Source organism: Legionella stuttgartensis (assembly GCF_977063405.2).
This window is the reverse complement of record NZ_CDRUHA020000022.1, coordinates 1-57,671: the sequence shown is the minus strand read 5'-3', so window position 1 is coordinate 57,671 and position 57,671 is coordinate 1. Positions and strand designations below refer to the sequence as shown.

Sequence of the window (57,671 nt, the reverse complement as noted above, 5' to 3'; positions counted from 1 at the left end):
TATCAAAAATATTTATAATTTCTTCGAATTTACTTTGCATAAAACGGTGCATTTCTGCAGGCATGTTTTCGACTTTAAATATTTCTGCTTTGTTATAGTTTTCATTATCAAAATTATCTGCTTCAAATAATATATGAGCGATGTGATTTTTTTCTTTAAGCATTTTTTTGAAAAGAAAAATCATGCCGTAATTGGCTGCTGTATATAGCGATGAACCTTTAGGATTATCCATAAAGTTTTCTCGAGTCCTAGTTGCAGCATACAATCTCAAGGAAGAACCCAATATAGGTTCAATAATTCTTTTGATGTGTAGTGGGGTAAATGGTTTATTTTTTTCATTTCCTAATAAATAAAAAAGTTTTGACTTTTCTTCCGCGCCTAATCCCAATCGATCAAAAATGCTCTCTGCTGCTGCTCTATTTCCATTTTTACGCAAATAATACATCAGTGAGATGCCATAGGAATAATAAAGACAGTTTCCATCACTACTGTTATCTACTTTTTTAAATTTAGGCATAATAAATCTTATATATTCTGGTTATATAAAAATATCGCTATTAATCGTTATTCAAAATAACAAATAAACAAGGTGTTTGATAATATATCAAATGTTCAATAATCTAAAGATTTAAAGACATTAAAATGGAAATAGTTTTAACGTTTAATTAGCAAAAGGATGGAAGCGTAAAATAAGAATTTTTTGAGCAGTCCAGAGTCTCTTATTTTTCACATGTGATTTTTCTTTATCCTAATTTTTGTGCCATAAATTAAAGGAATTAAGTAATTTAATCAAAATATGATCTCTTTACGTTTACGATTTTATGAAGAATTAAATGATTTCATCCCTTTAGAAAAGCGTAAGAAATGTTCACTGGATGCACCATACCGATCCTAAAAAACAGGTAGAAGAAGTTCTGGTGCAATTTCAGTTAATAAAGGAATGCAATCCATTTACTCGCTGCTTAGTGTGTGATGGATTACTAAAGAACGTAAATAAAACTGAAATTAGCGAAGATATACCTGAGTTGACACAAAAATATTATCAGACCTTTATACAGTGCCAATCCTGCAAAAAAGTTTATTGGAAGGGGCCGCACTATATTAAATTAAAAAATTGGGTCGAGAAAATTTTACGTAATGAACCAGAATAAAGTTAAACGTCACAAAAAACACTCAAACCACGTAGAAATACGTACGTGTGCATTATTTAAGCAAGGCTTAATAAACTATAGGTAGACTATTCTTTAAGAGGAGTTCTTTCCAGGAGGTAACACTCAAAAGAAGTAGATCAAATCATGTTTAAAAATATTTCATTTTTCGGATTTAGAAAAAATTCAGTTTCCTTTAGTAGTCCTTATAGCGATTTTAAATTAGTAACAGATACTCATGTACCAGCAACAGATGTAGTTTGGCATCGAGTTCATGGAGAAACTTCGGAAGCAGTCATTAAAGACGGTTTCGGTGGAAGGGAAGGCTTACCTATAGATAATCTGAAATCTTATATAGCATTTAATACAGAATTTGGGGGCTTTGGTGGCACAGTAAGTATTGAAAAAGCATTGGAGTTTGCTCAAAATGGAGCGAATAATGTAAAAAACTTTATTTATTCTTCTGTAAATCCTAATAAAAAAATTAGCATACCTGCATTTATACGAGAAATGACTGACATGCTTTCTGAGTCCGTAACTGCTTCAAAAATAAATGAAATGGAAGTGATGGCACTAGGCGATATAAAACCAGAGTTTGTTTTTTACGCTACAGATGATCTTGATAATTTTGCGCGAGGTGAAGAAGTAAATAATTTAATGCATAGTGTCAACCCTAAACTACCTGCTACCTATAGAAGTAGCGATGTAGTAACACCTGCGTCTATATTATTACACTTAGCAAAGACTGGATGTACTAGCATTATTACAGCGTGTGTACAAAAGCAAATATTTAATATTGAAGATATGATACAGCTTGCAAAACAACCAGAGTACTCTGAGTTATCTAATTTTTTAAAAGAGTTACAACCTGTGGAAAATTCTAGCAAGTTAAACGCTCTTTGAAAATAGAAAAATCTAACTACAGATACACCAACTTCTTGTTTATTGGCTAGCTAGTAGCTTCTAGCTAGCCTAAAGAGAAGTATGATTCCCATTTGAGTGTGATGTGTCTCTAAGGTATGATTTAATGTTTTGATTCCTGATAGAACAAAATCATGAAAAAAATTGTTGAAGTTGTTCCTTATAATCCATTATGGCCTGAACTTTTTGCAGCAGAAGCATTTCAAATCAAGCAAACACTAGGGGACAATTGCATAGCAATCCATCATATAGGCTCTACGTCGGTGCCGGGATTAAGTGCTAAACCTATTATTGATATCCTGCCTGTTGTCCGAGATATTTTGCTGGTAGATAACGCTTCAAAAGCGATGGAAAACATTGGATATTCAACCATGGGTGAGCATGGCATTCCATTTCGTCGTTTTTTTCAAAAAGGAGTGACAATAAGGACTCATAATGTACATGTTTTTGAAAAGAACAACTCAGAAATTGAACGGCATTTGAGTTTTACAGATTGGATGAGAGCCCATCAGGATGATCGTGATGCGTATGCCACTCTAAAAATAGCTTTGGCAAAACAATTTCCACATGATATTACCGCTTATTGTCTAGGAAAAGAGGAATTCATTACCAATATTGACGCTCAAGCGGGTTTTACTAAACTTCGCATTGTAAAAGCTTTAACACACCTTGAATGGCAATTAGCACGTGCTTTCCGTCAAAAATATTTCTTTGATAAAGTGCCTGTTTCAGATCCATATACCTGGACATTTGATCATAAGGACCATATACATTTTGTTCTTTACCAAGGAACGATACGAGTTGGCTACGCCCACATCCAACTGTGGCCAAATCAAAGAGCCGCATTAAGAATTATTGTTATTGATGAGGCATATCGTAATAAAGGTATAGGTAGTGATTTTTTAAATCTTATTGAAAAGTGGTTACAACATACGGGAATTATTAAACTCCACATCCAATCTTCACCTGAAGCGATCAACTTTTATCTGCATCATCAATACGTTAACATGCCATTTGATGATCCTGACCATCATGAAAGTGATCCGCGAGATATTGAAATTGGAAAAATATTATGATTTGTGGGAAAGGAATACTATGGCTTAATATTCACTGCTAAACTTAATGAATTCCAACTATTCAAGTGAAACCATGATAAATCACCAAATTGAAACATTTTTTCAGTCAAAAGCCTTTGCTGTTATTGGGGCTTCTTCTAATCGGGCAAAATATGGTAATACAGTTTTACGTTGTTATCTTGAAAACAATAAAAAGGTTTATCCTGTAAATCCTCAAGAAGATGTAATTGAAGGGGTGCCTGTAGTACATTCAGTGAGTGAATTACCCGATGAGGTAAAAAGTATTTCTATTATAACGCCACCAATTATCACTGAGAAAATTGTTGATGAAGCAATTAAAAAAGGAATTAAAAATATTTGGATGCAACCTGGGGCTGAAAGTGAATCAGCCATTAAAAATTGTAAAGATCATAAAATCAATATTATAGCAGAAGGGCCTTGTATTTTAGTCACTCTGAACTATGTTGGACATTAGAATTTTGAGCTTTTACTAAATGATCTTTAATATACATCTGAAAAGTACTGATGGATGAATCATTGCGTACACTTATGAGGGATATTATATGTATATGTGGTTTGAACTATTGGTTATGCTGCTCCTCATCTTAATCTCGGCGCAATTATTTTCTAACGCGCTTGAGTATTTTGGTGAAAAAATAGATATTTCAACAGGAGTTACTGGCTCAATATTCGCTGCTATATCTACCGCACTTCCAGAAACTACCGTGCCAATTCTAGCAATAATTGCAGGAACGGCTGATCGACACGTTAATGAAGAAATTAGTGTAGGGGCAATTTTAGGTGCTCCATTAATGTTATCAACCCTATCAACTTTTATTATGACGTGTTCAGTCATTAAAAAACGAGGCTTTAATGGATATATATCACCAGAAGCCACTGGTTTTGAACGTGATATGACTTTTTTCTTAATCGCATTTACATTTGCAGCCTTAGCGATGTTTCTACCCTTAGAACCAAACTATATGCGTATTTTATTTTGCATTATTCTTGTTATTCTCTATTTTATTTACTTGATGCTTACCTTCAGGGCTTCTAAAGCTTTGGTGGAAGATGGTCATGCGGTAATCACAAACGAACCATTATTAATCGCTAAACTAGGTTTTAAAACCAACCTTACATCAATTTTAATCCAATTGATTTTTGGTTTATTGTTATTGGTATTGAGTGCAAAAGGATTCATCCACGGAATACAGCAGGCGGCAAACTCTCTTGGAATACCCGTTTTGCTTTTATCATTACTAGTTATTCCCATAGCAACAGAATTACCAGAAAAAGTGAATAGCGTAATTTGGGTAAGAAAAGGTCAAGATACTCTTGCTTTTGGCAATATAACCGGCGCAATGGTTTTTCAGGGTACGTTACTTCCTGCTTTAGGAATACTATTAACACCTTGGGAGCCATCTAGAATAGTGCTTACAGGCATACTTGTAACCTATATTGCAACAGCATGGCTAAGATTTAATATTTCAACTCACGGAATTAAAATTAAGGTTTTATTTTTGAATGGAGTTTTATATTTAACCTATCTAGTGATCGTACTTTCATAGAGCGTTTTCAGAAAGGAGCTGTGCCGTACCTAATTGAAAAAACTGACTATTTCTTACTTAATTTTTCCAATTAATAGGTTGTAAGCTCGTCAAACAAGCATAATAATAGTCATTTATTGCATTTCCTTCAGTAAGCGGAGTATCTATTTATGAAATTTGATGCCGTTGTCCTTGGCAGTGGAGTTGTAGGAGTATCGGTTGCAATTCATTTGCAAATGCGAGGGCGTTCTGTGGCATTGGTCGATTTGAAATCTCCAGGAAGTGAGACTTCTTTTGGAAATGCCGGATTGATTCAACGCGAAGGAGTGTATCCTTATGCATTCCCAAGAGAGATGACCTCCTTGCTTAAATATGCTTTGAACTGCTCTCCCGATGTTAGATATCACCCTAAATCGCTTCTAAAACTTGCACCTTTTCTATGGAAATACTGGGTCAATTCTCACTCATTACGCCATGCAGAGATTGCCCGTTCCTATGCAACACTGATCCAACATAGCGTCACGGAGCATCATTTTTTAGCTGAGGCAGCAGGAGTGAACCATTTATTTCGTTCATGTGGATGGATAAAGGTGTTTCGAACTGCAAAAAAACAAGATGCTGAAATGCGCTTTGTTGAACAATGCAAAACTGAATATGGAATCCGATTTGAGCATTTGGATTCAGCTTCGTTAGCGCAAATAGAGCCTAATCTTGATAAATCACTGCAAGGAGGTTTTCGTTATATAGATTCGGAGGCGGTGAACGATCCTGGTGCCTTGGTTGAAGCCTATGCACATTACTTTGAACATCTTGGTGGACGCTTTTTTTTCGGTGATGCATTCACATTATCTGATAAGTGGAAGGTCAAAACAGAGCAGGGACCGATCAAAGCCGACACCGCAGTGGTTGCTTTAGGACCATGGTCAGATACTTTATGTTCTCGACTCGGATATCATTTACCCCTCGCAGTAAAACGCGGATATCATATGCATTATGCTATGAGGCAAGATGCACAACTTAATCATCCAATACTTGATGCTGAAAAAGGCTATTTGTTAGCACCCATGAGTCGGGGAATTCGTCTCACTACAGGAGCGGAGTTTGCGTCACGTGATTCTCAAAAAACTCCAGTGCAACTCGATTTGGTAGAACCCATAGCACGTACTCTTTTCCCAATTACAACGCGACTTGATGAAACACCCTGGATGGGATGCAGACCCTGTACACCCGATATGCTTCCAATTATCGGTCAAGCCCCACGGCATAAAGGGCTTTGGTTTGCATTCGGACATGCTCATCACGGTTTGACCCTTGGCCCTGTGACGGGGCGTTTGCTTGCAGAAATGATAACGGAAGGGGATTTGGTCGCCGATCCATCACCATTTAGTGCCAATCGCTTTACTTCATAAACTTGGTAATGAATTCCATGCAAAACTTATCAGGCTATTTTAAGGTTAGGGTATGAACGGCTTTTTCTGGCCTACATGTTGAATTTCAATTAATTCAACTAATTGGACTGCATCAATTACACTAAGTTCTCTAGAAGAATTTAAAGAGCACCAATTTTCTAGATGTGCACGCCGTAAGCCATGTTTGGCACTCAATAGTAATGCTTCAATTCGAAGTTCTGATAAAAGGTGCATTTCATTGAGTGCTTGACCAGGCTTTAGTTTTGCTTCTTCTATAAGAGCAATCATGAAAAGGAGGGAGACAATATTTATTCGAATCGTAACGGCGGGCCTCATCAGAGGTACTTGTACCGGTTAGTAGCTCTTAACGCCGATTACTTGCTATCTAAAATGTTTATAAATTCAACCTACTTTCCGATTGACTATCCAGGATGGCACATCTTAGGGGATCATCAGACAATGACTTACGAATGTCTCTAAAAGTATTTGCACTGGATTGATTAAAGGCATTTATAACAGCTAAAGCATGTGGGTTTAACTCATTATCTTCATTTTTGCTGATTTTTTCCCTGATTCTAAGAATAGTATCGTATATTTCTTCCTCGGATTCAGGATTAATGTCTCCTACCAGTTCTTTTATTGCTTCAATAATTTTTGGAACAGAGCCATCTTGATTCTTCATGAGGGGATTATCCAGTAAATTATAAACAGCCCGTATATTATTACTTCTCTCGTCGCTGGGGATCGCAAGAATTTTTATTTTCGTTTTGCTAGAATGAAAAGAAGGGGTCGGTAAGCGTTGTTCTTTTAGGCTATCTTTAGCGTCAAAAGTATCTAAAAGAGACAATGGATCTTTATTTCTAAAGAAACTAGGCGCTAAGCCACTTTTACCAAAAAGAGAAAGGATTAGCTCAAAAGCGTTTAGTGCTTTACTAACATAACGAGTTAGCGTTGAAGGGACATTATCCTTGATTTCTCGTTTTCGGCAATGGTCATCAAAGTCTTTTTCGAACGACTCAAAGCTATACTCTTGGTCTCCAAGATAGCGCTCTAACATTTTCTGCCCCTCTTCAGCCCATTTTTTTATAGGAGAGTTGCTTTCTTTGTCTGCTGCGCTGGCTAAATCTTTAAGGGCTTTATCTAAAAGAGGAAATTTCTCTGCCTCTGCCTTAGCCTTCTTGGTTACGCGCGAAATACATTTTTCAGCCAGTTTACATGGAGACTGATATTGCCAAAGCTTGGTACCATTCTCATACTCTATTGAAGCCAGTTCTTTGTATATCTCAAAATTAGTTTTAACATCCCCTAATGCCTCGCGTAACTCTCCAATATATTTATCTTTCTCTTTTTGGGACAGCGGTAATTGATTGATATAATCTTCTGCTTTAGGCAATGATAGGCCGGTTATCTCATCTAACTGATCTAAGGTTTCTTCACAGGCTTTATAGTGTAAAGGGCTTTCATGGCCGTAACCCACATAGAGCCTATCAGTTTCAAACACATAGTTAAAGGCTGCGCTGGCTGGAAATCGAAGAGCATAGGGGTGGTCAGCCCAATCGCCTACTAGGCTGGTTTTGGAAAATCCCCAATCATCGGTGGTAACAAGTAACCCAGTATATCCCTCAGCTTCTTGTTTTAAAGCATATTCTTGAACTTTTTCTATGAATCCTACAATCTTTTCGGTTGGATAATGATTAATTTCGCTCTCATGGTCTTCTGGAAATCGACTCATAACCTTCGTTATAGCGCTTGTACTAAAACTGCAAGCTAAAAGGCCAAGAGCAAATATTTTCCCACCTTCTCTAATTTGTTTTTGTTTACTCATTTCATTACCTCAGCCTTAGTTTTTAGTATTTATATTGACCATTATATGCAATAGTAAATCGCAATACAAAGAATGTTAGGAATAGCTTGTTTCCAAAAAGGAATAGCTGTGTAAAATTAATGTTGCTTTAAATGAGGTCAAGGATTGAATTTTGTATTCCACGATAGAACTTAATTTTCGCCTTAGAACTCCTCATTAAAGTTGTCTGTGCAATGCAGAAAAGATAGAGTCTCAAAAAACGGTCCAGTCTGTTGCAAAGATGAAAAAATTTTCTCAAACTGTCAACAATGATCTAATTACATACTTTCAATAAGTTATGTTATTTGTATGCAAAGAATACTAACCAATAGAACTCTATCGGATTTGAAGAACTAATACCTTCCCATCATTTTTATGAAAAGTGAATCTGCAGATTGATTTTTCTTTTGTTAAAAACTTACTGAATTTGTTATCGATGGTTTTTCTGGGCTAGCTTTGAAAGATCCTGTACCTCATCATTCATCCTTAAGTCGAATAAAAAAACGAAATAGAACGATTGTCGTATTCTTTAAGGATCTTAAATTAGAGAATTATTCTGAAAAAGTTATTATACGTCTGCTTTATTCATAATCGGATATGCACGAGCTTCTGCAGATGATCAAAATTTAGACCTTAAACATGATGAGAAAAAAATTGGACTAAAAAGTCTGCATGAGTCTCAAGGTCCGGAAAATTGGTTTTTCATATTTTTGGTGCATTGGCAGAGTTTGAGCGCAACCTTATTCGAGAACGTACTTATGCTGGTTTGCAAGCAGCAAGAGGTAGAAATGGCGGCAGGCCTAAAAAACTATCAATTGATAAGACAAAAATAGTCATTCAACTTTATCAAGGAAAACAACATAGTATTAAGCAAATTTGTGATTTGGCTGGCTTTTCAGAGCCAACCTTATACAAATATTCAAATAAGTACTAGGGCCTGTTGACATTTCACATTGCCAACCACAGAAGTGTCATACTTCAGAATGATACGATTTATACAAAAAACTAGAGCCACAAAAACACTTTTTTAACCGTATATCTTAATCATTGGTGCTTGCAATGACATTAGGAATCTTCATTAGCTAATCTTAATCCTGAAAGATATACTTGAAATTTAGTTTATATGATTAAATCTTTATAAAATCAGACTTAATTACGTAGGAGCGAGAATGGATGATTTAATAAACATTATTACTGAATTTAAAGAAAATGAAGCGATTTCTAAAATCATCAATGAAAATCTAAAAAAATTTAATGAATCCATCATTGGCAAGTATGAAGCAAAACCTTTTATTATCTATGCGCAAAATGATTCGTCTGAAATTCTTGGCGGTATTAAAGGAGATGTTTTTGGTAGCTTATGTAGGGTGTTTACTGTTTGGATCCATGAACAATATCGCCGTAAAGGAGTAGGGCGCTCTCTATTTGCGACGCTAGATACTTTCGCAAAAACAAATAATTGCACTATGATCCAACTCGATACGGCAGAGTTTCAAGCGAAAGGCTTCTATGAGAAACTGGGGTATCAAGTAATTGCCACTTTGCCAGATAATTTTATAGGTTATACCAGCTACATCTTGAGAAAAAAATTGATTTAAAGACTGTATTACAATTAGGTTGAAGCATGCTTAGAGATAATCTTTTTAATAAAAAATTAAATTTGGATAATAAAAATTTGCAATATTTCCCTGAAGGTTTGAGTAAATTAAACTTTTTAGAAAGTATCAGTTTTTATAATAATCAACTCAAAGAATTACCGAGTGAGTTATGGTCAATAAAATCATTGCGTCATTTAAATGCATCAGCAAATAAAATTACGTCCATATCCAAAGAAATTGGCCAATTGGAAAATCTGCATATTTTAGACATGAATGGAAATAAACTATCAGCTTTACCAGAAAGTCTGCATGAAACTCCATTAACTAAGTATTTATACATGGCCGATAATGAGTTTTTATCTGTTCCTGAAGTGGTTACCAAATTACATCAATTACAATATTTAAATTTTTCCGGGAATGAAATAAAGCAACTACCGGTGGACATTGGTGCGTTACATCATCTAATTGAGTTGCGGGTTTATAATAATTTAATTAATGAAATACCTTATTCAATAGGCCATTGCGAACAGCTTAGAGAGATTCACTTAATGAAAAACCGAGTGAAAACTCTTCCTCATGAAATTGGTAATTTAAGAGAGTTAAGAATTCTTGATTGTTCTGATAATCTCATCGAAATCATTCCTGAAAGTATAGGCGCTTTGTCAAAGTTAAAGATTTTAAATTTTCGGAATAATAATTTAAGTGTCCTTGTAGATGAGATAGGGGCTTTGTCTGAGCTTCTCTATTTAGACTTAAGAAATAATAATTTAAAAGCACTTCCTATCGGTCTACTCAAACTGAATAAATTAGAAAAATTAGATTTGAGATGTAACAAACATTTAGAATGCCCAAATTGGTTATTTGAACTTGAAAATAATGGCTGTGTCATAATGCATTAGTTAAAATGCATTATGTGTGTTACAGCCGAAAAACTTATTTTTAGCGTATACTAAGCGATGTTGTTTCTACTTCAATTTCCTTTTTAGGTCGGCAATTCAACTTGTTCAGCTCACGCTCCAATGAGCGAGCCCACTTATAAACGCCATTTGTTGTTTCAAGAGCATGTGCTTTGAAAAAACTATCGGGTACTCCATTTTTTTTCAGGTCTGCTTTTAAATGTTGTATGCCAGCCAAAAGACAACGTTTGACACTTTTCGCACAGTTATTTTGTATAAAACAATAACTTTCGTTGCTCTCTTTTGTCATTGCATTTATAACTGCTAACTCATTAATATGATAGCGTAAACCGCTATCACTGGTTGGTAGTTGGATGGAGTATTCGGGATGTTTGCCTTCTGTTTTATTAGAACTTAGCACCAAATTCTCTTCTCGCGAAAGATAGTCTGCTCGATCTCTAACATTTACTTTTAATAGTTCTACTGCATTTTCATCCATGCCATTTATTCGCTCATTGATCGCTTGAATTTTCCGCTCAAGAACAATAATTTCCTTAGCTGTCTTATCTAGCTCTTCTTGATTTTGATTTAATTGTGCTTGGTAATTAATTTCGGTTTGAGCAATATTTTTTTCAAGAGTAATAAATGCTTGATTGAGTGTTTCATTTTCCTTTTGTAAACCATTTAACTCATGAGTTATTCGCGATATTTCAGCAAATATCTTTGCATCCGGTGTAGAAATTTTATTTAAATAATTTAATATCTTGGTAGGGAAAAGGGTTTTTCTAGTATTTTTTAATATTTCAGCTTTTATTTCATCCTTTTTTTTCTTTAATAGACCTAGCTCCACTTGAGAGTTTTCAAGCAGTTGATTGTGTGAAGCAAACAAAGTTTGTTGTTTAATGGTTAATTGATTGAGTTTTTCTACGGCACTTTTTTTCTTGTCTAGAGCCCCATCGATATTCCAAACCCTAATTGTGTCATCAAGATTGTTTTTTTTTGCATCATCGATTTTTTTTTGCGCCGAGCTAAGGGCCGGGTGTCGGATAGAAAAAGTTCGGTTATTACTTTCTTCTCTTTTCATATCAGAATCATGATCCGATATCTCTGGTTTTATTCCTTTAGCTTTCGGAGCCAGGTGTAAGAGATTGAAAAAATCACGAACTAACTCTCCTGAAGAGGGTCTTTCTTCAGGCCAGAAACTATGAGTAACTTGAATGCTTCGAAGGGCTTTACGTCTATAATACATACCTGATGCACCTCTAGTGGCTTCAGGTACATAACAGAGACTTTTCTTTGCGAATAATGGAGATGAGTTGTCGTCTAACTTTGCATATCCAGGAGAACGTTCATTAAGCTCCATGACAAAATTAGCATGTCCAATATTCTCACCTTTATCCTCAGAAGCTAATAAAGGACCAAAAAAGCGATTTTTAATCCGTCTGCCTAAAATCTGGGTGGTAGAGAGCCAAACATTTACTTGAATCATACCTTTTTATACCTTCTTTATTTACATCCTGTACTATTTATTAATCAAAAAACCTGATTGAAAATCAAGTAGTTAAAAAAACTGTAATATTGTATCTTATATTAAACTCTTTGTTTTTCAAGTACTCAGTTCCATCTTTATGTAGAAAAATTTACAGTTCATTAAACTGCATTATCAAGCTAAGAACTGTTTATTGTCTAAATGATAAATTTCAAAGCTTGTTTAATAAGGACAATAATAAATGAATATAGAGGGTTTGATATTAAGAGACTGAGAAATCACAGCATATTGTTATAGAATTTAATTTACAGCGATTTTAAATAAGATCTCACAAATGATTTGAAAAGGTCATATTAAATTTAAAAAGAGAATCACTTGTTGCGTTTAATAATAAAAAAGATAGGCTATCAATATTGCTCTGTAGTAAGAGCTATTTCAACAACGTTATTGGGATTAAACATCTCTTTAAAATATTTAAAACTCTCAAGTCTGGACTGATCATTTTGAGTACGTGAAAGCAGGTCTTGCCCATACACTGCAATATCCTCGATAATTCGTTCCTGCCTATAATAAGATAAGATTGTTTTATCAACGATTGTGCAACCATAACCTTCATAAAAAAAAGGGACTTCGTGAGGCGCATTCCATACATTACCAACGCCACCTCCAATAAACATCAAATCACGTTCTTTAGGGGCTAGAATTGGCTCATCCCAATCAATAATATAAATCGCTTCCTCATTAACCACCAATACATTACCTGCATGGATATCAGAATGGCACAATACGTACTCATCTATATCGGGGTTAATTTTCTTAGAGAGTACTTCTGAAGAATCCACTAATTGCTGAATTGGATAAATATGCTGATTAAAAAAAGACTTAAAGTCCGTAGTAATCTTATTATCGGAAGGCTCCAAGCTCATTTTACTATAGAAGGATCTGACGATATCGCGCCATTGAGATGAATACATTTCTTTTCTTAATTGCTGTTTAATCCAGGAAGGGAGCGAGGTATCATGAATTTGTCTTAATACTTTTCCAAACTGGTACCAATGTTTTTTGGTCAAGTTTCTTGCGAACCCATTCGGTGCTTGAATAAATGGATACACAATTATTTTAACATGGTCTATTTTTTGAAAAAGTTTTGCATCAAGTGTTGGGAGAGGTACTATAATTTCTTTTACTCCGGAATCCTGCAAGAGACAAATGATAGACAAATTCATTTCATCGAACTTCCCACATTTCAGCTTTACGAAATAAGATTGGGTTGGTGAATCCGCTTTATATCCAAACGAATTCATATCAGCTCCCCCCTGGATGAGTTGTGCCGAATAAATAGAAATTCCAAAGTAAACATTCAGAATCTCAATGATTTGTTGTTCTTGAAAGGGGGGCTTAATCATAGGATATCTATTTCTAAAATGGTGTTAGTGAAGTTGTGCCTCTTAAATCAGCAATAACTTATTTATATGATGGTTCCTGCTTTCATTATATATCCAATAATGAATATTTTTTCAATTTTAATTCAATAATTGTGCTTTAAATTTCTACTCATTGTTCTCTGTGTACCAGGGTTAGTTGGTCAGACTGTTCAATTGTTGTGCTATAATTTCATCTAAGTCAAAGAGAGCAATTTATTATTGCAGGCTGGTTGTTATGAAAATTTTGGAAATTTATCGTACAAATGAATGGCTGACTGAAAATACCAGACGGCAAAGATTCAGAGATCTGACAAAGAATGATTTTATTGAAAGCACAAAAAAAGTGCTGAAAGCAGTTCCTATACTTACTATTGCGGGAGCTGGATTTAGTAAAGGTTTACAGGAGAATTCTATTGGCTTAACGTATATGAGCTTACATATTTTAAAAGAGGTTCATAACGGAATAGGCTATAGTGGCAAATATAATGAATGCGAATTTTATGAACCAATTGATCGCACCACTCAAAGGTTTCAGAAAGATGCTGCTGCGGATTTGGCATCACCTTTTGTAAAATTATGGCTGGTAACAGATGACGAGGAAGTTAAAGGGGCAGAGATAACTCGGGGTGTCTTGTTTCATAGTCACACTGAAGCAATAAAATTCCAAAAAATGTATCCGAGTTTGGAAGCGTATACCCAATCCTCTTTTTATAAGGCACCCGCGCAAATAGTTTGTCAAATTACTGAAAATACACTCCCAGTTTTTGATGAGGAGTTAGACAATTTTCTGGCAAATCAAAAATCTTACGGTATTTTAGCAGGAACACCTGAAATCACGGCAAGAAATTTTAGATTTGTACGTTTATATGAAGGAAAGCCTGAAAATTTAGTGATAGGTTCTGATGGAAGCAATTTAATAGAAATAGATTTTCCAGAAGCTGTGAGTAAAAAAGATTATAATAAATATTTTCCAAAAACTGATGAACTGTCACGTAAAGAAGAAGCTGATCAAACCCGTCAAGAAGACGTTACACAACTGGTTAATGATAATTTAAAAATAATTGAAGAAGGGGTGACAGAGCTTGAGCTGTCGGACGATGAAGAGTCAGTTCAAAGTAGAGATGAACGTGAAAAAGTTGATGAGCTTAAAAGTACAGAATATTATGAATTCTTAGCACAAGAATCTGACGCCTATGATATAACTCAAAATGAAGAATCAGAGGAACCTAAGGCACACAAAGATTCAAGTGCTCTATCCGAAAACGAAAAAGCGCATCAAACAAAAAACTCGAGTTCCCTAGCAGGCTCCATGAAAAAAGGGCTCTTTAAGACCCCAGAAAAAGAGGAGGCGGTAGAATCTGATAAGAAAGCTGAATCAGCAGTAAAACCCCAAAAAATACCGTAATAAAAAAGAGCTTATTGAGCAAGTATCGATCTTTTGCGGAAATTTTATGTTAGAATTGCAGCCTTATTAAGGAGATTAGGCATGCAAGAAAGTTCCCCAAAAACTATTGAGCTACCAAGAATTATCCAACTTGCATTACGCGGTAATTCTGAAGCTATCAGAAAGCATTTGAGAGAGAATCCTGAAGATTTATATCGAAGAGAACCTAACAAGCAAGCAACAGCTTTTCATTTAGCTGCTTATTGCGGGCACTTAGAAGCTTTAAAATGTTTGCTGCAATTTGGTAACTCGAACGATTTATTAAGAGAGGACGGTGAGAATAATTCTGTCTTGGATGTGGCGCTTGATAGCCGAAGACCGTCTGCAGCTATTTTACAATACCTTTTATTTGAAGCCAAAGTTCCTTTTGGTAACAAGACTCTTTTGTTACTAAAGAAAAAATATGATCTTTTTGTTATCAAAATTAAAGAAGCGAACTCAGTTAATGAAGCCAATGAACGAATTAAACAATTGAATTATTTGTTAGAACACGCAGGTCATCCTGAATGGGAATTAAGACGTCGAACTACTTTTGCCAAACCAAGATTATCAAGTTTAGCGGATATAACTGCCACATTGATAAAATCAAGGCACTTAGACGATGATGCTGTAAGCAAACTTCCTCATCAAATTAAGCAACAGATTACTTATACTCCTCAAAGTTTGAAATATTTAACTGCATTTGCAGTAAAAAACAAAGTTCCTGGCAGTAATGAGTTATCAACTGATCAATTGAATGAAGAATGTTTGGACGCAATCAAAGCAGCCATTAAACTTTAAATCAATTAACAAATTCAACCATAATTCTTGTATCTATAAATCAGACGGTTAGTAGAAGCATAAGCGCGCAATTGTCACTATCGTTGATAGATTTTCTAAGAAAGCAGTTCTTAAAAAAGTTACTGCTGATTTTTGATTTGCGTACCCATAGGCTTCTTGGCAGCGAGGTCTTAATGAGAATAATAATGGTTAGTTCGTCAATAACTAAAAAAAGGCTCTGATTTTATTAATATCAGTGATGATGATCTTGTTATAATTACGGATAAGCTCAATAATAGGCCAAGAAAAACTTTAGGTTATACAGCTCTAGGGGCGATAATAATGCGTAGGTGCTCATGAATAACCAATTTACAACTATAAATGATATCAAAATTTGTTACCAAACATTCGGCAATAAAACTGATCCTGCTATTATCCTTTTAATGGGAAATAGTGCTCAAGGAATCATGTGGGATGATACGTTCTGTCATAAATTAGCAGACAGCAAACATTTTATTATCCGTTTTGATTATCGTGATACGGGATTATCGAGTTGCATAGATTACATCCAAAGGCCCTACAATTTAACTGATCTAACTAATGATTTACTGGGTTTAATGGATGAACTAGGAATAAAAAAATCACATTTTGTGGGATTATCGATGGGAGGTGCTATTGCGCAGTTGCTCGCGATGTATCATCGAGCTCGAGTGTTAACCATAACTTTAATGATGACGTCACCGGACTTATCAGTCAAAAATAATGCCTTCAAAGGAATTTCAACTTCTCATTCCGTTTTATCTCCGCCATCTACGGAATTTATTAATAAGGTCATCGAAATTAATAAAACTCCAGCCCAAACCAATGTAGATAAGATAAAACAAATTGTAGAAAATTGGCGACTAGCAAACGGTACTAAAGCACCGTTTGATGAAATTTACTGGTTTAAGCTAGTAGAAAGATCAATGGAGCGCGAGTCAAAAAATCCTGAGGCAAAAGACCTGAAATTTGCAAATTTAGGAAACCATACAAAAGCGCAAATGGCTAGTAATGAACCCAATTTAAGCGTTACTAAAGATATTTCCGTACCGTGTTTAATAATTCACGGCAAAGAAGATCCTATATTTCCTGTAGATCATGCTGAAGCTCTTACTAAGAATATTAAAAAAAGCAAACTGGTTTTATTAAATGACATGGGACATGCATTAAATCCCCATTACTTCGATGAAATAATTAAAGAGATAGTTGTTCATGTAGAAAAATAAGTCAGTTGAGGCGAATTCAACTCCTTAATATAACTTTTGTATATAAATAAATCAGTTAAAATGGGTAAAATCCTTACTGCTTTACTACAAGAGTTATTAATGAGAGGCAATATAATAATATGATGCTAGAAATTGAGACTCAACGCACAATATTGCGATTGATTAATGAAGATGATTTAGACCTTTTGGCTGAATTAAATTTAGATCCAGACGTTAGAAAATATTTTCCTGATGGCATTCAAACTAAAGAACAAACAAAACAAAGAATGAAGCAATTTATAGGCTTTTATAAGGAATTTGGACTTCCTTGTTTTGTGATTTTTGATAAAGAATCTAAGGAGTTTATTGGACGCTGTGGTTTTGGTCCTATAGAGACTGGAGAAATTGAAGTTGGATATCTCATTGCAAGAAAATTTTGGGGAATGAATTATGCTTCAGAAGCTTTAAAAGGCCTTCTGAATTGGAGTAAAAAAAATATTAAAACCGATTTTATTATTGCTTTTGCTCCCATAGAACACAAAGCCTCCCACCGTGTGATGGAAAAATGTGGAATGCATTACTATAAAGATGGAATTGGGCATGGTATAGAATGTAAATTTTATCGAATTAAGAACAGTGATTAACGTTGTTGCATTAGCGAGTTGAATCCGCCCCTACACTTTATACATTAGGTCTGATTATCAAAATAATCAGACCTAATGTGATAATCAGGCTTTAATTATTCTCACCTCTTCCTGGATGATATGACTTAAGGTTTTATAGTTGTTTCATCTCGCTCTTCGGCTAGCTGTTCGTCTTGTTCTTCTTTTAGATTCTCATCTTGTTTTTTTGTTAAGTTTTCCTCAATAGGATTTTGATAAATATTAAATTTTAACAATGTTGACGTGAGGGTTTTTTCAGACGGTATAGACAAAAGATTACAAATGAATTCGGTAAGCGTTTTAATAAATCCTGCAACTGCCGTTCTCATTTCTTCGACATTATGGAACATGTGAAGATCTTCATGACGAACGTAGGAAACATCTATGTTATTAATTGTTTCAAACAACTGCTGAGGGTTTTTATGATGTTTTAATGCCTCATTCATTAAACTAGAAATCTCAAGACAAGTATAACCTCCATTTTCTATGAGTTTTTCTATAAAACAAGCCACTTCATGTTCATATTTATCTTGGGTAAGCGTTTCTTTTAATGCTTGTAGACGTATAATTTTTTCCAGAAGTTTTGCATCCGTGCTTGTGTAAGTTGGATCCACCCACATCGCCGTGATCTTGTTCGTTGCTAAGTTTTTTACATTGAGTAAATGTGTAGGCCCAGAGCTGTTGTTTTGGTTTTCATAGTACATTACGAACTGATTATTTTTATATATTTCAAACATAAGAACTCTATTTAAATCAAAGGGATGGGAAGTTTATCATAAATTTATAAGAATGGTTATTTTGTGGACAAATTTATTTGTTTGGCAATTGTTACCTAAACTAGTGAAGAAAAGAATAACTTAGTAAAAGCTTGCTTAAAGTGTTTGTACTGTGGGCACTCTTTTAGTTTTCATTGATTGGTACAATCTGCTGTATTTTTCCACTGAATCTTGCCCCCAAGGTTAAAACTGAAGGGAATTGTTTGATGATGGGCAGCAATAACGATCTGGCCCAAGGTTTCATCATCGCTAATTGTGCGAAAAACGAGGCGGCATGGATGCGATGACTAAAGTATTTGTGCCATTGCTTCGTATAAAATGCCCCGGCATCATCCAAATGCTGCTCCTTTCGAATGTTGAGTTTAAAGTGAATGAAACAGTGTGCAAGTAACCATGCGGATTGCATGGCCATGCTAATACCCTCTGCAACAATGGGATGAGCTTCCCCCGCAATATTGCCCGCAAAAAAAAGACCATTCTGATAGCACCTCCGAATACCAGGTTTAATCGGGCCTGCTGCCAGCCATTTTCCATCACGCTGTGCCTCGCTAAGAACTTCCCTAGCCCCGCGACATTGATTTAATATATATTGATAAACTGTTTCTCCTGCTTGCGCACCTGGATTTTGCAAACGCAAATCATGCAAAACATTTCGTCGAATGCAACAAGAAAGTGTGACTTTTTGCATACTACTATGAACAATTCCTCCGTATCCACCTGGAAAAGCAAGAAGTGGCATTAAATTTACCGGCAAGCTGGAGTTTCTAAAATGTGCTTTAAATGCCAGCAGATCAGAAGGCTGATGTATTTTATTCTCTTGTTCATCAATTCTTTTTTCCCATGATCCATTAGCTATAACCACTAGAGAAGCCATTATCTCTGTTGTTTGATCATTTTCTCTTATGGAGCAAATAAACGATCCATCTTTGGACCGTTGTACAGAGAGCGCTTCACAAGGTTGCCAAACACGCACTCCTTCAAGTTTAGCTTTATTTATGAGCTCTGTATCTAGATATTCTCGCTCTAGTGCTCGTCCCCATAGATTTTTTGATGCTTCTCCAGAAGGCATATTTGCAGTCAATATAACATCATCAGTAAATAAACCAATCTTTTCTATTTCTGGACCGCAATGTGTCAAATAGAACTCCTCCAAACCAAGTTTTTGGAGGAGAGGTAAGCTTGTAACCGATATAAACTCACCACAAACCTTTCTTCGAGGAAATTGTTTCTTTTCGATCAGCCCTACAGACCATCCTGCTTGGGCAAGTAATAATGCAGTAGTTGCACCAGAAGGCCCTCCTCCAATGATAAGCACATCCAGAGTCATAAATTTTAATCCATTAATTATTTCAGAATAAGAATACTCCACCAAAATGGGAAGTGCCATTTGATTTGATAATTTTTAATACCTGCTTGTTGCAAAAAAAAATCCAACTCTGTTCGAGTAAAACTTTTTTGAATCGATAATAGACCATCATGGGTGATAAGTCGGTTTCGAAATAATACAGGACTGATGAATTTATAAAGAGAATAAGCAATAAAATTACGATGTAGATCATTAATTATCACCGCTTTACAGGCTGTATCATTTGCTTTTATCAAGAGAGAGACTAATTCTTCGTCATTTAGATGATGGCATACCAAATTAAGTAAAATGATATCTACGTGTGTATTGATTTCGAGTTCTGGTTTTGTTTGGATTTGAAACTCAATTTGAGTAGCTCCACTTTTTTGTTGCCACTCCTGTAATTCTTCCTCTGCAAGTTTAATAGCATCTTGAGAGATGTCTAATCCTATCAGACGCATTTTAGGGAAATATTTCGCAAGATTAAGTAAAAATAAGCCCCCTCCACATCCCACATCGGTCAATATAGAATTTGAAGGAAATTGTTGCAATAACCTGACCGTATTTTTAAACATCCCCATCAATTTATTGATTTTAAATAATTTTTTTAACGATTGGACGTATTCTTGAGGGGTATAAAAATCCTGACCGAGATCAATGATTTCCTTTTCCTTTGAGCGTACCTTTAAATGGGCCATTTCATTTTAAAAGAAGTAAATTTTAATTCTGCATCTTATATTTAAATATTGCAATAAGTGCTATAAATAAACCTATAAGATGGAAGTTACTCGCTTTTATTGAGGGAATTGTTTTTAAAAAAGGGAAAAAATGTCATCAAAAATTACTGCAATTGGAGTAGCAAATCCACCATTTAAACGCACACAAGATGAGATTGCGGATCTTATTTCAGTAGGATTTCACCTTGATGAAGTACAAAAAAAAGTGCTAAAAAAAATTTATAAATCCTCAGGAATTGAGACCAGATATAGTGTGTTAACCGATTATTGTAAGCAGCCAGGTCAGTTTGAATTTTTTCCTAATACTCCGAAAGAGAGTTTCCCATCAACCTTACAGCGAATGAATCTGTATAAGGATAATGCGCTTAAGCTAGCTATAGTTTCAATTGAGAATTGTTTAAATAGCATTGAGTTTGATAGAAAAGAAATTACTCATTTAATTACAGTCAGCTGTACTGGCATGTATGCTCCTGGAATTGACATTGAAATTATACAAAAACTAGATTTATCTTCATCTGTAAAACGTACTGCGATTAACTTTATGGGTTGTTATGGAGCATTTAATGGTTTAAAAGTAGCAAATGCATTTTGTCAAACTGAACCTAATGCCAATGTACTCTTAGTTTGTGTTGAACTTTGTACAATACACTTTCAAAATACCTTTAATATAGAGAATATTGTTTCAAATGCAATTTTTGCTGATGGAGCCGCAGCAGTCTTGATTCAGGGGAAAGCTGATTCAAACAAATCTTTGAGTATTGAGTCATTTTATTGTGATTTAGTTCCGCAAACAAACCAGGACATGGCATGGACTATCACTGATTATGGATTTGATATTATACTCAGTTCGTATGTACCGGAAGCAATTAAATCAGGAATTTTTCTGTTTACTGAAAAACTATTAAAACAATCTAATTTTTCTTTCGCTGATATCGATTATTACGCAATTCATCCAGGCGGAATTAAAATTCTGCAAGCATGTGAAAAAGCATTAAAAATTTCCACTCAAGACAATCAATACTCATATGACATATTAAGAAATTATGGGAATATGTCTTCAGCAACAGTTTTATTCGTTTTAAAGAATATTTGGGATAAATTAAATACCCAGGATGTGGCAAAACATATTTTTAGTTGTGCATTTGGTCCGGGATTAACCTTGGAATCCATGATGCTCAAAATACAGTGCAATTAAAGTAATTAACTGGTTTGATTAAATGATTTTGATTGATACTCATAGACAGGGCCGACCAGAAGCTCTATAGGCATTCGCCCTGTTACAAATAAAGACAATTTTGAATTTCCTAAAGAGAGGTCAGTACTCTCTTCTTCATAATAGTAATGAGTAATTAATGCCAGTTCATTATCTAATGTTTTATTTACGTCATTTTGCTCAACCCGATCCTTGATTTTCCGCTAAAATCAGTAAACGCCACGAATTGTAACGCAAAGTTCCATGAAATTCATTGCTGAGAGTCGCTCGTTCTGCATTGGCCCTAAAGGTACGACCTTGGTCATCTTTCACTTCAGATCTTTAATAGCGCTATCAATTTTCAAATATAGGCTAATATTTTCTCATTATAGGAACACTAAGGAGATTTTCGATGTCGAATAAATTATTGAGTCTATTCATTGCAATCTGTATTTTTACTTATAATCTCACAGGTTTTAGCGCCACTAATAGCATTCAATTTTTCTATTCAAACAACAATCAAATACTGGATCTTGAAAAAGCATATCAGCGTTTAGTAGGCAAAGAGCAACATCAACTTAAAAGAAGTGCCATTCGAATATTACAAAAACAGCATATGGAATTAGGCGAATTTAAAAATGCCCTTGGTACTTATACGATGAAACAAACACAACAGTTTACAGCTGAAAACGCAGAGATTTTTTATGTATCGCCCTTACAGAAATTGTCTCGAAAAGAAACTTTTCTTATCGCGTCCATTTTAGCAAACCAACTGAATCAGGAAAGTGTTGCCGTTTTTATTCCGACTCATACGCATGCAATTTCCCATATTAAGTTGGTTTTTAATTACAATAAATTTACTATAACTGAGATAATACCTTTAATTCATAAACTCTCTACCTCTTTTAATCAGGGGTTTACATTGAACTTAAAAAATATTCACTCTGGATTTGATTCAGCAGAAGTACATTCAATTGAATGGCTTGGAACCAATCTTAATGATGCAGCGATAAGAGAGCTCTTTCCTTATGATGAAGTGCTCTCTTATCGTGGTGATGCTTATCTAGTTTTTAACAATGGGACGTATCGAAAATTGTAGATAATTCATTCTACCATTCATATGACTTACCTTTATCTTCATATAATTCTAAATCGCAATCTGGACGAACGTAGGTTTTAAAGTATTGATAGGCGGCAGAAAAGTCCTTTCTTTGCATATTATCCTTAAAATATGCGATGGCATCAGGATCACCATAATGTACCGCGAGATCAAGCCAGTCAAAGCCAGGAGTCCAATCACATTCTAGTTTAGGAAATTTTACCTCAATGTCATCATCCATTTCTTGTTTTAATGTTACCAGATCAGCAAAAGAGACAAGTGCAATTTCAAATTGAGCACTGCTATATCGTTGTTTACCATTATCCGACACAATTCGCTTTGCTATAAGCAAAGTATCTCGCATATATTCTTCAAAAGAAATTTGTTTTTTAGGTTTTTTAAAAAATCGTTTCATGTTGTAATTGAAAAAAAAGAAGCAATTATGTGCAATTTATTTTCATGTGTAAATGCTTTTTCAAAATTTAATTTTCTATTTTAATCAAGCTTCCTGGCTAACATTTTACTCGTTAAATCAGAGGAGGCTCTACTCGTCATTAATCTCGATCCAAACGAAATAACAAACCTCCAATCTTATAAATTAGTTGAATTGAATTGGCTCGCTCGAGCGAGTTCTTGCGAAGTTGAAATTAACTCGAGTTTTTCTGTTGCAAGCCTAATATAAGCATCACCAATATTGTTCATTGTCATAATTTTAGCGGCCCAGCCTGCAATCAACATCATATATGCTGATAATTCTCCTCCAGCAACCATACGATAGTTTTTCGCTGCAGTAAGAAAAGTCTTATATTCTGCTGGATTATCAATTAACTGTTCCGTCCTATTCATTAAGTCAATTGACTCTTGAAATGAAAGTTGTTCATTATCTTGCAATTTCATCACGAGACCAACCATTTCATTGCACGCCTTTTTAAAATTGCTAGGATAATCAGTGTGTTGTAATAGTTTAGTTTCGATATTTTGATTTAGCTGCTCTAATGATGCATATAAATTATTTTTCATAATTCCTTTTATAGAGTTAAAAATAGTTTGCTCTAACTTCTTCTCAGCTTCAGGAGTACGATTATTACCACCTAAAAACATCACCTGCTTTACAACATCTGATGAATCAAAATGATGACGCCCTACTTTTCCCAATGGATATTTATTAAAATCATAACCATTTTCATAATTTCGGATGCGGGAATTGTTTGATAAAAACAGATAGTCCATGTCATCGCTCGTTGCATATGCGCCCCAATTTATCTTTAAGCGGAGCAGAAATTTCTCATTAAAATTATGAGCTAATTCTTTGGCTAAGTAAGGACATTCGTTTAGAACAAACTCCAGAGTGGGCATCGATGTAGTAGTATAAAAAGAAAGGAGCTTTCTTGCTTCAGATTCGATTGACATGAGCTCGAATTTGAAATAAAAAGCTGAGATCGCATCATATGTTTTATAAGATAACCGTTCCCTAGCATCACTAATGTTATGCTTCGCGGCATAATGTAGTATCAATCGCGGCATGCAGTCACTGGGGCGAATATTAATCTCTTTGTATCGGTTATAGATGGCCTCCATTCGAGCTTTCGGTGGTTCAGGGAGAAAGGCCAAGGTTATAAATTCTATAATGTTTTTAGCCCCACCAAGATGAGACAACGGTATTGCATCCCCATTACCCCCGAATTTAACCTCACTTGTATTTTCAGTGAGTCTTAAACCTAAATTACTTTCCGCTAAAGGAAGGAGATCTTGTGGTGTAAAAAACGACATATCTGTCCCATTATTGATATTCTTTGATTAAAGAAATGCAATCTTAACTAAAAATAGATTTTTATTGTAGGTTTCTAATTAATTCATTTGATATTTCAAGACAAATAGGAACAAACTAGGAAGCTAATATTTTCACACGGAGGCACATATGGGAAAAAAAGTATGCGTAATTGTTGGAGTTGGGCCTGGAAATGGTGCTGCGTTTGCCTCTCGTTTCTCTAAAGAAGGATATTATTTGGCATTGCTCGCTCGTTCAAAAACCTTTTCTAATGAACTTGTAAAGGAACTAGGTAATGCACATGCCTATGAGTGTGATGTTAGTCAGAATGATTCGATACAAAGAACGTTTACACAAATTCAACAGGATTTGGGCTCAATAGATGTTGTTATCTATAATGCTGGCTCTGGTGTTTGGGGTAATATAGAAGAAGTTGGACCTAAAGATTTTGAAGCAAGTTGGCGTGTTAATGCATTAGGATTAATGCTTGTAAGTCAATGTGTAATTCCTGGGATGAAGCAAAATGGTAAGGGAAAACTAATTATCATTGGTGCGACAGCCTCAAAGCGAGGAGGTATTAAAAGTGCGGTATTTGCTCCAGCAAAAGCAGCCCAACGAAGTCTTGCAGAATCAATGGCTAAATACTTAGGTCCCATGGGCATTCACGTCGCCCTAGTTATTATTGATGGGATCGTGGATTTACCAAAAACTAGAGAATATATGCCAGGTAAACCTGATGGATTCTTTGTGAAACCACAGGATGTAGCCGGGACGGTACTTTGGTTAACGCAACAAGCTCCATCTACTTGGTCATTTGAGGTAGAAGTCCGCCCTTTTGCGGAGGTTTGGTAATCTATTAAAGGTTAGGTCGCATAAGCGCCCTGACCTTTTAATTCATTTGATTTCTTATCAATTATTTTTCTATTGTTGTTTGGTGTTGATTATAAAATTGAACGAGACGAATTATCGCAGTTATGGTCACCAGAAAAGTAAATAGACAAACAAGAAAATTAAAAGCATGAGGCCATATCATCATCGCAATAAAAAAAGAAAATGCTTCTGCCCGCTCCATAAGACCAGGGCTGTAAAAAGGTAACCAATGACGAGTGTTTATTTTATTCACGAATGTTTTCCTTAGCACCGGTAGTTCTCAATCAGCCGGGGCGCAGTGGGCGGCACTCGCGCTACATCATGTATAATTTAATTTAACTATCCAATTGCACATTAATATCACGTGCATCAGATAGACCATGATCATCTACTATTCTGACAACAAATTTTCCTGGTTTTGCCTTCCATAAATAAGACTCACCTGCTTTTGTTTTTGCAATAAATGTTTCATTAATAAACCAATATACATTAGCGATACCGGCATCAGTCACTGCAGTAAGAGGAATAGTATTGTTTTGCTGGGAATCTGCGCGAATAATATAGCTGATACCGTTTTGTGGGGATGTAATGTGTGGATTAATACCAGAGTTCCCAGATAAGTTACAATCAGGCTCAAAAAACGGCGGAATATGTCTTTGTATTCCAGCTCGTTTAAAAATACTCAATAAGTCAGAGGGCCAAAATTCAAAAATTTCAAAGCGCGTATTTTCATCAATATGACAAGTTCGCAAACCTGTTTTGCTATTAATAGCAACTTCTCGATAAATGGTATCTGTTTTAATTGGGGATTTTCCGGGGATAAACCAGCCCCATTCCGTATCTGTACAATAACGAGTTGGAAGCATCCCGGAGGCTTTGCAAACTTCTACTTTTTTCAGATTCATTTGTTCTGGATGTTTTTCTAGGGCATATATAGGGCCCCGTTCGTGTTTTAATGCATCAACTAATTCGAAAAATAAGGGAGCAGCTATGTCTTTACCAATAAATGCTGGGTTTGCCTTATTGTCAAAATTTCCCACCCATACTGCTAATACATAAGGACCAAATACTCCTACCGTCCATGCATCGCGATAACCTGAGGAAGTTCCAGTTTTCCAAGAAATCGGCAAACGCGACCAACTTGTGGAAACATCATCCAAACGAGGAGTATTTGTAAGCATATCTAATACTAGATAGCTTGCTTCCGGGCTAAGCAAACGAACCCCTTTGGGTTTCACTTCGTTTTTAAATGTGCGAATTGGATACCAAAGTCCATCGTTTGCTAACATGGCATATAGACTCACGAGTTCTTTCATCGTTAATTCGACTCCACCCAAACTCAGTGACAGACCATAATAAGATTCCGAACGTAATTGACTGATTTGAGCTTTTTCCAATAGTTGATGCAATGTTGGATTGGTTAATTGGTTGGCAAGATAAATTGCGGGGATATTACGACTCAAAACTAAAGCATCCTTTGCTTTAATCGGGCCCATAAAATCATAATCAAAGTTTTCTGGGTTGTAACCATTAAAACTATGCGGAACATCTTTTAAAACAGTATCAGGGTGAATTAAGCCTTGATCTAAAGCCAACCCATAGATAAACGGCTTTAGCGTGGATCCAGGCGAGCGTTTCGTTTCCGTACCATTAATTTGTCCGCTAATACCCAGATTAAAAAAATCAGCTGAACCCAACATACCTTTAATACCCATATCGCGGGTGTCTATGAGTAAAACCGCTGCATTATTTACACCAATGCCTCTTTTTCTGGCGAGATAATTATGTGTAATACGCTCGATAATTATTTGGGCACGATAATCTAAAGTAGTATCAATGCCTTGGCGTTTGATTGATGAATCGTATAAAATTTCATTTACAAAATGTGGGGCGGTAAAAGGAAGCATGTGTGTATTTTGCATTACCAATGGTAAAGCAAACATGCCTTTTTTATTAAGGTCTTCTGGGTGTTTATTTAACCATCGACCTAATAAATGTTCTCTAATTTTTTTTAATTCTTTGTTATTAGGTGTTCTTTTACCTGGATTCTGCGGGATAATGCTTAAAGTTAATGATTGTGGCAAAGTAACTTGATTTACAGAAGTTCCAAAATAGACCAAACTTGCTGCCCCTACTCCTTCAACATTGCCACCATAAGGCGCCAAATTTAAATAAGCTTCTAAAATTTCCTTTTTGCTGTAATGCATTTCAATTTGAATTGCACGAATGATCTGCAGTAATTTTCCTGATATTTTTTTTGAATTCATACCATAACGCATCCGAGCTACTTGCATGGTAATGGTTGAAGCTCCAATTCTGCGTGATTGTGCACCATACGTCTGCCATACTGCTTTCAATGTAGCCCAGGGATTAACGCCATAATGCCAATAAAAATATTGATCTTCTTGTAATAAGGTTGCTTCAATCAATTGGTTGGATATTTGTGATAATGGCGTGAATAAGCGATATTTCTCATCTTTACTTAACGTCAGTCTCAATAAATTATGATGGTCATCATATACTGCCTTAGAAAAACTCACGTCTTCTAGCAAAGAAGGTTTTGGCAAGAAAAATAATACCAAATAGACGCTGACAAATAGCATAACAAATATTATGCTAAGTTTTTTAAATATTTTGTTCATAGTCGCTATTATGCCCTAAATAGAATAAAATATATGCAAAAATTTTTCAGCACAATTCACCACTTGGAATAAATGATGAATAAAAATCCGCTATCTATATTACTAAATGCATTCTCATCTGTGTTTGGCAAATTAAATTGGCGTAGCCCACCGTGGATGAAGTACCTGTGCTATAAATCTAAATCATCTCCAAAAATGTTTTGGGGAAGTAGCATTTTAGTCGTGCTCGTTTTAATCATTGCGGGCTATTCAATACATTGGTATAAAAATTTGCCAAAACCTATTTATACCACTGCGCAAATTACAGTTCCAGACATCACACCCAATACGGAAGACCAATTAATCGCTAATAACTTGATTATTGATTTTGGCATAAAAAATAACGGATTTATTAATCAATCGGTCGCACCGCTTAGCCAGGTTGGGAAAACGGTAATTGAAGGCATTGAAATGACGCCCCAAATGCCTGGGACATGGACGTGGAATAGCGACAGTCAATTAGTTTTTACACCTTCCCAAGATTGGCCTGCAGGACAAAAATTTACAATCCGTTTTGCCCCAAACTTTTTTGCTTCCAATGCCAATATGGAACGCCATGAATATTCATTTTCTACTCATCCTTTTGATGGAAAAATCACTGAATTTAAACTGTATCAAGATCCAGTACATGCTGAAATAAGAAATGCCGTAGCTACTGTAGAATTTAATTTTCCAGTTAATCCTAAAAATTTGGAGAAAAACACTTCACTAGTGTATCAAACCAAATCAGGTTCTACGGGCGAAAAACTTCAGATCACCTTTACTTATGATAAAAATAAACGGATAGCATATCTCCATTCAGATACGATACAAATAAACAATGTAGCTCGCTTTTTACGCTTAACTTTAGACAAAAATGTTACTTCATCAACTGATTCTGCTCATTTGAAAAATGATTTATCGCAAAACCTCCTGATCCCTAGTGCCCAAGATTTTCTTAAAGTTCTTTCTGCTTCGGCATCTATTATTCGTAACGATAAAGATAGACCTGAGCAAGTACTGAATGTTGAAACCTCCCTAGGTGTCAATGAGAATGAGTTTAATAAATCAGTACATGTCTATTTATTACCTAAAGATCGGCCAGCAACAGTTGCTGAAGCTGCTAAAGAGAATTATCAATGGCAAAATCCAGGAGAAGTGACCAAAGCGGTTCTTTCTCTAGCCACGCCTTTAGCAAAGGAAGAGATTCCTACAGAACAAAACTATTCCACTTTGCATAGTTTTAAGTTTAAAGCAGATACGCCTCGATATATATATATCCAAGTAGATAAAGGAATGCGTAGTTTTGGTAATTTTACCTTAGGAACTGAGTACGCAGCGATCATCCCTGTTCCTGCAATACCTAAAGAAATCAGTTTCTTGCATAAGGGGTCACTGCTTGCTTTAAGTGGTGAGAAAAAACTTTCTGTATTGATTCGTGGTGTTCCTGCGGTGAAGTTTGATTTTGCACGGGTATTGCCTGAAAATATTAACCAATTAGTCACTCAAACCCAGGGTGATTTTAACAATCCATATTTTATTAATCCTACATTTAATCAACAAAACATCAGTCAAATCTCCTCAGAAATTCAAGAGTTTGATATTTCAGATTTAGCGAAGCAACAGTATACCGCTCTTGATTTCAGCAAGTATTTAACAATGGATACGAATACCCTGGGTCCACAGGGATTATTTTTATTACAAGCCACCGGGTGGGATACTACAAATAAAAGTGCCTTAGACGTAAAAGCAAGTCGCATGATTTTGATTACTGATATGGCATTGTTGGTAAAGGACAACCAAGATGGTAGCCATGACGTTTTTGTTAATTCCATAACGCAAGGAACGCCAGTTGCTAATGCAACGGTAACGGTTTTAGGAAAAAATGGCTTGCCTATTTTATCACGCGTCAGTGATGTACAAGGTCGAGTGAATTTCCCACTTTTAAAAGACTTTGTCGATGATAGAGAGCCTACTGTGTATTTGGCTCAATTGAATAATGATGTGTCATTTATTCCATTCAACAATGCCAATAGACAATTAAATTTCTCTAAATTTGATATTGGTGGTCTATATACGAACAACCAAGAGTTACATAGCCTAAGCGCTTATCTTTTCTCCGATAGAGGGATCTATAGACCAGGAGATACAGTTCATATTGGTATGATAGTCAAGCAAGCTTACGCTCAGCCTCAACCTGGAGGGTTACCACTACAAGCAACTGTAGTAGATGCCAGAGGAACAACGATTAAAGATGAAAAAATTACCCTTAATGACCTAGGGTACATGGATCTTGATTTTACAACAAATGCCAGTTCACCCACAGGCCAGTACATGGTTAATTTGTATCTGGTTAAAGATGGATACCCACAAAACCTACTTGGTTCAACAAGTATTCGTGTTTCTGAATTTTTACCGGACAGAATGCGCATTACTACCAGTCTTTCGCCAAAACCATCTTCAGGATGGAGTTCTCCAACTGGACTAAAAGGAGAGGTAAATCTTTGGAATTTATATGGTGCCCCCGCTACTGACCGAAAAATCAGCGGTAAAATTTTATTAGTACCTCAAAAAGTTGAATTTGATAAATATCCCGATTTCATCTTTATTGACCCTTTGCTGGATCCCAAAAAACCACCAAAGGTGTTCACTGAAACATTAAACGATGTGATAACAAACAACAAAGGTGAAGCTGAATTTGATTTAAATCTTGACCGCTTTGAAAAAGCGACCTATCAATTAACATTTTTTGCTGAAGGTTTTGAGGCGGAAGGTGGTCGTAGCGTTACAAGCCAGACTAAAACCTTGATCAGTCCTCTGCCCTACTTTGTTGGATATAAACCGGATGGTGATTTATCTTTTATTAAGCAAAATAGCACCAGAAGTGTTAATTATATTGCAATCAATCCTGAGTTGAATAAAGAAGAAATTAAAGATTTAAAGATACAACTGGTTTCGTTACACCCCGTTACAACTTTAGTTAAAAAGGCTGATGGTACTTACCAATATCAGTCAGTTATTCAATCGACAGTAGTGAGTACTACCCCATTTAATATCGCTGCTCAAGGAACTGATTACGCTTTACCTACACAACAAATTGGCGATTTCTCTTTAAGTGTCCTTGGAAAAGATAATACGATACTTAATCAGTTAAAATTCAGTGTTGTAGGTGCCAGTCAACAGCCTTTAGCTAAAAATGCCGAATTATCAATTAAACTCAATAAAACTGAGTATCAAGCCAATGAGGATATTGAGATACAAATCACCGCTCCCTATACTGGTTCCGGTTTGATTACTATAGAGCGTGACAAGGTTTTTGCGGCTCAATGGTTTAAAACAGATACTACCAACTCGGTGCAAACTATTCACATCCCTGCTGATTTCCAAGGTGATGGATACATCAATGTTGCTTTTATACGTGATTGGAGCTCGCCTGAAATCTTCATTAGTCCGTTAAGCTATAGTGTTGTCCCTTTCACAGTCAATCATGAGGCTCATGAAGTAAAAATTGATTTACAAACCGCCAAAGTCGCACGTCCTGGTGAACCATTTACTATTAATTATCATACCGATAAGCCAGGAAAAATTATTGTGTTTGCTGTTGATGAAGGCATTTTGCAAGTAGCACACTATGAGACTCCGGATCCTTTATCATTTTTCTTCCAAAAGCATGCTCTTGAAGTTTTGACCCAACAAACAGTGGATCAAATCATGCCTAAATTCATTCAGGACCGAGAGCTTTCCGCTGTGGGTGGTGACAATGGTGAAGAAGGCATGGCAAGCCGCCTAAATCCTTTCAAACGAAAAACTGATCTCCCTGTAGCTTATTGGTCTGGGATTATTGATACTGATTCAAGTACTCATCAAGTAGTGTATCAAGTTCCCGACTACTTTAATGGAACATTACGGGTTATGGCTGTAGCTGTGTCATCTGATTCAGTCGGTGCTCAAGAAACCTCTGCCGAAATTCGCGGAGATTTTATTATTAATCCAAACGCCCCAACCTTTGTTGCACCAGGTGATGAGTTTGAAATCTCTTCCTCAATTGCAAATAATGTTAAGGGTTCTGGAGAACACGCCCTTATTAATGTAGATTTGATTGCTTCGCCTGAAATTGAAGTGATTGGCTCATCAACACAAACACTAGAAATTGCTGAGGGCCATGAGGAAACTGTTCATTTTAAATTAAAGGCCAAATCACTTTTAGGTGCCGCTAAGTTGAGCTTTAAAGCAAGCATGGGTGATAAATCCAGTACAATGAGTGCGACCCTCAGTGTTAGACCAGCTACACCCCTTAGTACATTCATTAATAGTGGTAAATCAACAGACGCACAAAGAACTTTGGATGTGATGCAGACATTGTATCCGGAATATCGCAAAGCAAACGCAACTGCTTCTACTAGTCCCATGATTTTAGTATTTGGTTTGCAACGTTACTTGGATAATTATCCTTATGGTTGTACAGAGCAATTAACAAGCAAAGCCATACCCTTATTAGCGATGAATAATCAAGCTGGCTTTGGTTTTGAATTAAAAGAAGTTGATGAAAAAGTAAACGCTGCAATTCAAATGCTAAGCCAACGGCAAATGTCTAGTGGCGGATTTAGTTATTGGCCAGGTCTGGGTGACAATCAAGGTAATGATTTTGCATCAGTTTATGCAATGCACTTCCTAACTGAAGCAAAAGCCCAAGGATTTAATATCCCTAGTGACCTGTTCTACAATGGCATTAACTATCTTAAGACCTTGGTAAGTCAAAATGTAACCGATATGGATGCAGCAAGAATTCAGGCTTATGCTATATACATTTTAACGCGTAATGAAATAGTAACAACCAACTATCTTGCTAACTTGCAATTATATCTGGAAAAAGATCAGACAAAAGTGTGGCAAACAGATATTACGTCAGCCTATATTGCTGCTTCATATCAATTGCTCCAAAGCCATGATGAAGCAAATCAATTGATTGGTTTGTACAAGCCACAAAATAATCAAGCTTATATAACTGATTTTTACAGCAGTGCAATTGCTGATGCCCAGTATTTATATCTTGTAGCAAAACATTTCCCCAACTTGTTACCACAAGTTGGCGATGAATTGCTAAAGCGTTTAATTCAAGCGATCAATAATGATGAAATCAATACGGTTTTATCTGGATTTACGAGCTTGGCTTTAGGTGCATATCATCCCGCTTTATCAAATGAGCAGTCCTCTGCTTTATCCATGACAAAAATCATGGCAAATAATAAAGAGGTTAATGTACCAGCTGCTAATTCGAACTATCAAAAAATTGATATTGAATCCGATGTCCAAAAAATTCGCTTTAACAATCCTGATAAGAAAACATTTTTCTATCAGCTCATGCAATCAGGTTTTAACAAAGTCATTCCAAAGACACCATTAAAACAAGGTTTAGAAATTTTCCGAGAATATAAAGATGCGAAAGGAAATGTGATTAACTCAACAACTCTTGGAAGCGAAATTGAAGTACATATTCAAATTCGTGCACTTGATAATGATTATTTATCCAATATCGCAATTGAAGACCTTTTACCTGGCGGATTTGAAGTGGTAAATGACTCTGTAAGAAATAATAATGCCATGGATTATGCTGATGTCCGTGAAGACAGAGTAAATTTCTTTGGTGGAGTTGAATCTGCTGCTAAAGAAATTGTTTATAAAATCAAAGCTGTAAATATAGGTAAATATATTGTTCCACCTGCCTATGCTGAAGCAATGTATAATCCAAATACGAAAGCCCAAGGTATATCTTCGGTGATTACAATTACAGAGAAACCATAAATTCTTGAAATATACATTACGAAAATTGTAGCCCGGGTGTCGCGAAGCGAAACCCGGGGTTCATTTATTATATATGGACATTTATTGGCTGTCTTACCTCTCGTCATAAGGTCGTTTTGTAAAATAGAAGACATACAGTCAAAATAATAAATACAAAAATCTAGCAGATTAGGCATTTTTTAGTGGATCTGTTTTAGATTCAGCGCTATTGTTCACCGAGTAATAAAAAAAATTTTAATATGTAAATGGTGTAATTTTTATGAATAATTTAAAGAAAAGTATTAGCAAGTTTATTTTTATGGGAAGATGGTTGCAACTTCCTCTTTATTTAGGACTTATATTAATACTGGCAGCTTATGTTTATCGTTTTGTTCATGAGCTATTTGAATTAGTAATTCATCTTAATAGCTATGATGATACCCTCATTATGCTGGGTGTATTAGATTTAATCGACGTAGTAATGATTGCAAATCTTCTAATTATGGTTGTTATGGGCGGATATGAAACCTTTGTTTCTCATCTCACTCTCGACTCACATCCAGATCAACCAGAGTGGCTGGATCATCTTGATGCGGGAGCAATGAAAATAAAGCTTGCTCTTTCATTAATCGGCATCTCATCAATCCACTTGTTAAGAACGTTTATTGATCCGAATAAGCTCAGTAATTACTCAGTAATGTGGCAAGTAATTATTCATTTAACCTTACTTGTTTCAGCCTTGGCGATTGCATTAACTAATAAAATGCTCGTTCAGAGTAAAACACATTAATGAAAGTGTCTAAATCCTGGCGCTAAATTTATTAGTAAGAATCATTTACTCCCGAGTTATCCTGGGCGAAGGCGTAAGCCGTAACTCGGGAACTCTTTGTCTGGAATTCAGGCTACAAACTTAAGTTTGAACACTTCGGCGTTTATCACACAAGATCCAATTGATATAGAAATGCGTCGAAGGGTGACTGAAAAACAAACCAACAATCATGAAGTACATAATTGCACTTCACTTGTGAGCGAAATCTTGAATAAAGGTGGATTACCCATCAAACAATCTAAAGTAAAGCCTTGGGTTATTACTCCCAATGGTTTGTCAGATGAGCTAAGTAGTAAAACCCCTAAAATTTAAAATTGAGCAAAAGATGATGCGCGGTTTTCAGTATTTTACCTGAAAACCACTTTAACGATGATTATTTCTTTTGCTTTTTAGTTTTTTGATTCTGCAATTTTAAACCAGATACATCATAAATAGTTATTGGCGAGTGAATTCCCTTCACTTTTACTCGAAGATGTCCATTTACCTCAATATCCTGTGCAACTTCGTTGTACGTGGATTCAGAAATCAATATTTGTCCACCAAGACTTAGATCTTGAATTCGCGATGACAAGTTAACTGCTGACCCTATTGCACTGTATTGCATCCGTTTTTTAGAACCTACATTTCCTACTATGGCAACACCAGTATTGATCCCTATCCCCATCTCTAGTTGGGGTAAATTAATCTTACTATTGGCGTGATTTAGTTTTGTTAACATTTTTTGCATTTCTAAAGCGCAAGCTATTGCACGATGAGAATCATTGCCTGAAGAATATGGTGCTCCAAAAATTACCATAATTGCATCACCAATAAATGCATCAACGATCCCTTGATGTTTTTCTATAACCGGTACCATTTTGCTGAAATAGGTATTTAAAAGAGAAACTAGCATTTCAGCAGGAATGGATTCAGATAGTGGTGTAAAATTTCTCAAATCACTAAACATGATGGTTATTTTATTTTCATATCCACCTAGTTTTTGATGAGGCGATTTGAGTATTGTATTAACTACTTCATCGGACATATAAAAACTAAATACTTTACGAATTAATTTATTACGCACTTCGAGTTGATTCTTTATTTTTTGTAATAAAAAATTCGTTTTACGTAGCGTTAACTCATCTTTAGCGATATTCGCTAAATTTAATAAAAGCTCTCGTTGTTTTGAGTTAAACTCTTTTGGAGAAGTATCAGCTAAACAAAAAGTCCCTACATTATATCCCAGAGGATCGGTCAAAGGAACACCAGCATAAAAACGAATATAGGGCGCTTGTTGTACCAAAGGGCTATTGACAAATCGCTCATCAAGAAGCGCATCGTTAATAATTAGTGGTTCACTTTTTTTAATGGTCACATTACAAAACGAAATGCATCTGGGTGTTTCTGATTCATTTAAACCATATCGCGCTTTAAACCATTGTCTTTCTTCATCTAGAAATGCGATATAACAAATTGGGATGTTGAATAAATCAATCGCCAGACGGACTAGTCGTTCATAACTTTCCTCTGGAAGTGTATCCAAAATGTTCAATGATTGGAGTGCATCAAGTCTTTTTTGTTCTAATTCTTGGGGCTCTTCTACTTTGTTTGATTTCATATTAACTCTCTGTGCCTGGTATCCCTATTGATCACGGCAAATAGCTCTAATTATCCTTCACATATAGTCATTATAGATTAAATATTATCCCCTCTTTTTGCATCAATCTTAATTCATGATATCCTTTGAGCAATTTATATTCTAAGTTTATAAAAATGTTCACATTAAAAAATAAAAATGAGTTGCAGAAGCAGTTAAGTAAAGTTAATGAATATGGTGAATATGCTCCATTTCCTGGCGTTACAGTCGTTTCTTCCTGCTATCCTGAACATCGGGAATTTTGTGAGGCCATTTTTAAAGTTTTAAATAATAATCCACTGATTATGCATTATTTTAATCCACTTCCTGCTTCTAGCTATCACATGACTACAATGAGTTTAGAAACAGAACAACAAATAGGCGATGCATGGAATCGATTCATTATTAATAAATTGCCTCATTATAAAAAAATAAAACAAACTTTAGAGGACACCCCTTTTCATCCTTCAATTGAAAAGATGGTGGTAAATATCGATCGTTGTATTTCGCTTACTTTAACATTATCCAAAGAACATGAAGAGCAAATTAAGGAAATAGCAGAGGCTTTGAATATCGAAAAAACGATACCAAGAGTTTTTCATATTACGCTCGCATACTCACGACCGAATAAAACAATATCTAAAGAAGGCTCTGAGGAGCTACATGAGGAAATTACAGACAAACTTAATGTAATTATCGAAAAAACGAAATTCCCCATGAACATTGCTGAACCCAAGCTTTGCTATTTTAATGATATGACTGCTTTTCCTATTTGGAATGCTGAAGATAATCCCTTTAATCATGCAACGACACCATTGCATCATGAGCTAAGTTCCATATTAGACAATAAAGAAAACTCAGAATTTAAAAAAGAACATCATTATGAAATGACATTCTAGCCATCATTTCAGTTGAAATAAACATTTTGATCTTATATTGTTGCTTCTTAATCTGACATGAATTAGGGAGTTTTCATGAAGAATCATTCTGGAATATTTAGGTTAAGTGAGTATAAGATTCTTGACTATCTAGTAAAACACGTAGATTTGACGCTGGATCTTTCTAAAAAACCGGTACAATCAACAGCCCTATTGACCATTGAGCCAAACCCAAACTCTACATCTTATGCCGTAGATTTAGAGTTGGACGGTCAAAATATGATTTTGGACTCCATCTTGCTCGATGGTAAAAAACTATCTGAAGAAGAATACGAAATAACAAAAGACTCTCTGATTATCAAAAGTGTTCCACAAGGACGCTCCTTTACACTCGAAACGACAACTCGTTTGGGTGAAAATACAGATCTATTTGGTTTATATGAAACAGAAGGAACCATTCTTGTAAAAGCAGAAACTGAAGGACTTCGTCGTGTCCTTTATTGTCATGACCGGCCTGATAATTTAGCTACATACAAAACAACAATTATCGCTAAGAAAAAAGACTATCCTGTGCTGCTTTCTAATGGTTCGCTCATAGAGCAAAAGGATCTAGATGAAGGACTACACTCTGTAACCTGGTTGGACAAAGTTCCTAAGCCTAGTTATCTTTTTGCATTAGTTGCAGGGAAACTACAGAAATCGGTCACTTATTTTAAAACACGTTCTGGTCGTGAATTACCAATCGAATTTTATGTCCCTCCGGAAGCTACGGCAAAGTGTGATTTTGCTAAAGAAGTTTTAAAAGAAGCAATACGCTGGGAAGAGGAAGTCTTTGATTTAGAATGCGAATTACCACAGCATATGGTGGCCGGTGTGGATAAGTATGCATCTGGGGCATCAGAACCAACAGGGTTAAATTTATTTAATACGGCAAATTTATTTGCTACACCTGAAGCACGTACTGATGCTGATTTTCTACGGGTATTAGAGGTTGCCGCCCATGAATATTATCATTATTGGTCAGGCGATCGGGTGACTATTCGTGAGTGGTTTAATTTACCCTTTAAAGAAGGATTAACTACTTTTAGAGCAGCGATGTTTCGTGAACGTTTGTTTGGTACTGATTTAATTCGGATGTTGGACGGAAAAAACTTTGATGAGCGTGCTCCGCGACAAGATACTTACACGAATGTTAGAAGCCTTTATACACCCGCAGCTTATGAAAAGAGTGCCGATATTTTTCGTATGATGATGCTGTTCTTAGGTGAAAAAGCTTTTTATAAAGCAATGTCCCAATTCCTTAAAGACAATGATGGTGGAGCAGTAACCTTAGAAGATGTATTGGGATCATTAAGTAAATCAACAGGGAAAGATATCTCTTCTTTCCTATCTTGGTTTACTGCATCAGGCATTCCCCAAGTAGCCGTTACCGAAGAATATGATGCAGATAAAAAACGATACACCTTAAAATTTAAAACTAAAGATGGAAAAGAACGACCAATCCCAATTGTTGTTGGATTACTGGATAATACAGGTCAGGAAATTCAAAGCGACACCATGATACTGGTTGATAAACCTGAAATGGACTTTCATTTTGACAATATTGACTCGCACCCTACTCCATCTTTATTGCGTAGTTTTTCTGCTCCTGTAATTCTCGATTTCACATACAGTTCAGAACAATTGCTTCGCCTCATGCAACATGATACCAATATATATAATCGTTGCGAAGCAGCAAATAAACTCCTTACTCAGATGGTCAGTGATTATTGCTCCGGAAAGCCCCTTACATTTACTCCGGAGTTTTTCAGCGCCTATCGATATATACTCCGTGAGAATAATAGTTCCTTGAACTATTGGTTACTGGCTCAACTAATATCTATCCCTTCAGAAGAAGACTTATTTTCCAACATGCAAAATCAGGATTTTGGAAAAATAGCTGAAGCACGTCAATTGATTCAAAGTCAGCTTGCAAAAGAGTTAGAGGAAGATATATTACGAATGCAAAAAACTATAGGAATGTTCCGTGTAGTTCCCAACTCTCCTTTTAAATCATTTGATATCTCCTCTGCCGGTTCCAACCGCTTAAAGCACGTATGTCATTCATATTTACTCTCTATACACTCTGAAAACGAAGAGCAATCATTAATTGAACAATTCAATAATTCGTTGGGTAAAAACATGACAAACTGCATTTCTGCTCTCAGTTTATTATTGAATACTAATAGCAGCGAATCAGATAGGCTATTGAAATCGTTTTATGAGTACTGGCAACATGATCCCAGTGCGGTTAATTATTGGTTTAATATACAAGCAGCAGCTCATTCTGGGAGTGTAGTACGATCAGTAGAACAATTAATGCTTCATCCTGCGTTCGATTTATCTAATCCCAATAAGGTCATTGCTCTTTTAGGAACTTTTATTAAAAATCCGTACGGGTTTCATACTCTATCAGGAGAAGGCTATCAATTAGTCGCTAATGCCATTTTGCAAGTAGAGAAAATCAATCCAACTTTAGCTGCCAATTTAACAGAAAAATTTAATAGCTGGGATAAATTTGATCTAAAAAGGCAAAAATTGATGGTAAACCAATTAGAGTTTATTAACACTCATGCTATAACTGCTGATGTGAAAAACATGTCAAAAAAGGGCTTAGATAAGAGGAAGCTTGATCCTCCCCTTCCTATCCAGCAAATGTTTTTTGAACCTTTTTCCAAGGTGGAGTCAACAACACTTGTCAAGGATGTTGAAAAAACATATTCTTGTAATTAACTAAACAGGTTATTAAACGCGTCTCAAGGGTGACCTTGAGGCGAAAAGGAACTTATAGAAACCTAAATCTCTCAGATGATTTCTTTCGTTTTTGGAAAAGTGCGGTTTCTAAATGACTGTATTCCCTTACCATATCATGCCGTGTAAAATATGTACATTCGGTATTAATTTTGCATTATTTTGCGCTGTATAAACTTAGTTAGTGAGGAAATATCATGTCTTGTGCAAAGGTTGAATTTGAACCAGCGGTTCTTCTAGTGGATATAATAAATGTTATAGATGATTTCAGTAGCTGCCCTATTCCTATTGGTTATACATGCAAAATAAATCTACCCTCAGAAGTAGCTCCCTCTGAAAAAGAGGAATTATTTGAAAGCACTTTCCGTCTTATTAAAGAAAATATCAAATCCATAGAAAAATATGATACTCCTTTAAATATTTCAGATTTAAGTGTTTTAAAGGACTTAATCAGCGATAATTCCATAAACACAAAAAAATTATTTGCTTATCTTACAGATAAATCCCGAATTGACTTGATCCTAACAACAGAGAACTTAGCCACTTTACGTGATTTATTTCCGACAAATGCAAGTCTCCAAAAACAGTCTTTACCCGAGATAAAAGAGAGTTTGTTAGCAGTTCAACAATCCTATGCTAGAGCATCTGTTAGAGGATTGTTTGCGCACAAAACTGAACTCCCTTATGAATTAGCAGAAAAAATAGGAAGCAATCTTGGCATGAAAACTGCCAGTAGCGTTGCTCAAGTATCTAAAAATCCAGCAAAACAAGCCAAAGATGCATTAGAGGCTGTAGATATTGACAATCCTTCTTTAAAAAGGTTCATCTAAATATTAATTTAATGATAAGGATATCAGTTAATTAGTCTTAGGGGGTTGAGTAGGTTGGGTCATTCGACCCAACAAATTCAATTCAGAATCACGCATTAAATCACATTCAAATGCCAGCCCCTAACGTGATAGATAGAAAGTTATTAAACACAATAAAATAATGCCAATTATTATTGGATTATTCTTTAAAAAAACCTAGTGCTGTTGCTATTTTTTTATCTAAAAAACGCTTAGATAACAGTCTTGGCATTATCCAGTCGGAGAAGAGATGTGGGACTAAAGTATAACGCGGTTTGGGATTAGGATTAGATAAAATTCGATATACAAGCTCCCCAACCTTTTTTGCGGGTAAAGCGGATTGTTCAACCTTATGATAAATATAATTCTTAAATTTAAGTAAAGGTTTAGCATAAATTGATTGACGTAGTTTATCATCACTAACTTGATCTTCATTCTTATGCCAAATCTCAGTATTTATCATTCCTGGTCCGATGAGCACGACATCGATACCATAAATCATCAATTCAATTCTTAATGTATCTGAAAATGCTTCTACGCCATGTTTTGAAATAGAATAAGGGCCGAAAAATGGTTTACATATTTTACCCGATACAGAACCTATGTTAATGATTTTTCCAGGCTTTCCTTTCAGCGTTTTGTCAGCACCTAGTAAAGAGATAAAAGCCTGGGTTACTTGAATTTGTCCAATAACGTTTACCTCAAATTGACGACGAAACTCTTCGATAGGTGTTTCCATTAATGGCCCAACAACAGCAATTCCTGCATTATTGATCAATCCCCAGAGCATTTCGTCTTGTAATTGCTCACGTACTTGTTGGGCCGCATTTCGAACCGCATTTTGATCCGTTATGTCAAAAATAAGAGGAACGCAAAGCGCACCAAGTTCAGCTGATACACGTTGCGCATCTTTTTCATTACGCACACTTCCAAAAACTCTTATGCCATGAGCAATCAGTTTCTTAGCTATGCCATATCCAATTCCGGATGAAACACCTGTAACCACCACAGAACGCATTTTAGCCTCCTTGCTTGCTGAAGTCCTTTTAGTGTAAGTACTCATCAAAGCTAAGATTTTGGTTATTCATGATCAGGATGTACTACAAAAATACCAGGTGCATTTCTAAGGTACTCATTGTAATCCATACCATAGCCAAATATATAATGATCTTCTACTTGTAAGCCTACAAAATCGGCTTTTTGCAATCCATTTGGAACCCGTTTTCGATACTTATCCACTAAAACGGCGCTATAAACTTGTTCCGCTCCCAAGGATTTTATTTCTTCGATAATTGCTGCCAGAGTAATACCACCATCAAGAATATCATCAACAACAAGAACAGTTCTGCCTTGCAAATTAGTTGACGGTTTCACTTTCCAAACAATATCTCCACCTCGGGTCTCACCTCGATAGCGGGTTGCATGAACATAATCTACTTCTAATGGAAAATCCAATCGTGGAAGTAAATTACCTAAAAGGACTAATCCGCCAACCATAACACAGACAAGAACTGGATTTTGATCTTGCAATTCCTTATGTATATTAATTGCCATTCGATCAAGTGCTGCTTCAACTTCATTAGTAGTAAATAAGCAAGATGATTTTTCGTAAACTTCTTTTATTTTATCTGGAATAGTCATTCTGAGTCCTCGGGACAGAGCAGGTTATAGGGATACATTTATTTAATCTTTTATTTTTCCTGTTCCAGGAAATGGGCTAACTTTACTTCCATAGCCTGGATTATCTTTTACTTTGGCTGTCCCTTGTTTTGTAACTTCATCGATACGATAAATTGAATGCATTGGAATAAATGTGCGTTTTACACCATTGAACTCAAGTTTTAATCGCTCTTCCGAAGGGTCAACAACTAATGCTGTTTGTTCACCAAACACCAATTCTTCGACCTCTAGAAACCCAAACATCTCACTTTCTTTAACAGAGCGCGCATAAACCTCATAAATTGCTTCTTGATTAGCAAAAGTGATTCTGAATATCGTTTTTTTATTCATAAAATTAACCTGTTTTTATGGCAAAGCAAATTATACAAAAACAAAGGTACTCTATTCAATTTAAATTAACGTATATCTGCTATAACTCGCATTTCTCTACATAACTGCTAATCTTTAAACTATTAAGAGTGGCTATATTAATAGCAGTTAATGTTATAAATAAGTGAGATTTAGTTAGGAAGGATTATTATGGCACAAGCTCCCCTCCAATTAGATAAAATGATTTATTTTCAAAATCTGGTACCCGGCAAACAAGAGTCACCTTTAATTAATGACTTTAGATCTGAATGTCTTGATACGGAAAACAATGAGTCAATTAAAAAACAACGAGAGATGTTACTCATGGAGTTTCCTCCCATTCTTTCTTTTCGTAATGAACAGCAGAGGAAAAAATTTTATGAAGACGAAGCTGTAAAGTGTCAACAGTTTTGTTGTGGTGGGTTGTCCCCTATTAGCGCCGAATTCGTACATGATATTGCTTTTATACCTAAGGACGACTATGTATTTTCAGCAGGCAATGGTCAACTATATGAAGGAAGTACAAAAACGATAGAGCAAACAATAAAAGAAGACATTACTCAAGAGCAATTTGGCAGTCCAAATCAAAATACGTTGATGGATGGATTAACAACATTTGATAAAGCAGTTACTCAACGAGTTCAAACATCTGCTACCATTGAAGCAGCATCGCCTTCATTAACCGAAATGAAAGCACCTAGTCCATTTGATATGATATTTAAACCTAAGGATTAGTAATCGATATCATTTGGTATTTTATCAGAAGGATAAAGATTATGGTTCTGAGAAGAAAAAATAACCGGCTGCAGTGGAACTTGGTAATTTTTCATTGCCGATTCAGCTGGATTTACTTGTAATTCAGGTTCTATAACTTGATACTTTTGCGCAATATAGCAGTAAAAACCGGAAGGAAAAGGCCAAAGCATCTTGCCTATTTCATCAAAAAAAGTAAATTTTTTAATTAATGATGAGTTATTCACTGGAGGAATATAGCAAAAATTTCTCAGGGAGTATTGTCTATAACCTCTTTGTAAGAAAATTCGATTTAAATTAAACGGAGTACGCATTTTTACTTTTTGGTCGCTGTAACAGTGGAGAAACCCAGTTTTCATTGCCCCACCCCACAGACTCCAAGGATTAATACTTAATAAAATAACAAAACCCATTGGCTTAAGGACACGATCGATTTCATCAATTAAACTAAAACTATTAGCGAAGGGTTCGAGTGTGAGTGGAACAATAATACAGTCAACACTATTGCGGTCGAGTGGAAGTTGATTTAAAGCACATTCAATTTGGACTTTATTGGCTAAATAAAAAGGTGATGCAATCCATTTATGGATATAATTAAATTTTTTAAGCCATATATTATCACCACAATTTCCCAATTGTAGTAATGTCTCGCCATGTGAGTAGTCACTTTCATGTTCAATATTTACTAAAAATTCATGAGCAGCAAAAAGCCCCAGAGGCGATTTAAACCATTTATTCAGGGCGCGATATTGTTTAAGTTGCCGTTCGATCAACAAAATAATGCCTTTTAAAATAGTTAATCCTGAATTAAACTACAATACAACGAGTTTCATATACATACAATCCATTTTTTGAGTTTAAATATTGCCTCGTAACCCATTAAATATGGACAAAAGAAACATTTCGCGATTTTCTTCGCCATTCGTTTTTATCTAATAGATAATATATGAACAACACGAATATCAATGGAACACGTGATTTTATTAAATGAATTAACTATATTTAATATTATTATAAACTGATCGGAACTTATGTTAGGAAGCGATGAATTCAAATTACATGGAATAGGACAATTGTTTGTCCTTGAAAAGCTTTTGGATAAACCACAAGCTATTGAGTTCTGTAAAAATGCTTCTGCAGAAAAAATATCTTTAGTTCAATACCTTGTCAAAAATAACATTTTATCAGCCACACAAATTGCACTCACAGCAGCACATAATTTTGGTGCTCCTATGCTGGATCTTGACTGCATAGACATCGACTCCATTCCTACGAATCTGGTAAATGAAAAGTTAATTCGTCGACATTCAATGGTCCCTCTATTTTGTCGAGGGAATAACTTATATCTTGCAACAGAGGATCCAAGCAAACAAGCCTCTCTAAAGGAGATCCAGTTTCATACAGGACTTAACACACACGCAATTATAGTTGAAGCAGACAAGCTCAGCACATTAATTGATCATTTACTCACTGTTAAGGAAACTGAGGGCTTATCCGAATTTGTTGGCGATACGACTGAATTCGATGGAATTATTATTAATGAAGAAGAAGATCATGATACCGCGGTTGTTACTTCGATAACAGAGGATGCACCTATAGTTAAATTTGTTAACAAAATACTCCTTGATGCCATCAAACAAGGTGCCTCTGACATTCATTTTGAGCCCTATGAAAAGGAATATCGAATACGCTATCGACAAGACGGTATTTTACACGAAATTGCGACCCCTCCTGGAAGCTTAGCTACACGAATTACTGCGCGCATAAAAATCATGTCTTGTTTGGATATTTCAGAACGACGAATTCCTCAGGATGGTGGTTTTAAAATGAAGATATCTAAAACCAGATCCATTGATTTTCGCGTAAGCACCTGCCCTACTACCTCAGGTGAAAAAGTTGTTATGCGGATCTTAGACCCTGGGTCTGCAAAATTAGGTATCGAGGCATTAGGTTTTAGTCCTATTCAAAAAGAATATTTTAAACATTCCATTGAACGACCTCAAGGAATGATCCTTGTAACTGGGCCAACAGGTAGTGGTAAAACCGTAACGTTGTATACCGCATTAAATATTCTTAACACGAAAGAAGTCAATATTTCCACGGCTGAAGATCCTGTGGAAATAAAAGTAACAGGAATAAATCAGGTTAATATTAATCCCAAAGCGGGATTAACTTTTTCTAATGCGTTACGTTCTTTTTTACGTCAAGACCCGGATATCATCATGGTGGGTGAGATACGCGATTTGGAAACGGCTGAAATTGCAGTTAAAGCAGCTCAAACAGGACATTTGGTACTCTCTACATTACATACGAATAGTGCCGCAGAAACACTAAATCGATTAGTTAATATGGGAATCGCAACATTTAATGTGGCCAGCTCCGTAACACTTATTATTGCTCAACGTTTAGCTCGAAAATTATGCGAACATTGTAAAGTCTTAAGAGATGACTTCAACAAACCCAGTTTGTTAGAGTTAGGTTTTAAAGAATCTGATTTAGAGGGAATTAAGTTATATAAAGCCGGAGGATGCGCTAGGTGTACCAGCGGATATCGTGGAAGAATAGGATTATTTGAGGTGCTACCTATGACTAAAAAACTTGGCCAGATCATCATGGCCGGAGGAAACTCATTGGAAATATTAAAAATTGCACAGGAAGAAGGAATGATTACGGTTTATCAATCGGGACTTGAAAAGATAAAGCTAGGCATTACAACTATTGAGGAAGTCAATCGGGTAACCGTTGATTAACTGGGCAAAAAATGAAAAAAAATGCCAATACGACTTTAACTTTTCATTACACTGGAGTTAATAAGGCCGCTCAACAAATCAACGGTGACATTGAGGCTCGAAGCGTTGCTTTAGCCAAAGTGGAATTACGAAGACAAGGAATTGTTGTTCATAAAATTGCCAAGAAACGCCCGCCTTTTTTCAGTTTAAAAAATAAAAAAATAAAATCTGGAGATATCACCGTATTTAGTCGCCAATTAGCCACAATGATAGAATCAGGAATCCCTCTAGTTCAATCCTTTGATATTGTGGCAAAAGGACAATCCAATAAACGATTTAAAGAATTAATTGAAACGATAAAACGAGATGTTGAAACAGGATTAACGCTCTCCGAATCACTTCAAAAATTTCCAGCACATTTTAACGAATTATTTTGCAATTTGGTGGAGGCCGGTGAGAAATCTGGATCGCTTGATATCATGCTCGATAAGGTTGCAACCTATAAAGAAAAAATAGAAACCATAAAGAAGAAAATTAAAAAGGCATTAACATATCCACTCGCTGTATTGGTTGTTGCTTTTCTTGTTACGGCGGGACTACTTATTTTCGTGGTACCACAATTTGAGGCATTATTTAAAGGATTTGGTGCGGACTTACCCGCAATGACACAAGCTGTAGTAAGTATGTCCAAAGTGTTTCAATCCTATTGGTATTTAATTTTTGGAGTTTTAGGCGGTGGGATTTATGCATTTATCTATGCGGAAAAACACTCACCTCAATTCGCGCAAAATGTAGATAGAACGCTGCTCAAAATACCGGTTATTGGTCCTATTATTGAAAAGGCGGCGATTGCTCGTTTTGCAAGAACTTTATCGATTACTTTCGCAGCTGGGTTGCCTTTAGTTGAAGCCCTTAAATCTGTAGCAGGAGCCACAGGAAATATCATTTTTGCTAAAGCTACTGATAATATTAGGGAAGAGGTATCCACTGGGCAACAAATGAATAAAGCCATGGAAAATACGCAATTATTTCCCAATATGGTAATCCAAATGGTAGCCATTGGTGAGGAATCAGGTGCTCTAGAAAAAATGTTAAGTAAGGTGGCTGATTTTTATGAAGAAGATGTTGATAATGCTGTCGACTCACTGAGCAGTTTATTAGAGCCTATTATTATGTGTGTTTTAGGTGTCTTGGTAGGAGGACTTGTTGTTGCAATGTACCTACCCATATTTAAACTCGGATCTGCAATATAAAACATTTAATAACCCGGGTGCAGCGAAGCAAATTCCGGGTAATTTATGACCTAAAATCTAGGTTTAGCTTCGCTGCACCTAGATATTCCAGCAGCAGGATCAGTTAATGATATATGACCTTATTAATAATCATACTTGGTTTATGTACGTTGTAATTGCTCTATTTTCCCTTGCGGTGGGTAGTTTGCTGAACGTGATTATTTACCGTTTGCCTATAATGTTGGAGCGAGAGTGGAAACAACAATATAATGAACTGGTTGGGGGCAAGGAAGATGAGCAGCAATCGATTAATTTATTTTTTCCAAGATCTTTTTGCCCATCATGCAAAGCCATGGTTAAAGCGTGGCAAAATGTCCCGATTTTAAGCTACATATTTTTACGTGGACGTTGTTATCAATGTAAAAGTCCCATCTCTATTCGCTATCCTTTAATTGAATTAGGTACCCTGCTCCTTTCGTTATATGCAAGTTGGCATTTCGGCTTTACCTTACAATTAATTTTTGTATTGATTGCTATTTGGATATTAATTTGTTTAATTTTTATCGATTTAGATCATCAAATTTTACCCGACAGTCTAACTTTAAGCTTATTATGGATAGGTCTTATTGCAAATACTGAAAATCTATTTACACCCTTACCTCAAGCCGTACTCAGTGCTGCGGGAGCTTATATGGGATTGTGGATATTTATTAAAATATTTTATTTGTTTACGGGGAAGATAGGCATGGGGCATGGAGATTTTAAATTATTTGCAGCATTTGGAGCTTGGTTTGGTTGGGTATTTTTACCGTTAATTCTCCTTCTATCTTCAATTAGTGGTACAATTATTGGTTTAATGTATTTACGTTTACAAGGTAAATCCAAAGATACAGCAATTCCATTTGGTCCTTTTTTATGTATAAGTGGATTGATTTCTTTATTCTGGGGCCAAAGTATAGTGAATTGGTACTTACATTTTTGGATGTAGATGAATAATCAGGGTTCATAGATGCCTTATCAAGTTATTTTATTTGATTTAGATGACACACTAATAGATTTTGCCTATTCCCAACGTATGGGATTGATAGATATCTATAAGCAATTCTACTCAACAGTTGAGTACACACTTTTTGAGCGTCTTTATAAAGAAATTAATGCGTGTCTTTGGAGTCAAGTTGGAACCAAAGAACATGCACTCATGCCAAGCGATGTAAGATTATTACGATTTGTACAGTTAAATCAAAAACTCTCTTGTTCTACACCTGTAGAAGTGATTGCAGATGCTTATGATATCAATCTTTATGTTCATGCACATTGGCTACCCAACGTGAGAACTGCTATCGAGTTCCTACATCAAAAAGGACATATTCTAGGTATTATTACTAATGGGTTTGTCGAGGTACAAGGAGAAAAAAAGCAACGACTCCAGTTAAGTAATTGGTTTGATTGCTATATAGTTTCTGATGAAGTTGGTGTAGCGAAACCTAACATAGAAATTTTTAATATTGCCCTTCAAGAGATTATGAGCAAGCGCAAACAAGTGATTGAGAAAGACTCAATGTTAATGGTAGGTGATTCGATTATTAGTGATGGCTATGGCGCAAAAAACTTTGGAATCGATTATTGTTTTATTAATAATCGAACATTCGATAACGATTCTTCAGAAACACCTATTAAGTATGCCATTAGCTCTGTTGCTCATTTGCCAGCAAGTATCGGCTATGAAGCCGAATATATGCATTTCTTAAAATCACACATTTCCAATGAAGTACTTATTTAATTACCACTTTTGATATGGCTAAGGGAAACCTACGCCTCTATCCATATAGCAATACTTAATCTGAAATTCACAGTTTTTGTTCTGGTCTTAGCCATTATTTAAAATCATGTTGTTGCATAAAACCAGGCAAATATTAATATCAGCATTTACAAGCAGAGTACAATTAGAAGAAAATAAAAATATTTCTATCTTGACTCCCCTCAAGTAAAAGGATTGATATGGATATTAATTTAACAGTATTTGCTGCCCCTATATTCTTAATTTTAATTGGAATCGAGTGGAGCATTTCTTATTACAAAAAATCGGGTCTATATCAATTCAATGATTCCATTAATAATTTGAGTGCTGGCATACTCGAGGAAATTGCTGCGCTACCAGTAAGAGGTTTAATAATTTTTGGTTATTATTATTTATATGAGCATTTTGCTTTGTTTCATATAAATCCTCATCTTATTATTTCTTGGCTCTTGCTCTGGTTTGGTGTTGATTTTTGTTATTATTGGTACCATCGAGCAAGTCATCGATGTAATTTTCTTTGGATAGGACACTCGGTTCATCATCAAAGTGAAAATTATAATTTATCAGTCGCACTAAGACAGGGCTATTTTCAAACACTAACATCCTGGGTTTTTTATTTGCCTCTCGCTCTAATTGGCTTCCCAACTTGGATGTTTGTTTTGGTTGCTTCAAGTAATACTATCTATCAATTTTGGATTCACACCCAATCCATTAACCAGATGGGATGGCTTGAAAAGATTTTTAATACACCGTCTCATCATAGAGTGCATCATGGCATAAATCCCCAATATATAGACAAAAATTTTGCGGGAAGTTTAATTATATGGGACAAGTTTTTTGGAACCTTTGAACCAGAAAGGGCTTCGGTAGAATATGGAATAACTGAGCCCCTGGAAACCTGGAATCCGTTTTATGCCAATGTTAAAGTTATTAAAGATGTATTATATTATGGAAAAAATCTGAAGAGTAAGCTGGATCTTATTAAAGCTTTTTTTATGCCTCCAGAATGGGTAATTCATCGTTTGCAGCAGCAAAATCAAAATATCTCCAAACGGATAGTGAATCAGAAAAATAGCGAATCTCCCAAATTATACATGTTAATAAACATAGGCCTTGTAATAGCTCTCTATGCTCACCTCTCATTTATCTTCACTTTAAACTCATTGAGTTCGTGGCTTATTGGAGCATTTATTTTATTCACCCTTTATACACTTGGTTCAATTGCCAACGGCAAACAAAAAAAACTATTTTTTGAAATAATACGGTCCATTTTAGTTTTATTTATTCTTATTTCATTAAAAAAGGGTCTGTTTTTATCTTTTGGTTTAGCTATATTGTTTTTACTTATAAATCTTTCTTTATTTCGTTGTCATTTGTTCAAAAAAACATCCTATACCTCTTCTATCTCAGTATAAAATCAGGGGTTAACGCAGTCGAGTTAACCCGAACCCAAGTTTTATATACTATACTAAAAACAGTTAATAAAATTATATGACTTTCGTTTCCCTGCGATCAGTTCGTTGTTCGACGTAGTGAATATGAAGCGTTTCTATCTCGAATAGTACTTTGCTTACCAAGCAAAAAACTAAAACAACTATTATTTTGGGAGACCCCTTATGAGAGTTGGCGAATACTGTAACCGGGATGTAGTTGTAATCAATGGCTATGAATCAGTAAAAAACGCTGCAGAGCTGATGCGATCCCATCATGTTGGAGACTTAGTTTTACTTGAGGAACAAGAAAATCAGAAGATGCCCATAGGTATTGTTACTGATCGTGATTTGGTTGTTGAGGTTATGGCCGCAGGTGTTAAACCTGACTCATTGTTAATCCGAGATATTGTCACAGAACCTTTTAGTTGCGTCTTTGAAAATGACAGCCTCTTTGATGCTCTTGAAATCATGCATTCAAAAAAAATCCGCCGTTTACCGGTTGTCAATAATAACAAAATGCTTGTAGGCATAATTACTCTAGATGATTTTATTGAAATTCTCGCGGAGACAATGGTCAAGGTGGTTGATGTAGTCAAACTTCAACAAAAAAAAGAAGCAAAACAAAAGAAACTAGCTTTAAATAAAACGATATTGATGTATTGATATAAGGAGCAAACGATGAACAATTCAGCATATTTTCCTATACAAATAATATTCAATAATCTAAAGCACTCAAAATCCATTGAGAGTAATGTACGCAAGCATGCTGAAAAATTAGGGAAGTATTTTGACGGTATTATCAGTTGTAATGTCAGCGTGGAAACGCATCGACATCACAATAAAGGAAAAATTTTTCATGTGCGTATTGATCTTGTTGTCCCAAATGCGGAACTAGTAGTAAATAGAGATCTTGCAGAAAATCACGCGCATGAAGATGTCTATGTTGCAATAAGAGATAAATTTCTTGCTATGACAAGGCAACTAAAAAAATACGTTCATAAGCAACGTGGTGAAATAAAACACCACGAACTACCCACTGTAGGGCTGGTTCGTGAAATCGCGCCAATAGCTGATTATGGTTTTATTGAAACTATAGATGGTAGGAGGCTTCGTTTTACCAGTAAAAGTGTAATCGATTATGATTTCAGTAAGTTAGAAGTTGGAGAAAGGGTTAGTTTTGTTGAAGCAAAAAGTAACGATGGTCCAGCAGCAAGCACTGTTTATGTGAAATAAAATAATATTTGATGAAAAAGACAGTATGTCTTTTTCATCAAATCGCTCTAAAATAGATCGCCCTTTTTTAAAACCCATTCATTAATAATGAGAATTAGGGAAATGCCTATAGTAGCACGTTAACCAACATGAGCGGATGCCAGAAAGACTCCATTACATGTTTAGGCGATACCCCCATCTACTCCAATCACTTTACCCGTTATATAGGGAGCTTTATCTGAGGCTAGAAAAACAATGGTTTGCGCTATCTCTTCAGGAAGACCGGCTCGTTTTAGAGGTACACTTTCCAGAAAAGCTGTTTTGTTTTCTTCGGTGCCCACGAAACGCTCGAACATATCCGTACTAATCGGGCCTGGAGCAATTGCATTGACGCGAACATTAGCAGCTGCGGCTTCAAGTGCTGCGACTTTTGTAAACCCTTCAACGGCATGTTTTGAGGCACAATAAACTGCCCCTCCTGGAACCGCTTTTTGACCAGCAATTGATGAAAGATTAACGATACATCCAGATCCTTGAGGTATCATGATTTTGAGCTCATGCTTAATACATAAAAAGACACCAAATACATTTGTATCAAAGATAGAATGATAATTTTCAATCGTTTGCTCAGCAAACGGTGCTACTATTCCTTCGACCCCTGCATTGTTGACTGCAACATCCAAACGACCAAAACGTTTTACTGTACCATCTACAAGCTCTTTCACTTCATCATCATAACGAACATCGGCTCGAATGAATAGGACATCCACGCCAAGAGCACGCAGGTCTTTTGCCAAAGAATCCCCTACTTCTTGCTTACGCCCAGAAATTACGATATTTGCACCTTCCTGAGCAAAGGCAAAAGCGGTTGCTTTACCAATTCCGCTAAGAGCGCCTGTAATAAGAACGGTTTGCTTTTCCATTTTAATTCCCTTTAGTCCATATAAAATTTCTATAACCTCATTCAGTATATTACAAATCAGGCGTAAATATCATTGTCGTGGTTGAGCAAGTATTTTTTATCTGCCAAGACTCGTTTCTTATAGGGGCATGATGATAATATAACGTACTTTTAAACCTAATTTTAAACTCAAATTATGGATAAAATTGCTGCTGTTTATGTTGCTAAACCCGAATTTATTACCTTGCTTTCTAAAGAATTAGGTGAAGTTACCCATATTATAGAGGATTTGGTTTTTTCTCCTCATAAAAAAATGGATGTATGCTTTGCTAAGGATATTTGGTTAGAACCACAAACAGTAACTTTTCAATCCATATCAGAGGCTGTGAAAATTCTTCGTCAAGCGGGAAAATTTTGGCACTTACATCCTGTTTCTCATGTAAGGCGCTCTCGATTAATTGAAGAACAATTACGTCAGACTCCACCACTTCTGCGCCAGTTTCCAATTGAAGATGAAATTCCATCAATAGGTGCATTTTGCTTATTAGATAAAAATACTTTGATTTATAGCACAAAACGACAGAAAAAATGGCCCAATGGAGCATGCTATTTTATTGAAGATAAACTAAATCCACCCAATCGAGCTTACTTAAAACTTTGGGAGGCACTTACTCTTTTAGGTAAATACCCAAAACCCGATGATGAAGTTCTGGACTTAGGCGCTTCTCCAGGAGGATGGACTTATGTCATGCAATCTCTCGGTACTTCCGTAACCGCTGTTGATAAAGCGTTATTAGACCCTAAAATTGCCAAATTACCGCGCATTAACTACTTACAACAAAGTGCTTTCGCTATAGATCCAATGCAGTTGGAACATAGTTATGATTGGGTTTTGTCTGATGTCGCCTGTTATCCTGAGCGAGCTTATGCACTCATCATGAAATGGATAGAGTCTGGAAATGCTAAGCAACTGATTTTTACTATAAAACTACAAGGTAAAATTGAGTTAGCTACAATAAGACAATTTCAAAAAATACCTAACTCTTTTCTCACCAATATGTTTTATAACAAGCATGAAGCAACATTTTTTTATCCTTTTAAAAATAACAACATAAATATTTAAAAGTTAATACTCATTTAATAAATTAGAGCTAGACTATAAGTATGAAGTTTTATATTTACCATTCGAGAATATTATGTCTGGTTCAAAACAAAAAATTAAATCAATAACCAGTGATAAACTACATAACAAGAACTGCTTTAGCTATTTGAGGAACGTGAAGTTACCTCGAGCAGTTCTTGATTTAAATTTACTACCAGAGTCTATTGTTAAGGGAATATCATCTTTACAAGAACCTGAATTCCGTTTGATGTCACAACTCCCTAAAGATCTGTCAAAATATAAAGGAAGTTATATATATTGTAATAATAACGACAGTAAAAAGCTGTATTACATTCAATCCAATGGGGCAACTCAAGAAGTAAAAATTGATGATTTTAATCAATTTGATCAAAATCTCACACAAATTAATACACAGGGATCGGATAAATTTAATCTTACAACCACCCAAGTTGAAACGTTAATAACTGAAAATGGAGGTCACATTCCATACGATCCTTCCTTTCCATATGCTGATTTATACACCCAGTTCTTAGCTCATCTAGAAGAAAATATTGACTCTATTTACGACAACATCAAGATTAGGTTGATTATAGACTACGAGATAATTGGGCTTCATCAAACAATTAGACAATCTAACGTCGCATTTATGTCTCCTCAAGTGCAGAGGCTATACATTTCGACTTTAGGGGTTTTACCCTCTATAAAAGATATTGGGGCAATGAATCCTAACGAGAATGCTAAGAGAATCACTTTAAAAGAGATGATGGATCAAAAAGCCGAACGACTTAAAGAAGAGACTCGTGCATTAGATGAATTCATTCTTTCCCTTTATGCTAATGATAATCATATTTTGAAGGATACTTTTGAGAATATTAGAGAAATCACTCTGCAACAGAATCCAAGTTCATCAGGCATTGAAAAATCCATTTCACATCATGTAAGCGATAAAGAAACTCCAATCAATCAAAAATCCTCATCACCAGCATATGAGGGCTCAGCAGTAGGTCGATTTACTGCCATGATGTCTAAGGACTATAAACCACAACATGGGACTAGCTTGTCCACAATAAGACATTACCGCTCCAATGTTAATGGTCCTATTGAATACCGGTTTGGTACACAGGGACAACGTCACCAAGGTGAAGCTCGTGTAAGTCCTTTATTCGAACGGTTTTTAAAAATTGAAGCCGAAAGAGAGCAAGAAAGAGTAGAGCTAGCAAAACAACAACGAGCGGAACGCTTGAATGCCAAAAAGCAGACTCAGGAAGAAATCGGACTTGGTAACATTGTAGAACAAAGAGACAATGACGATGTTGAAGAGATAGACGAAGATAGAATAACTCATATTTATTTTAATCTTTTGGGTCGTGATAGAAAAGGTCTTGAAGGGTCAAAGGAAAAAGCGTTAACCGAACAATTAGAGGCACTTGAACTACACACAAAAGAAGATGGAGTTCAACAAATAGGCCATAAAAATGTTGCTGTTATTACGCTTCCTGCGGACAAGGGATTGATGAGTCAACATGCGTATGCAGATACTACAACCAAATATAATGCTAAAAATGTAAGAGAAGATTTTTTACGGATCGCCCAGGAATCTAAAGGGTATGATGTCCATTTGAGAGATAAATTACCTGATGATATTTCTCAATATAAAGGGAGCTATATATATTGCAAGGATGACAACAGTCCCACCAAGCTCTTCTATATTAATTCAAATGGTGAACCTGACGAAGTACCAATTGATAACTTTCCTCAATTTGAGAAGAATCTAAATGATATAAACAAGCAAAAAACCGACCCAATACATCTTACCGATGCCCAGGCGAAGAGCTTGCTTGCAAGCCCAGACCACACTCCTCCTGGGCTAATGGAAGTAAAAGACTTTCACATTAGTGAACGAATTCGTAGAAAAATATTTAAGGATGGAGCCAGGTATTCACCAGAAACTGAGGCTAAAATTCTAAAAAGACTACTGGATGAGAGCTTCGAGGCATTGGGATATTCAAATAAAGATGAATTGACCGAAGCGGAACGACAAGCAGTCTGGTTTCATTTTATAAAATATCAACTGACAAATCATATTATTGATTCATTAAACCCCAAAAGTATTAACTTCAGTTGTAAAGACGCAATTGACCGAGGTGGAGTAGCCTCTGCTTATTATAACCTCGTTAAATCATTTGAATTAACACCAAAAGAGCAGGAAAATGGAGTTATAAAAATCCCAATGAGTCGAGAAGAGTTCGAAGAAGCATTACATGCCGCACCCACAATGGTTAAAGGTCGAGGTATGAATCATCATATAAAGCTAATCTGGAACTCTGTTGACGCTTATGTTAATGCAAACTATCAACAACTAAAAGATGATTCCCAAAAAGCCTGGCTCATCGAATGGAGAGACTTTAATTGTCCTCATCAACGGGTCGAAAAATTATTAGATCAACGAATAAAAGAGGGTAAGGAAGAAATTGAAAAACACCTCCAAGACCTAATAAACAATTCCGAACAAGTAGAGAGCGCTTCTAAATTAGCAGCACTTACGCAAGGAAATCAGGTTTTAATAGAAATAGAAAAACAAAGAGCCCTAGGCGTTAGTGGTAAACGTCTATTATTGGAAACCGCTGTAATGACTACGTCAATGGCCATTAGCCCTCATACTCAGGCACCAAACCTGGACCGATACGAAAAACTGAATAAAGAACTTGCCATAAACTACCCAGACCTCAAAGTTTTGGGAGGGTTAATGAAGGTATTTGCTGGCACAGTCGTGGATGCAATTTCAGCTGTATTATCTGCGGTGTCTGGGGGAAAAATAGACATACAATCTGATCTAACATCCCGAGGTTGGGCGACATTTAATTCGGGGTGGGAGCTTACTTCACGAAAGGCGTTGCAATCAAAAATGAAAGATCAGCTTGATGCAATGAGAAGCAAAGAGAATAAGCAAAATGTTGACCTTAGTCCTGCTGACGAGGAAACCTCTGCTAAAGATCGTAGTAATTCAAGTATGGAATGTTCCTAAAAAAATAACAATCTTCTAATAGGGGCTCTAGCCGCAAACCCCAGAATTTTACGGGCATTTTTTGGTCACCTTGCTTTTTCTTAACCTCCGCCAAAGAACCTTTCCGATTATCTCATCAAGATTGATGATTATATCATCCGTAAATATGAGTGTCCTTGAAAATGAATGTGCCGCCAAGCTATAGGGGATATTTTCTTTAACATAGACACCGCCTTTTCATCGCCTTCAGCTTCATATTTCTGCTTGAGCTAGGTAATATTGCAGAATTATAGTGAATAATAGCATTGGCAATAAGTCGGCCACACTGGTTGCTGATCTCAATTTCATACACTCCTTTGCCAGATAATTGTTTTTTCCCATACGCTGTTACAATGGCTACGCGTAATTGATGATACGATTCCACACGATTCTCTCAACGATGGATATCGCGCTGTAGTTTTCTGTCTTGTAAATACTTGAGGGTATAAATGCTAAGAAGGAGTTTGTCATACTCCAGGATTGCCTTGGACTTTCCCCTCAACGCTCACCACCGTTGCTCTTTACAACAGCAGCTTGAGGGTGTTTTGTAATCAGCTCCTGACCGAATACAGTGGGCACACCACCATCTCTAATCTAGCTTCACACATAATCATTAAAACCCAATTATGTTGCTACGGCGCACGAAAATTCTGAGGTTTGCGGCTACCTCCCCTGCAACGAAGCCGCATTTATTAAAGTCCTAAAATAATCTTAGCAGCAGTATCATAACAATCTTCTTCTTCCTCTTCCTCCTCTTTTTCTTGATCAGCT

The 57,671-nt window shown here is 35.8% G+C and carries 51 protein-coding genes and 3 pseudogenes (1 of these 54 running past the window's edge); 34 read left to right on the top strand and 20 right to left on the bottom strand.

All coding sequences use genetic code 11. From position 1 onward, the window contains the following. On the bottom strand, nucleotides 1-517 hold the 5' end (the start) of the coding sequence (locus ACWTEW_RS05885) for a hypothetical protein (RefSeq protein WP_454780783.1). 890 nt of this gene lie to the left of the window's left edge; the window shows 517 of its 1,407 coding nt (coding positions 1-517); the start codon lies at nucleotides 515-517; its stop codon lies beyond the left edge, outside the window. 358 nt (nucleotides 518-875) lie between these two features. Here ACWTEW_RS05885 and ACWTEW_RS05880 point away from each other — a divergent pair, with 358 nt between their 5' ends. The 6 genes from ACWTEW_RS05880 (at nucleotide 876) to ACWTEW_RS05855 (ending at nucleotide 6,101) form a co-directional block, all read left to right on the top strand. After that, a complete protein-coding gene (locus ACWTEW_RS05880; RefSeq protein ID WP_454780782.1) occupies nucleotides 876-1,151 on the top strand; it encodes a Mut7-C RNAse domain-containing protein in 276 nt (91 codons plus the stop codon). A 144-nt stretch (nucleotides 1,152-1,295) separates the two neighbouring features. Then, nucleotides 1,296-2,051 carry a hypothetical protein gene (locus ACWTEW_RS05875; RefSeq protein ID WP_454780781.1) on the top strand — a complete coding sequence of 252 codons (756 nt, stop codon included), beginning with the start codon at nucleotides 1,296-1,298 and terminating at the stop codon, nucleotides 2,049-2,051. A 152-nt stretch (nucleotides 2,052-2,203) separates the two neighbouring features. Further along, nucleotides 2,204-3,145: a GNAT family N-acetyltransferase gene (locus tag ACWTEW_RS05870; protein ID WP_454780780.1), complete on the top strand. Its 942-nt coding sequence runs from the start codon at nucleotides 2,204-2,206 to the stop codon at nucleotides 3,143-3,145. Nucleotides 3,146-3,218: 73 nt separating this feature from the next. Further along, nucleotides 3,219-3,620, top strand: coding sequence for a CoA-binding protein (locus tag ACWTEW_RS05865; RefSeq protein ID WP_454780779.1), 402 nt, complete (start codon nucleotides 3,219-3,221; stop codon nucleotides 3,618-3,620). An 88-nt stretch (nucleotides 3,621-3,708) separates the two neighbouring features. After that, on the top strand, nucleotides 3,709-4,713 hold the full coding sequence (locus ACWTEW_RS05860) for a sodium:calcium antiporter (protein WP_454780778.1): 1,005 nt from the start codon (nucleotides 3,709-3,711) through the stop codon (nucleotides 4,711-4,713). A 149-nt stretch (nucleotides 4,714-4,862) separates the two neighbouring features. Beyond that, on the top strand, nucleotides 4,863-6,101 hold the full coding sequence (locus ACWTEW_RS05855; protein ID WP_454780777.1) for an NAD(P)/FAD-dependent oxidoreductase: 1,239 nt from the start codon (nucleotides 4,863-4,865) through the stop codon (nucleotides 6,099-6,101). 45 nt (nucleotides 6,102-6,146) lie between these two features. Here ACWTEW_RS05855 and ACWTEW_RS05850 read toward each other — a convergent pair whose 3' ends face one another. Further along, nucleotides 6,147-6,437, bottom strand: a complete 291-nt coding sequence (locus tag ACWTEW_RS05850; protein WP_454780776.1) for a hypothetical protein — start codon at nucleotides 6,435-6,437, stop codon at nucleotides 6,147-6,149. A gap of 58 nt (nucleotides 6,438-6,495) precedes the next feature. After that, a complete protein-coding gene (locus ACWTEW_RS05845; protein WP_454780775.1) occupies nucleotides 6,496-7,926 on the bottom strand; it encodes a hypothetical protein in 1,431 nt (476 codons plus the stop codon). A gap of 443 nt (nucleotides 7,927-8,369) precedes the next feature. Here ACWTEW_RS05845 and ACWTEW_RS05840 point away from each other — a divergent pair. The 4 genes and pseudogenes from ACWTEW_RS05840 to ACWTEW_RS05825 form a co-directional block, all read left to right on the top strand. After that, nucleotides 8,370-8,478, top strand: a pseudogene (locus ACWTEW_RS05840) (transposase); the annotation flags it as partial. Between the two features lie 160 nt (nucleotides 8,479-8,638). After that, nucleotides 8,639-8,878, top strand: a complete 240-nt coding sequence (locus ACWTEW_RS05835; RefSeq protein ID WP_454780774.1) for a helix-turn-helix domain-containing protein — start codon at nucleotides 8,639-8,641, stop codon at nucleotides 8,876-8,878. Nucleotides 8,879-9,113: 235 nt separating this feature from the next. Further along, on the top strand, nucleotides 9,114-9,542 hold the full coding sequence (locus tag ACWTEW_RS05830) for a GNAT family N-acetyltransferase (RefSeq protein ID WP_454780773.1): 429 nt from the start codon (nucleotides 9,114-9,116) through the stop codon (nucleotides 9,540-9,542). 62 nt (nucleotides 9,543-9,604) lie between these two features. Beyond that, nucleotides 9,605-10,441, top strand: coding sequence for a leucine-rich repeat domain-containing protein (locus ACWTEW_RS05825; RefSeq protein ID WP_454780772.1), 837 nt, complete (start codon nucleotides 9,605-9,607; stop codon nucleotides 10,439-10,441). A gap of 40 nt (nucleotides 10,442-10,481) precedes the next feature. Here the strand turns inward: ACWTEW_RS05825 and ACWTEW_RS05820 are convergent, their stop codons facing one another. Both ACWTEW_RS05820 and ACWTEW_RS05815 read right to left on the bottom strand, forming a co-directional pair. Further along, entirely contained in the window at nucleotides 10,482-11,927 is a 1,446-nt protein-coding gene (locus tag ACWTEW_RS05820) for a hypothetical protein (RefSeq protein WP_454780771.1), read from the bottom strand. 407 nt (nucleotides 11,928-12,334) lie between these two features. Beyond that, entirely contained in the window at nucleotides 12,335-13,333 is a 999-nt protein-coding gene (locus tag ACWTEW_RS05815; protein ID WP_454780770.1) for a phosphotransferase family protein, read from the bottom strand. Nucleotides 13,334-13,586: 253 nt separating this feature from the next. Here ACWTEW_RS05815 and ACWTEW_RS05810 point away from each other — a divergent pair, with 253 nt between their 5' ends. The 5 genes and pseudogenes from ACWTEW_RS05810 to ACWTEW_RS05790 all read left to right on the top strand — a co-directional run bounded on the left by ACWTEW_RS05810 (nucleotide 13,587) and on the right by ACWTEW_RS05790 (nucleotide 17,442). Further along, nucleotides 13,587-14,756, top strand: a complete 1,170-nt coding sequence (locus ACWTEW_RS05810) for a hypothetical protein (RefSeq protein WP_454780769.1) — start codon at nucleotides 13,587-13,589, stop codon at nucleotides 14,754-14,756. Between the two features lie 81 nt (nucleotides 14,757-14,837). Then, nucleotides 14,838-15,575: an ankyrin repeat domain-containing protein gene (locus tag ACWTEW_RS05805; RefSeq protein WP_454780768.1), complete on the top strand. Its 738-nt coding sequence runs from the start codon at nucleotides 14,838-14,840 to the stop codon at nucleotides 15,573-15,575. Nucleotides 15,576-15,726: 151 nt separating this feature from the next. Continuing rightward, nucleotides 15,727-15,914: pseudogene (locus tag ACWTEW_RS05800) on the top strand (IS30 family transposase); the annotation flags it as partial. Beyond that, complete coding sequence (locus ACWTEW_RS05795; protein ID WP_454780767.1) at nucleotides 15,911-16,819, top strand: alpha/beta fold hydrolase; 909 nt, start codon at nucleotides 15,911-15,913, stop codon at nucleotides 16,817-16,819. The pseudogene ACWTEW_RS05800 and the gene ACWTEW_RS05795, both read left to right, overlap by 4 nt. Nucleotides 16,820-16,938: 119 nt before the next feature. Continuing rightward, nucleotides 16,939-17,442, top strand: coding sequence for a GNAT family N-acetyltransferase (locus ACWTEW_RS05790; RefSeq protein WP_454780766.1), 504 nt, complete (start codon nucleotides 16,939-16,941; stop codon nucleotides 17,440-17,442). 125 nt (nucleotides 17,443-17,567) lie between these two features. On the opposite strand, the gene ACWTEW_RS05785 is transcribed toward ACWTEW_RS05790, so the two are convergent. From ACWTEW_RS05785 to ACWTEW_RS05775, 3 genes are all read right to left on the bottom strand, one after another. Beyond that, nucleotides 17,568-18,197: a hypothetical protein gene (locus ACWTEW_RS05785; RefSeq protein ID WP_454780765.1), complete on the bottom strand. Its 630-nt coding sequence runs from the start codon at nucleotides 18,195-18,197 to the stop codon at nucleotides 17,568-17,570. Nucleotides 18,198-18,360: 163 nt separating this feature from the next. Next, nucleotides 18,361-19,563: an NAD(P)/FAD-dependent oxidoreductase gene (locus tag ACWTEW_RS05780; RefSeq protein WP_454780764.1), complete on the bottom strand. Its 1,203-nt coding sequence runs from the start codon at nucleotides 19,561-19,563 to the stop codon at nucleotides 18,361-18,363. 17 nt (nucleotides 19,564-19,580) lie between these two features. Further along, complete coding sequence (locus tag ACWTEW_RS05775) at nucleotides 19,581-20,279, bottom strand: methyltransferase (RefSeq protein WP_454780763.1); 699 nt, start codon at nucleotides 20,277-20,279, stop codon at nucleotides 19,581-19,583. A 130-nt stretch (nucleotides 20,280-20,409) separates the two neighbouring features. On the opposite strand from ACWTEW_RS05775, the gene ACWTEW_RS05770 reads away from it, so the two are divergent. Further along, nucleotides 20,410-21,513 (top strand): type III polyketide synthase, encoded by a 1,104-nt coding sequence (locus tag ACWTEW_RS05770; RefSeq protein WP_454780762.1) that lies wholly within the window; start codon nucleotides 20,410-20,412, stop codon nucleotides 21,511-21,513. 198 nt (nucleotides 21,514-21,711) lie between these two features. On the opposite strand, the gene ACWTEW_RS05765 is transcribed toward ACWTEW_RS05770, so the two are convergent. Then, a complete protein-coding gene (locus ACWTEW_RS05765; RefSeq protein ID WP_454780761.1) occupies nucleotides 21,712-21,843 on the bottom strand; it encodes a hypothetical protein in 132 nt (43 codons plus the stop codon). 79 nt (nucleotides 21,844-21,922) lie between these two features. Between ACWTEW_RS05765 and ACWTEW_RS05760 the strand changes: the two genes are divergently transcribed. Further along, nucleotides 21,923-22,609 carry a hypothetical protein gene (locus ACWTEW_RS05760; protein WP_454780760.1) on the top strand — a complete coding sequence of 229 codons (687 nt, stop codon included), beginning with the start codon at nucleotides 21,923-21,925 and terminating at the stop codon, nucleotides 22,607-22,609. A 10-nt stretch (nucleotides 22,610-22,619) separates the two neighbouring features. Here ACWTEW_RS05760 and ACWTEW_RS05755 read toward each other — a convergent pair whose 3' ends face one another. Both ACWTEW_RS05755 and ACWTEW_RS05750 read right to left on the bottom strand, forming a co-directional pair. Then, nucleotides 22,620-23,024: a hypothetical protein gene (locus ACWTEW_RS05755; protein ID WP_454780759.1), complete on the bottom strand. Its 405-nt coding sequence runs from the start codon at nucleotides 23,022-23,024 to the stop codon at nucleotides 22,620-22,622. Nucleotides 23,025-23,200: 176 nt separating this feature from the next. Continuing rightward, nucleotides 23,201-24,379 carry a hypothetical protein gene (locus tag ACWTEW_RS05750; protein ID WP_454780758.1) on the bottom strand — a complete coding sequence of 393 codons (1,179 nt, stop codon included), beginning with the start codon at nucleotides 24,377-24,379 and terminating at the stop codon, nucleotides 23,201-23,203. 148 nt (nucleotides 24,380-24,527) lie between these two features. Between ACWTEW_RS05750 and ACWTEW_RS05745 the strand changes: the two genes are divergently transcribed. Next, the gene (locus tag ACWTEW_RS05745; RefSeq protein ID WP_454780757.1) at nucleotides 24,528-25,229 is read left to right on the top strand and encodes an SDR family NAD(P)-dependent oxidoreductase; all 702 of its coding nucleotides are present in this window, start codon (nucleotides 24,528-24,530) and stop codon (nucleotides 25,227-25,229) included. A gap of 61 nt (nucleotides 25,230-25,290) precedes the next feature. Here the strand turns inward: ACWTEW_RS05745 and ACWTEW_RS05740 are convergent, their stop codons facing one another. After that, nucleotides 25,291-25,500 (bottom strand): hypothetical protein, encoded by a 210-nt coding sequence (locus tag ACWTEW_RS05740; RefSeq protein ID WP_454780756.1) that lies wholly within the window; start codon nucleotides 25,498-25,500, stop codon nucleotides 25,291-25,293. A gap of 82 nt (nucleotides 25,501-25,582) precedes the next feature. After that, nucleotides 25,583-27,889, bottom strand: a complete 2,307-nt coding sequence (gene pbpC / locus ACWTEW_RS05735; protein WP_454780755.1) for a penicillin-binding protein 1C — start codon at nucleotides 27,887-27,889, stop codon at nucleotides 25,583-25,585. A gap of 75 nt (nucleotides 27,890-27,964) precedes the next feature. On the opposite strand from pbpC, the gene ACWTEW_RS05730 reads away from it, so the two are divergent. From ACWTEW_RS05730 to ACWTEW_RS05720, 3 genes are all read left to right on the top strand, one after another. Continuing rightward, nucleotides 27,965-33,709 (top strand): alpha-2-macroglobulin, encoded by a 5,745-nt coding sequence (locus ACWTEW_RS05730; RefSeq protein ID WP_454781269.1) that lies wholly within the window; start codon nucleotides 27,965-27,967, stop codon nucleotides 33,707-33,709. A 259-nt stretch (nucleotides 33,710-33,968) separates the two neighbouring features. Then, complete coding sequence (locus tag ACWTEW_RS05725) at nucleotides 33,969-34,478, top strand: TIGR00645 family protein (protein ID WP_454780754.1); 510 nt, start codon at nucleotides 33,969-33,971, stop codon at nucleotides 34,476-34,478. A gap of 96 nt (nucleotides 34,479-34,574) precedes the next feature. Then, nucleotides 34,575-34,829, top strand: a complete 255-nt coding sequence (locus ACWTEW_RS05720) for a hypothetical protein (RefSeq protein ID WP_454780753.1) — start codon at nucleotides 34,575-34,577, stop codon at nucleotides 34,827-34,829. 61 nt (nucleotides 34,830-34,890) lie between these two features. Here the strand turns inward: ACWTEW_RS05720 and ACWTEW_RS05715 are convergent, their stop codons facing one another. After that, the gene (locus ACWTEW_RS05715; RefSeq protein ID WP_454780752.1) at nucleotides 34,891-36,114 is read right to left on the bottom strand and encodes an adenylate/guanylate cyclase domain-containing protein; all 1,224 of its coding nucleotides are present in this window, start codon (nucleotides 36,112-36,114) and stop codon (nucleotides 34,891-34,893) included. 155 nt (nucleotides 36,115-36,269) lie between these two features. On the opposite strand from ACWTEW_RS05715, the gene ACWTEW_RS05710 reads away from it, so the two are divergent. From ACWTEW_RS05710 to ACWTEW_RS05700, 3 genes are all read left to right on the top strand, one after another. Then, the gene (locus ACWTEW_RS05710; RefSeq protein ID WP_454780751.1) at nucleotides 36,270-37,031 is read left to right on the top strand and encodes a DUF1868 domain-containing protein; all 762 of its coding nucleotides are present in this window, start codon (nucleotides 36,270-36,272) and stop codon (nucleotides 37,029-37,031) included. A gap of 75 nt (nucleotides 37,032-37,106) precedes the next feature. Then, nucleotides 37,107-39,782: an aminopeptidase N gene (gene pepN, locus ACWTEW_RS05705; protein ID WP_454780750.1), complete on the top strand. Its 2,676-nt coding sequence runs from the start codon at nucleotides 37,107-37,109 to the stop codon at nucleotides 39,780-39,782. Nucleotides 39,783-39,997: 215 nt separating this feature from the next. Continuing rightward, nucleotides 39,998-40,630 (top strand): hypothetical protein, encoded by a 633-nt coding sequence (locus ACWTEW_RS05700; protein ID WP_454780749.1) that lies wholly within the window; start codon nucleotides 39,998-40,000, stop codon nucleotides 40,628-40,630. A 178-nt stretch (nucleotides 40,631-40,808) separates the two neighbouring features. Here ACWTEW_RS05700 and ACWTEW_RS05695 read toward each other — a convergent pair whose 3' ends face one another. From ACWTEW_RS05695 to ACWTEW_RS05685, 3 genes are all read right to left on the bottom strand, one after another. Then, complete coding sequence (locus tag ACWTEW_RS05695) at nucleotides 40,809-41,666, bottom strand: SDR family oxidoreductase (protein ID WP_454780748.1); 858 nt, start codon at nucleotides 41,664-41,666, stop codon at nucleotides 40,809-40,811. Between the two features lie 62 nt (nucleotides 41,667-41,728). Next, entirely contained in the window at nucleotides 41,729-42,289 is a 561-nt protein-coding gene (locus tag ACWTEW_RS05690) for a hypoxanthine-guanine phosphoribosyltransferase (RefSeq protein ID WP_454780747.1), read from the bottom strand. Between the two features lie 42 nt (nucleotides 42,290-42,331). After that, nucleotides 42,332-42,658, bottom strand: coding sequence for a DUF1820 family protein (locus ACWTEW_RS05685; RefSeq protein WP_264456711.1), 327 nt, complete (start codon nucleotides 42,656-42,658; stop codon nucleotides 42,332-42,334). A gap of 189 nt (nucleotides 42,659-42,847) precedes the next feature. Here ACWTEW_RS05685 and ACWTEW_RS05680 point away from each other — a divergent pair, with 189 nt between their 5' ends. After that, nucleotides 42,848-43,411, top strand: coding sequence for a hypothetical protein (locus ACWTEW_RS05680; RefSeq protein WP_454780746.1), 564 nt, complete (start codon nucleotides 42,848-42,850; stop codon nucleotides 43,409-43,411). Here ACWTEW_RS05680 and ACWTEW_RS05675 read toward each other — a convergent pair. Continuing rightward, complete coding sequence (locus ACWTEW_RS05675) at nucleotides 43,408-44,205, bottom strand: methyltransferase domain-containing protein (protein ID WP_454780745.1); 798 nt, start codon at nucleotides 44,203-44,205, stop codon at nucleotides 43,408-43,410. The two genes, ACWTEW_RS05680 and ACWTEW_RS05675, sit on opposite strands and share 4 nt — an antisense overlap. 255 nt (nucleotides 44,206-44,460) lie before the next feature. Between ACWTEW_RS05675 and pilB the strand changes: the two genes are divergently transcribed. The 7 genes from pilB (at nucleotide 44,461) to ACWTEW_RS05640 (ending at nucleotide 51,854) form a co-directional block, all read left to right on the top strand. Continuing rightward, the gene (gene pilB / locus ACWTEW_RS05670) at nucleotides 44,461-46,179 is read left to right on the top strand and encodes a type IV-A pilus assembly ATPase PilB (RefSeq protein ID WP_454780744.1); all 1,719 of its coding nucleotides are present in this window, start codon (nucleotides 44,461-44,463) and stop codon (nucleotides 46,177-46,179) included. A gap of 11 nt (nucleotides 46,180-46,190) precedes the next feature. Next, nucleotides 46,191-47,411, top strand: coding sequence for a type II secretion system F family protein (locus tag ACWTEW_RS05665; RefSeq protein WP_454780743.1), 1,221 nt, complete (start codon nucleotides 46,191-46,193; stop codon nucleotides 47,409-47,411). Between the two features lie 106 nt (nucleotides 47,412-47,517). Next, nucleotides 47,518-48,378, top strand: a complete 861-nt coding sequence (locus ACWTEW_RS05660; protein ID WP_454780742.1) for a prepilin peptidase — start codon at nucleotides 47,518-47,520, stop codon at nucleotides 48,376-48,378. A 21-nt stretch (nucleotides 48,379-48,399) separates the two neighbouring features. After that, nucleotides 48,400-49,170, top strand: a complete 771-nt coding sequence (locus tag ACWTEW_RS05655) for an HAD family hydrolase (protein WP_454780741.1) — start codon at nucleotides 48,400-48,402, stop codon at nucleotides 49,168-49,170. Between the two features lie 218 nt (nucleotides 49,171-49,388). Continuing rightward, the gene (locus ACWTEW_RS05650) at nucleotides 49,389-50,603 is read left to right on the top strand and encodes a sterol desaturase family protein (protein WP_454780740.1); all 1,215 of its coding nucleotides are present in this window, start codon (nucleotides 49,389-49,391) and stop codon (nucleotides 50,601-50,603) included. Nucleotides 50,604-50,804: 201 nt separating this feature from the next. After that, nucleotides 50,805-51,284 (top strand): CBS domain-containing protein, encoded by a 480-nt coding sequence (locus ACWTEW_RS05645; protein WP_454780739.1) that lies wholly within the window; start codon nucleotides 50,805-50,807, stop codon nucleotides 51,282-51,284. A gap of 15 nt (nucleotides 51,285-51,299) precedes the next feature. Further along, nucleotides 51,300-51,854, top strand: a complete 555-nt coding sequence (locus ACWTEW_RS05640) for an HPF/RaiA family ribosome-associated protein (RefSeq protein ID WP_454780738.1) — start codon at nucleotides 51,300-51,302, stop codon at nucleotides 51,852-51,854. A gap of 161 nt (nucleotides 51,855-52,015) precedes the next feature. Here ACWTEW_RS05640 and ACWTEW_RS05635 read toward each other — a convergent pair whose 3' ends face one another. Further along, nucleotides 52,016-52,756 (bottom strand): SDR family NAD(P)-dependent oxidoreductase, encoded by a 741-nt coding sequence (locus ACWTEW_RS05635; RefSeq protein ID WP_454780737.1) that lies wholly within the window; start codon nucleotides 52,754-52,756, stop codon nucleotides 52,016-52,018. Nucleotides 52,757-52,930: 174 nt separating this feature from the next. Here ACWTEW_RS05635 and ACWTEW_RS05630 point away from each other — a divergent pair, with 174 nt between their 5' ends. Together ACWTEW_RS05630 and ACWTEW_RS05625 are read left to right on the top strand one after the other, a co-directional pair. Beyond that, nucleotides 52,931-53,857 (top strand): SAM-dependent methyltransferase, encoded by a 927-nt coding sequence (locus ACWTEW_RS05630; protein ID WP_454780736.1) that lies wholly within the window; start codon nucleotides 52,931-52,933, stop codon nucleotides 53,855-53,857. A gap of 73 nt (nucleotides 53,858-53,930) precedes the next feature. Further along, nucleotides 53,931-56,882: a hypothetical protein gene (locus ACWTEW_RS05625; protein ID WP_454780735.1), complete on the top strand. Its 2,952-nt coding sequence runs from the start codon at nucleotides 53,931-53,933 to the stop codon at nucleotides 56,880-56,882. A 149-nt stretch (nucleotides 56,883-57,031) separates the two neighbouring features. Here the strand turns inward: ACWTEW_RS05625 and ACWTEW_RS05620 are convergent. Beyond that, nucleotides 57,032-57,387: pseudogene (locus tag ACWTEW_RS05620) on the bottom strand (Tn3 family transposase); the annotation flags it as partial. Nucleotides 57,388-57,671 lie beyond the last annotated feature (284 nt).

Excerpts from the sequence above, each read along its gene's own strand:
- ACWTEW_RS05880 (WP_454780782.1), top strand. The coding sequence starts at position 876 with ATGCACCATACCGATCCTAAAAAACAGGTAGAAGAAGTTCTGGTGCAA.
- ACWTEW_RS05875 (WP_454780781.1), top strand. The coding sequence starts at position 1,296 with ATGTTTAAAAATATTTCATTTTTCGGATTTAGAAAAAATTCAGTTTCC.
- ACWTEW_RS05870 (WP_454780780.1), top strand. The coding sequence starts at position 2,204 with ATGAAAAAAATTGTTGAAGTTGTTCCTTATAATCCATTATGGCCTGAA.
- ACWTEW_RS05865 (WP_454780779.1), top strand. The coding sequence starts at position 3,219 with ATGATAAATCACCAAATTGAAACATTTTTTCAGTCAAAAGCCTTTGCT.
- ACWTEW_RS05860 (WP_454780778.1), top strand. The coding sequence starts at position 3,709 with ATGTATATGTGGTTTGAACTATTGGTTATGCTGCTCCTCATCTTAATC.
- ACWTEW_RS05855 (WP_454780777.1), top strand. The coding sequence starts at position 4,863 with ATGAAATTTGATGCCGTTGTCCTTGGCAGTGGAGTTGTAGGAGTATCG.
- ACWTEW_RS05850 (WP_454780776.1), bottom strand. The coding sequence starts at position 6,437 with ATGAGGCCCGCCGTTACGATTCGAATAAATATTGTCTCCCTCCTTTTC.
- ACWTEW_RS05845 (WP_454780775.1), bottom strand. The coding sequence starts at position 7,926 with ATGAGTAAACAAAAACAAATTAGAGAAGGTGGGAAAATATTTGCTCTT.
- ACWTEW_RS05830 (WP_454780773.1), top strand. The coding sequence starts at position 9,114 with ATGGATGATTTAATAAACATTATTACTGAATTTAAAGAAAATGAAGCG.
- ACWTEW_RS05820 (WP_454780771.1), bottom strand. The coding sequence starts at position 11,927 with ATGATTCAAGTAAATGTTTGGCTCTCTACCACCCAGATTTTAGGCAGA.
- ACWTEW_RS05815 (WP_454780770.1), bottom strand. The coding sequence starts at position 13,333 with ATGATTAAGCCCCCCTTTCAAGAACAACAAATCATTGAGATTCTGAAT.
- ACWTEW_RS05810 (WP_454780769.1), top strand. The coding sequence starts at position 13,587 with ATGAAAATTTTGGAAATTTATCGTACAAATGAATGGCTGACTGAAAAT.
- ACWTEW_RS05805 (WP_454780768.1), top strand. The coding sequence starts at position 14,838 with ATGCAAGAAAGTTCCCCAAAAACTATTGAGCTACCAAGAATTATCCAA.
- ACWTEW_RS05795 (WP_454780767.1), top strand. The coding sequence starts at position 15,911 with ATGAATAACCAATTTACAACTATAAATGATATCAAAATTTGTTACCAA.
- ACWTEW_RS05790 (WP_454780766.1), top strand. The coding sequence starts at position 16,939 with ATGATGCTAGAAATTGAGACTCAACGCACAATATTGCGATTGATTAAT.
- ACWTEW_RS05785 (WP_454780765.1), bottom strand. The coding sequence starts at position 18,197 with ATGTTTGAAATATATAAAAATAATCAGTTCGTAATGTACTATGAAAAC.
- ACWTEW_RS05780 (WP_454780764.1), bottom strand. The coding sequence starts at position 19,563 with ATGACTCTGGATGTGCTTATCATTGGAGGAGGGCCTTCTGGTGCAACT.
- ACWTEW_RS05775 (WP_454780763.1), bottom strand. The coding sequence starts at position 20,279 with ATGGCCCATTTAAAGGTACGCTCAAAGGAAAAGGAAATCATTGATCTC.
- ACWTEW_RS05770 (WP_454780762.1), top strand. The coding sequence starts at position 20,410 with ATGTCATCAAAAATTACTGCAATTGGAGTAGCAAATCCACCATTTAAA.
- ACWTEW_RS05760 (WP_454780760.1), top strand. The coding sequence starts at position 21,923 with ATGTCGAATAAATTATTGAGTCTATTCATTGCAATCTGTATTTTTACT.
- ACWTEW_RS05755 (WP_454780759.1), bottom strand. The coding sequence starts at position 23,024 with ATGAAACGATTTTTTAAAAAACCTAAAAAACAAATTTCTTTTGAAGAA.
- ACWTEW_RS05750 (WP_454780758.1), bottom strand. The coding sequence starts at position 24,379 with ATGTCGTTTTTTACACCACAAGATCTCCTTCCTTTAGCGGAAAGTAAT.
- ACWTEW_RS05745 (WP_454780757.1), top strand. The coding sequence starts at position 24,528 with ATGGGAAAAAAAGTATGCGTAATTGTTGGAGTTGGGCCTGGAAATGGT.
- pbpC (WP_454780755.1), bottom strand. The coding sequence starts at position 27,889 with ATGAACAAAATATTTAAAAAACTTAGCATAATATTTGTTATGCTATTT.
- ACWTEW_RS05730 (WP_454781269.1), top strand. The coding sequence starts at position 27,965 with ATGAATAAAAATCCGCTATCTATATTACTAAATGCATTCTCATCTGTG.
- ACWTEW_RS05725 (WP_454780754.1), top strand. The coding sequence starts at position 33,969 with ATGAATAATTTAAAGAAAAGTATTAGCAAGTTTATTTTTATGGGAAGA.
- ACWTEW_RS05715 (WP_454780752.1), bottom strand. The coding sequence starts at position 36,114 with ATGAAATCAAACAAAGTAGAAGAGCCCCAAGAATTAGAACAAAAAAGA.
- ACWTEW_RS05710 (WP_454780751.1), top strand. The coding sequence starts at position 36,270 with ATGTTCACATTAAAAAATAAAAATGAGTTGCAGAAGCAGTTAAGTAAA.
- pepN (WP_454780750.1), top strand. The coding sequence starts at position 37,107 with ATGAAGAATCATTCTGGAATATTTAGGTTAAGTGAGTATAAGATTCTT.
- ACWTEW_RS05700 (WP_454780749.1), top strand. The coding sequence starts at position 39,998 with ATGTCTTGTGCAAAGGTTGAATTTGAACCAGCGGTTCTTCTAGTGGAT.
- ACWTEW_RS05695 (WP_454780748.1), bottom strand. The coding sequence starts at position 41,666 with ATGCGTTCTGTGGTGGTTACAGGTGTTTCATCCGGAATTGGATATGGC.
- ACWTEW_RS05690 (WP_454780747.1), bottom strand. The coding sequence starts at position 42,289 with ATGACTATTCCAGATAAAATAAAAGAAGTTTACGAAAAATCATCTTGC.
- ACWTEW_RS05685 (WP_264456711.1), bottom strand. The coding sequence starts at position 42,658 with ATGAATAAAAAAACGATATTCAGAATCACTTTTGCTAATCAAGAAGCA.
- ACWTEW_RS05680 (WP_454780746.1), top strand. The coding sequence starts at position 42,848 with ATGGCACAAGCTCCCCTCCAATTAGATAAAATGATTTATTTTCAAAAT.
- pilB (WP_454780744.1), top strand. The coding sequence starts at position 44,461 with ATGTTAGGAAGCGATGAATTCAAATTACATGGAATAGGACAATTGTTT.
- ACWTEW_RS05665 (WP_454780743.1), top strand. The coding sequence starts at position 46,191 with ATGAAAAAAAATGCCAATACGACTTTAACTTTTCATTACACTGGAGTT.
- ACWTEW_RS05660 (WP_454780742.1), top strand. The coding sequence starts at position 47,518 with ATGATATATGACCTTATTAATAATCATACTTGGTTTATGTACGTTGTA.
- ACWTEW_RS05655 (WP_454780741.1), top strand. The coding sequence starts at position 48,400 with ATGCCTTATCAAGTTATTTTATTTGATTTAGATGACACACTAATAGAT.
- ACWTEW_RS05650 (WP_454780740.1), top strand. The coding sequence starts at position 49,389 with ATGGATATTAATTTAACAGTATTTGCTGCCCCTATATTCTTAATTTTA.
- ACWTEW_RS05645 (WP_454780739.1), top strand. The coding sequence starts at position 50,805 with ATGAGAGTTGGCGAATACTGTAACCGGGATGTAGTTGTAATCAATGGC.
- ACWTEW_RS05640 (WP_454780738.1), top strand. The coding sequence starts at position 51,300 with ATGAACAATTCAGCATATTTTCCTATACAAATAATATTCAATAATCTA.
- ACWTEW_RS05635 (WP_454780737.1), bottom strand. The coding sequence starts at position 52,756 with ATGGAAAAGCAAACCGTTCTTATTACAGGCGCTCTTAGCGGAATTGGT.
- ACWTEW_RS05630 (WP_454780736.1), top strand. The coding sequence starts at position 52,931 with ATGGATAAAATTGCTGCTGTTTATGTTGCTAAACCCGAATTTATTACC.
- ACWTEW_RS05625 (WP_454780735.1), top strand. The coding sequence starts at position 53,931 with ATGTCTGGTTCAAAACAAAAAATTAAATCAATAACCAGTGATAAACTA.